This is a genomic window from Pectobacterium zantedeschiae (assembly GCF_004137795.1).
Classification (GTDB): domain Bacteria; phylum Pseudomonadota; class Gammaproteobacteria; order Enterobacterales; family Enterobacteriaceae; genus Pectobacterium; species Pectobacterium zantedeschiae.
In genome coordinates this window covers 57672-115342 of record NZ_NWTM01000001.1, presented here as the reverse complement: position 1 = coordinate 115342, position 57671 = coordinate 57672, and the positions used below count along the sequence as shown (strand labels likewise).

48 protein-coding genes, 3 pseudogenes and 1 riboswitch (2 of these 52 cut by a window edge) are annotated in these 57671 nt (G+C 52.1%); of the genes and pseudogenes, 30 read left to right on the top strand and 21 right to left on the bottom strand.

The features are described from left to right. From CLR69_RS00535 to CLR69_RS00520, 4 genes are all read left to right on the top strand, one after another. Window positions 1-711, top strand: partial view of a sugar ABC transporter permease gene (locus CLR69_RS00535; protein ID WP_129705139.1) — the 3' portion only. It extends 138 nt beyond the left edge of the window; 711 of the gene's 849 nt are visible here — the last part of the coding sequence; the start codon falls outside the window, past its left edge; its stop codon occupies window positions 709-711. A gap of 35 nt (window positions 712-746) precedes the next feature. Continuing rightward, window positions 747-1967 carry a glycoside hydrolase family 53 protein gene (locus CLR69_RS00530; RefSeq protein WP_129711951.1) on the top strand — a complete coding sequence of 407 codons (1221 nt, stop codon included), beginning with the start codon at window positions 747-749 and terminating at the stop codon, window positions 1965-1967. Between the two features lie 48 nt (window positions 1968-2015). Continuing rightward, a complete protein-coding gene (locus CLR69_RS00525; RefSeq protein ID WP_129705135.1) occupies window positions 2016-4076 on the top strand; it encodes a beta-galactosidase in 2061 nt (686 codons plus the stop codon). A 154-nt stretch (window positions 4077-4230) separates the two neighbouring features. Next, window positions 4231-4572 carry a glucose PTS transporter subunit EIIB gene (locus CLR69_RS00520; protein WP_129705133.1) on the top strand — a complete coding sequence of 114 codons (342 nt, stop codon included), beginning with the start codon at window positions 4231-4233 and terminating at the stop codon, window positions 4570-4572. A 146-nt stretch (window positions 4573-4718) separates the two neighbouring features. Here CLR69_RS00520 and dld read toward each other — a convergent pair whose 3' ends face one another. Next, on the bottom strand, window positions 4719-6476 hold the full coding sequence (gene dld / locus CLR69_RS00515; protein WP_129705131.1) for a D-lactate dehydrogenase: 1758 nt from the start codon (window positions 6474-6476) through the stop codon (window positions 4719-4721). A gap of 70 nt (window positions 6477-6546) precedes the next feature. After that, a complete protein-coding gene (locus CLR69_RS00510) occupies window positions 6547-7512 on the bottom strand; it encodes an aldo/keto reductase (protein WP_129705129.1) in 966 nt (321 codons plus the stop codon). Window positions 7513-7776: 264 nt separating this feature from the next. Here CLR69_RS00510 and CLR69_RS00505 point away from each other — a divergent pair, with 264 nt between their 5' ends. The 12 genes from CLR69_RS00505 to yegS all read left to right on the top strand — a co-directional run bounded on the left by CLR69_RS00505 (window position 7777) and on the right by yegS (window position 26538). Then, complete coding sequence (locus tag CLR69_RS00505) at window positions 7777-8967, top strand: NupC/NupG family nucleoside CNT transporter (RefSeq protein ID WP_129706268.1); 1191 nt, start codon at window positions 7777-7779, stop codon at window positions 8965-8967. Between the two features lie 245 nt (window positions 8968-9212). Continuing rightward, window positions 9213-10448: an MdtA/MuxA family multidrug efflux RND transporter periplasmic adaptor subunit gene (locus tag CLR69_RS00500; protein WP_129711952.1), complete on the top strand. Its 1236-nt coding sequence runs from the start codon at window positions 9213-9215 to the stop codon at window positions 10446-10448. Continuing rightward, window positions 10448-13570, top strand: a complete 3123-nt coding sequence (locus CLR69_RS00495; RefSeq protein WP_129711953.1) for an MdtB/MuxB family multidrug efflux RND transporter permease subunit — start codon at window positions 10448-10450, stop codon at window positions 13568-13570. Before CLR69_RS00500 ends, CLR69_RS00495 begins: the two co-directional genes overlap by 1 nt. Continuing rightward, window positions 13567-16647, top strand: coding sequence for a multidrug efflux RND transporter permease subunit MdtC (mdtC, locus tag CLR69_RS00490; RefSeq protein WP_129705123.1), 3081 nt, complete (start codon window positions 13567-13569; stop codon window positions 16645-16647). Before CLR69_RS00495 ends, mdtC begins: the two co-directional genes overlap by 4 nt. Before the next feature lie 724 nt (window positions 16648-17371). Continuing rightward, entirely contained in the window at window positions 17372-18799 is a 1428-nt protein-coding gene (gene mdtD, locus CLR69_RS00480; protein ID WP_277950128.1) for an MFS transporter, read from the top strand. A 7-nt stretch (window positions 18800-18806) separates the two neighbouring features. Then, on the top strand, window positions 18807-20174 hold the full coding sequence (gene baeS / locus CLR69_RS00475) for an envelope stress sensor histidine kinase BaeS (protein WP_129711955.1): 1368 nt from the start codon (window positions 18807-18809) through the stop codon (window positions 20172-20174). Window positions 20175-20207: 33 nt separating this feature from the next. After that, window positions 20208-20936, top strand: coding sequence for an envelope stress response regulator BaeR (gene baeR, locus CLR69_RS00470; protein WP_129705117.1), 729 nt, complete (start codon window positions 20208-20210; stop codon window positions 20934-20936). A 21-nt stretch (window positions 20937-20957) separates the two neighbouring features. Next, on the top strand, window positions 20958-21611 hold the full coding sequence (locus tag CLR69_RS00465; RefSeq protein WP_129711956.1) for a Vat family streptogramin A O-acetyltransferase: 654 nt from the start codon (window positions 20958-20960) through the stop codon (window positions 21609-21611). A 68-nt stretch (window positions 21612-21679) separates the two neighbouring features. Next, window positions 21680-22231 (top strand): GNAT family N-acetyltransferase, encoded by a 552-nt coding sequence (locus CLR69_RS00460; protein ID WP_129711957.1) that lies wholly within the window; start codon window positions 21680-21682, stop codon window positions 22229-22231. A 270-nt stretch (window positions 22232-22501) separates the two neighbouring features. Further along, on the top strand, window positions 22502-23461 hold the full coding sequence (locus CLR69_RS00455) for a glutathione S-transferase family protein (protein ID WP_129711958.1): 960 nt from the start codon (window positions 22502-22504) through the stop codon (window positions 23459-23461). A 194-nt stretch (window positions 23462-23655) separates the two neighbouring features. Continuing rightward, the gene (gene trhP, locus CLR69_RS00450) at window positions 23656-25017 is read left to right on the top strand and encodes a prephenate-dependent tRNA uridine(34) hydroxylase TrhP (RefSeq protein WP_129711959.1); all 1362 of its coding nucleotides are present in this window, start codon (window positions 23656-23658) and stop codon (window positions 25015-25017) included. Window positions 25018-25638: 621 nt separating this feature from the next. Beyond that, the gene (yegS, locus tag CLR69_RS00445; RefSeq protein ID WP_129711960.1) at window positions 25639-26538 is read left to right on the top strand and encodes a lipid kinase YegS; all 900 of its coding nucleotides are present in this window, start codon (window positions 25639-25641) and stop codon (window positions 26536-26538) included. 13 nt (window positions 26539-26551) lie between these two features. On the opposite strand, the gene psiE is transcribed toward yegS, so the two are convergent. The 3 genes from psiE to thiM form a co-directional block, all read right to left on the bottom strand. Further along, window positions 26552-26959 (bottom strand): phosphate-starvation-inducible protein PsiE, encoded by a 408-nt coding sequence (gene psiE / locus CLR69_RS00440; RefSeq protein WP_129705105.1) that lies wholly within the window; start codon window positions 26957-26959, stop codon window positions 26552-26554. A gap of 199 nt (window positions 26960-27158) precedes the next feature. Beyond that, window positions 27159-27962 carry a bifunctional hydroxymethylpyrimidine kinase/phosphomethylpyrimidine kinase gene (gene thiD / locus CLR69_RS00435; protein ID WP_129705103.1) on the bottom strand — a complete coding sequence of 268 codons (804 nt, stop codon included), beginning with the start codon at window positions 27960-27962 and terminating at the stop codon, window positions 27159-27161. Next, complete coding sequence (gene thiM, locus CLR69_RS00430; RefSeq protein ID WP_129711961.1) at window positions 27959-28753, bottom strand: hydroxyethylthiazole kinase; 795 nt, start codon at window positions 28751-28753, stop codon at window positions 27959-27961. Before thiM ends, thiD begins: the two co-directional genes overlap by 4 nt. A 36-nt stretch (window positions 28754-28789) precedes the next feature. After that, a riboswitch (TPP riboswitch) is annotated at window positions 28790-28886 on the bottom strand. A 154-nt stretch (window positions 28887-29040) separates the two neighbouring features. Here thiM and ahr point away from each other — a divergent pair. The 3 genes from ahr to adhP all read left to right on the top strand — a co-directional run bounded on the left by ahr (window position 29041) and on the right by adhP (window position 32399). Then, complete coding sequence (ahr, locus tag CLR69_RS00425; RefSeq protein ID WP_129705098.1) at window positions 29041-30060, top strand: NADPH-dependent aldehyde reductase Ahr; 1020 nt, start codon at window positions 29041-29043, stop codon at window positions 30058-30060. Between the two features lie 153 nt (window positions 30061-30213). After that, window positions 30214-31137 carry a GGDEF domain-containing protein gene (locus CLR69_RS00420; protein ID WP_129711962.1) on the top strand — a complete coding sequence of 308 codons (924 nt, stop codon included), beginning with the start codon at window positions 30214-30216 and terminating at the stop codon, window positions 31135-31137. A gap of 251 nt (window positions 31138-31388) precedes the next feature. Continuing rightward, window positions 31389-32399, top strand: a complete 1011-nt coding sequence (gene adhP, locus CLR69_RS00415; RefSeq protein ID WP_129705094.1) for an alcohol dehydrogenase AdhP — start codon at window positions 31389-31391, stop codon at window positions 32397-32399. 53 nt (window positions 32400-32452) lie between these two features. Here adhP and CLR69_RS00410 read toward each other — a convergent pair whose 3' ends face one another. The 3 genes from CLR69_RS00410 to CLR69_RS00400 all read right to left on the bottom strand — a co-directional run bounded on the left by CLR69_RS00410 (window position 32453) and on the right by CLR69_RS00400 (window position 34715). Beyond that, window positions 32453-33271: a hypothetical protein gene (locus CLR69_RS00410; protein WP_129711963.1), complete on the bottom strand. Its 819-nt coding sequence runs from the start codon at window positions 33269-33271 to the stop codon at window positions 32453-32455. 217 nt (window positions 33272-33488) lie between these two features. Further along, the gene (locus CLR69_RS00405) at window positions 33489-34256 is read right to left on the bottom strand and encodes a sulfite exporter TauE/SafE family protein (RefSeq protein ID WP_242451509.1); all 768 of its coding nucleotides are present in this window, start codon (window positions 34254-34256) and stop codon (window positions 33489-33491) included. Window positions 34257-34328: 72 nt separating this feature from the next. After that, a complete protein-coding gene (locus tag CLR69_RS00400; protein ID WP_129705090.1) occupies window positions 34329-34715 on the bottom strand; it encodes a VOC family protein in 387 nt (128 codons plus the stop codon). 211 nt (window positions 34716-34926) lie between these two features. On the opposite strand from CLR69_RS00400, the gene CLR69_RS00395 reads away from it, so the two are divergent. Next, on the top strand, window positions 34927-35829 hold the full coding sequence (locus CLR69_RS00395) for a LysR family transcriptional regulator (RefSeq protein ID WP_129705088.1): 903 nt from the start codon (window positions 34927-34929) through the stop codon (window positions 35827-35829). 16 nt (window positions 35830-35845) lie between these two features. Here CLR69_RS00395 and CLR69_RS00390 read toward each other — a convergent pair whose 3' ends face one another. Beyond that, window positions 35846-36622 (bottom strand): DUF3750 domain-containing protein, encoded by a 777-nt coding sequence (locus tag CLR69_RS00390; RefSeq protein WP_129705086.1) that lies wholly within the window; start codon window positions 36620-36622, stop codon window positions 35846-35848. A gap of 251 nt (window positions 36623-36873) precedes the next feature. Here CLR69_RS00390 and CLR69_RS00385 point away from each other — a divergent pair, with 251 nt between their 5' ends. From CLR69_RS00385 to CLR69_RS00365, 5 genes and pseudogenes are all read left to right on the top strand, one after another. After that, window positions 36874-37272 (top strand): ester cyclase, encoded by a 399-nt coding sequence (locus CLR69_RS00385; protein ID WP_129711964.1) that lies wholly within the window; start codon window positions 36874-36876, stop codon window positions 37270-37272. A gap of 282 nt (window positions 37273-37554) precedes the next feature. Beyond that, a complete protein-coding gene (locus tag CLR69_RS00380; RefSeq protein WP_129711965.1) occupies window positions 37555-38685 on the top strand; it encodes a linear amide C-N hydrolase in 1131 nt (376 codons plus the stop codon). A 79-nt stretch (window positions 38686-38764) separates the two neighbouring features. Continuing rightward, window positions 38765-39082: pseudogene (locus tag CLR69_RS00375) on the top strand (helix-turn-helix transcriptional regulator); the annotation flags it as partial. Window positions 39083-39187: 105 nt separating this feature from the next. Further along, window positions 39188-40645 carry an SEL1-like repeat protein gene (locus tag CLR69_RS00370; protein WP_129711966.1) on the top strand — a complete coding sequence of 486 codons (1458 nt, stop codon included), beginning with the start codon at window positions 39188-39190 and terminating at the stop codon, window positions 40643-40645. Window positions 40646-40828: 183 nt separating this feature from the next. Beyond that, entirely contained in the window at window positions 40829-41392 is a 564-nt protein-coding gene (locus CLR69_RS00365; protein WP_129711967.1) for a YcxB family protein, read from the top strand. Window positions 41393-41490: 98 nt separating this feature from the next. Here the strand turns inward: CLR69_RS00365 and CLR69_RS00360 are convergent, their stop codons facing one another. Beyond that, window positions 41491-41706, bottom strand: coding sequence for a helix-turn-helix domain-containing protein (locus CLR69_RS00360; RefSeq protein WP_010279992.1), 216 nt, complete (start codon window positions 41704-41706; stop codon window positions 41491-41493). A gap of 335 nt (window positions 41707-42041) precedes the next feature. On the opposite strand from CLR69_RS00360, the pseudogene CLR69_RS23055 reads away from it, so the two are divergent. Continuing rightward, a pseudogene (locus CLR69_RS23055) lies at window positions 42042-42349 on the top strand (type II toxin-antitoxin system RelE/ParE family toxin). Window positions 42350-42353: 4 nt separating this feature from the next. Beyond that, window positions 42354-42691: pseudogene (locus CLR69_RS00350) on the top strand (helix-turn-helix domain-containing transcriptional regulator). Between the two features lie 104 nt (window positions 42692-42795). Here the strand turns inward: CLR69_RS00350 and guaA are convergent. Both guaA and guaB read right to left on the bottom strand, forming a co-directional pair. Next, window positions 42796-44373 (bottom strand): glutamine-hydrolyzing GMP synthase, encoded by a 1578-nt coding sequence (guaA, locus tag CLR69_RS00345; RefSeq protein WP_129711968.1) that lies wholly within the window; start codon window positions 44371-44373, stop codon window positions 42796-42798. 107 nt (window positions 44374-44480) lie between these two features. After that, a complete protein-coding gene (gene guaB / locus CLR69_RS00340; protein ID WP_165324984.1) occupies window positions 44481-45947 on the bottom strand; it encodes an IMP dehydrogenase in 1467 nt (488 codons plus the stop codon). 171 nt (window positions 45948-46118) lie between these two features. Here guaB and xseA point away from each other — a divergent pair, with 171 nt between their 5' ends. From xseA to CLR69_RS00320, 3 genes are all read left to right on the top strand, one after another. Continuing rightward, complete coding sequence (gene xseA, locus CLR69_RS00330; RefSeq protein WP_129711970.1) at window positions 46119-47507, top strand: exodeoxyribonuclease VII large subunit; 1389 nt, start codon at window positions 46119-46121, stop codon at window positions 47505-47507. Between the two features lie 229 nt (window positions 47508-47736). Next, window positions 47737-48780, top strand: coding sequence for a M4 family metallopeptidase (locus CLR69_RS00325; RefSeq protein ID WP_129705068.1), 1044 nt, complete (start codon window positions 47737-47739; stop codon window positions 48778-48780). Then, window positions 48777-49121: a protealysin inhibitor emfourin gene (locus CLR69_RS00320; protein WP_129711971.1), complete on the top strand. Its 345-nt coding sequence runs from the start codon at window positions 48777-48779 to the stop codon at window positions 49119-49121. Before CLR69_RS00325 ends, CLR69_RS00320 begins: the two co-directional genes overlap by 4 nt. Window positions 49122-49129: 8 nt before the next feature. Here CLR69_RS00320 and CLR69_RS00315 read toward each other — a convergent pair whose 3' ends face one another. From CLR69_RS00315 to pilW, 9 genes are all read right to left on the bottom strand, one after another. Then, window positions 49130-49354: a zinc ribbon domain-containing protein gene (locus tag CLR69_RS00315; RefSeq protein ID WP_129712062.1), complete on the bottom strand. Its 225-nt coding sequence runs from the start codon at window positions 49352-49354 to the stop codon at window positions 49130-49132. Between the two features lie 48 nt (window positions 49355-49402). Further along, window positions 49403-50362, bottom strand: a complete 960-nt coding sequence (locus CLR69_RS00310) for an AEC family transporter (RefSeq protein WP_129711972.1) — start codon at window positions 50360-50362, stop codon at window positions 49403-49405. A gap of 92 nt (window positions 50363-50454) precedes the next feature. After that, entirely contained in the window at window positions 50455-51942 is a 1488-nt protein-coding gene (der, locus tag CLR69_RS00305) for a ribosome biogenesis GTPase Der (protein WP_129705062.1), read from the bottom strand. A gap of 144 nt (window positions 51943-52086) precedes the next feature. Continuing rightward, window positions 52087-53268, bottom strand: coding sequence for an outer membrane protein assembly factor BamB (bamB, locus tag CLR69_RS00300; protein WP_129711973.1), 1182 nt, complete (start codon window positions 53266-53268; stop codon window positions 52087-52089). Window positions 53269-53278: 10 nt separating this feature from the next. Further along, window positions 53279-53899: a YfgM family protein gene (locus CLR69_RS00295; RefSeq protein ID WP_129711974.1), complete on the bottom strand. Its 621-nt coding sequence runs from the start codon at window positions 53897-53899 to the stop codon at window positions 53279-53281. Between the two features lie 13 nt (window positions 53900-53912). Further along, entirely contained in the window at window positions 53913-55187 is a 1275-nt protein-coding gene (hisS, locus tag CLR69_RS00290) for a histidine--tRNA ligase (protein WP_129711975.1), read from the bottom strand. Window positions 55188-55324: 137 nt separating this feature from the next. Further along, the gene (ispG, locus tag CLR69_RS00285) at window positions 55325-56446 is read right to left on the bottom strand and encodes a flavodoxin-dependent (E)-4-hydroxy-3-methylbut-2-enyl-diphosphate synthase (RefSeq protein ID WP_129705054.1); all 1122 of its coding nucleotides are present in this window, start codon (window positions 56444-56446) and stop codon (window positions 55325-55327) included. Window positions 56447-56486: 40 nt separating this feature from the next. Continuing rightward, window positions 56487-57482: a cytoskeleton protein RodZ gene (gene rodZ, locus CLR69_RS00280; RefSeq protein ID WP_129711976.1), complete on the bottom strand. Its 996-nt coding sequence runs from the start codon at window positions 57480-57482 to the stop codon at window positions 56487-56489. Next, window positions 57472-57671: the 3' portion of a type IV pilus biogenesis/stability protein PilW gene (pilW, locus tag CLR69_RS00275; protein ID WP_129705050.1), read on the bottom strand. It continues 562 nt past the right edge of the window; 200 of the gene's 762 nt are visible here — the last part of the coding sequence; the start codon falls outside the window, past its right edge; the stop codon is at window positions 57472-57474. Before pilW ends, rodZ begins: the two co-directional genes overlap by 11 nt.

Genomic DNA, 57671 nt, shown 5'->3' with positions numbered 1-57671 from the left:
CTCAACACGTCGATCATCCCAGATAACTTCTCCTTTATTCACTACGAGGAGCTGTTCAACGGCCAGATTGACTATGCCGCATGGTACTGGAATTCGATGAAAATCAGCTTCCTGACCATGATTTTGACGCTCGTCAGCGTCAGTTTCACCGCGTATTCATTCTCTCGCTTCCGCTTTCGCGGCCGCCAGAACGGGCTGATGCTGTTTCTGTTGTTGCAAATGATTCCGCAATTCTCTGCCCTGATCGCCATCTTCGTACTGGCACAGATGCTGGGGCTGGTGAACAGCCATATTGCGCTGGTACTGGTTTACGTCGGCGGCATGATCCCGATGAACACCTATCTGATGAAAGGCTATCTGGATGCCATTCCGAAAGATCTGGATGAGTCCGCGCGTATGGACGGCGCGGGCAACTTCCGCATCTTTATCGAGATCATCATGCCGCTGTCCAAACCGATCATCGCGGTGATTGCCCTGTTCTCGTTTACCGGTCCGCTGGGTGATTTCATTCTCTCCAGCACCATCCTGCGCACACCGGACCAGTACACGTTGCCTATCGGACTTTACAATCTGGTCGCACAAAAAATGGGCGCTAGCTATACCACCTACGCCGCCGGTGCCGTGCTCATCGCGGTGCCGGTCGCCATTCTTTATCTTTCATTGCAAAAGTACTTTGTCTCTGGCCTGACGTCAGGCGGAACCAAAGGATAATTACTCAACATCTGTACCTATTCCAGGAACGTAAAATGAAAATGAAAAAACGCGTACTGATGGCCGCCATGTTGGCAACTGGCCTGCTGACCGTCTCCCTGCCGCAAACCCTGTATGCCGCAGAGAATGTGACGATCAATAAGTTGACGAACGTCCCTGCCGACTTCATTAAAGGCGCGGATATCTCCATGCTGAATGAAGTGGAAAAGCACGGCGGAAAATTTTATGACGAGAATGGCAAACAGAAAGACGCCATGCTGATTCTGAAAGAGAACGGAATTAACTATATCCGCCTGCGCATCTGGAACGATCCGAAAGATGCTACCGGTAACGGCTATGGTGGTGGTAACAACGATCTGGCCACCACGCTGGCGCTGGCTAAACGGGCCAAAGCTAACGGTATGAAAGTGCTGCTGGATTTCCACTACAGCGATTTCTGGACCGATCCGGCCCACCAGAACAAACCTAAAGCGTGGTCTGGCCTAAATGTGGCACAGCTCACCACTGCCGTACATGACTACACCAAAGCCACCATTAGCGAATTCCAGAAAGCAGGCGTCATGCCGGATATGGTGCAGATCGGTAACGAGCTGAACGGTGGGATGCTGTGGCCGGAAGGAAAAAGCTGGGGTCAGGGTGGCGGTGAGTTCGATCGCCTTGCCGCGTTACTGAAAGCCGGTATTCAGGGCGTGAAGGACGTACAAGGCGCGAATGACGTCAAAATCATGCTGCATCTGGCAGAAGGCACCAAAAACGACACCTTTATCTGGTGGTTTGATGAAATCGTCAAACGCAATGTCCCATTCGATGTTATCGGTGCCTCATTCTACACTTACTGGAACGGCCCCATCAGCGCGTTGCAGTACAACATGAACGACGTCACCAAGCGCTACAATAAAGATATTATCGTGGTTGAAGCCGCTTATGCCTATACGCTGGAAAACTGCGATAACGCGGAAAACAGCTTCCAGCAAAAAGAGCAGGATGCGGGTGGCTATCCGGCTTCCGTTCAGGGTCAGGCCAATTACCTGCACGATCTGATGCAAAGCATCATCAACGTCCCCAATCAGCGCGGCAAAGGCATCTTCTATTGGGAGCCAATCTGGCTGCCTACCCCCGGCGCAACCTGGGCCACGAAAGCTGGCATGAAATACAACAACGATGAATGGAAAGAAGGCAACGCGCGGGAAAACCAGGCGCTGTTCGACTGTAAAGGCAACGTCCTGCCTTCCATCAAAGTGTTTAATCAGCGCTAAGCACGCAAACCGAATTCAACACGTTGACAACCCGTTTAGGAGAGAACGATGTTCAAATTCCCCCCACTAAGCAGCAAGGTGCCCGTTCTGCTGCACGGTGCTGACTATAACCCTGACCAGTGGCTAGATAACCCAGAGGTGCTGGAAAAAGACATTGAGATGATGAAGCAGACCCAGTGCAACATCATGTCCGTGGGTATTTTCAGCTGGTCCGGGCTTGAGCCGGAAGAAGGTCGCTATGAGTTTGGCTGGCTGGACGGCATCCTCGACACGCTGTATGCCAATGGGATCTTCGTTTTTCTGGCAACGCCCAGCGGTGCTCGCCCGGCCTGGCTATCGCAGAAATACCCGGACGTGCTGCGCGTGGGTAGCAACCGCGTACAGGCGCTGCACGGCGGTCGCCACAACCACTGCCTGAGTTCGCCGAATTATCGCGAAAAAGTAAAACAAATGAACACCCAGTTGGCAAAACGCTACTCGCACCATCCTGCGGTGATCGGCTGGCATATCTCCAACGAATACAGCGGCGAGTGCCACTGTGATACCTGTCGCAGCACCTTCCAGAGCTGGCTGAAAGCACGCTACGGCACGATAGACGCGTTGAATAAAGCGTGGTGGAGCACCTTCTGGAGCCATACTTATACCGACTGGTCGCAGTTAGAACCACCGTCACCCATCGGTGAAGTCTCTATTCACGGCCTGAACCTGGACTGGAAACGCTTTAACACCTCACAGGTTAGTGATTTCTGTGCCGCAGAAATCGTGCCGCTAAAAGCCGAAAATCCGTCTCTGCCAACCACGACGAACTTCATGGAATATTTCTATGATTACGACTACTGGCAGTTGGCGAAGGTGATCGATTTCATTTCCTGGGACAGCTACCCACTGTGGCATAACGCGGAAGATGACTGCACGCTGGGTGCCTACACCGCGATGTATCACGATCTGATGCGCACGCTGAAAGGTGGCAAGCCCTTCTATCTGATGGAATCAACGCCGAGCCAAACCAACTGGCAGCCCATCAGTAAGCTGAAAAAACCGGGCATGCACATTCTGTCTTCGCTTCAGGCGGTCGCACACGGTTCAGACTCCGTGCAATATTTCCAGTGGCGTAAGAGCCGTGGTTCAGTCGAGAAATTCCACGGTGCCGTCGTCGATCATGTCGGGCATATCGACACCCGCGTCGGGCGCGAAGTGCAGGAATTGGGGGAAATACTCAATAAACTCGCCCCTGTTGCAGGCAGTCGAGTTGACGCTAAAGTCGCCATCATTTTCGACTGGGAAAGCCGCTGGGCGATGGATAACGCTCAAGGGCCGCGCAACGCGGGGCTATTCTATGAAAAAACCGTCACCGATCACTATCGGACGTTCTGGGAACAGGGCGTGGCAGTGGACATCATCAACGCCGATGTTGACCTCAGCAGCTATCAGGTCGTGATTGCACCGATGCTCTACATGGTGCGCGATGGTTTTGCCGAACGTGTCGATGCTTTCGTCAAACAAGGCGGTCGCTTCGTCACCACCTACTTGTCGGGCGTCGTTAACGAAACCGATCTGTGCTACCAAAACGGTTTCCCTGGCCCGCTTCGTCCGATCATGGGGGTCTGGGCGGAAGAGATCGATGGACTGTACGATCATGAAAGCAACAGCATCAGCGGTCTGGACGGTAATGAGCAACGTCTGGCTGGCCCGTATCAGGTCACGCACCTGTGCGAACTGATTCATCTGGAAGGCGCGCGAGCGCTGGCGACCTATGACAGCGATTTCTATGCCGGACGTCCGGCCGTTACGGTCAATGATTACGGCAAAGGACAGGCTTATTACATCGCGTCGCGCAACGACCTCGCCTTCCAGCGTGATTTCTTCACTACGCTGATACAGACGCTGGAGCTACCGCGAGCACTACCGACCGATCTGCCTTACGGCATTGTCGCTCATCGTCGCGATGACGGAGAAAGTGAATTTATCTTCGTACAGAATTACACGGCAACGCCGCAGCACATTACGCTGCCTGCCGCCTACGAGGAAATGACCACGGGCAGCACGCTGTCAGGGGCGCTCGACCTGTCAGGCTACGGCTGTCGGATTCTCCGCCGCGCGCTACAGTAAAGGCCCATGCCGGTCAGTTAAGCATCACAATACTGAAGCGACCACGGTGATGAATGCTCCTACAAAACCTCATCACCGTGTTTCGCCTAACAGTAATGTTAGGTGAACGGCATTATCATACGCACGCTGATAAACAAACGAAGAGGTGACTACGATGGGCAAGATTCACAATTTTCGGAAATTGTTCGCGTCAATGTTGGGTAAGCAGATTACCGAAATTGAAATCGCTTCACCGCTAGACAAAGAGAATTTGCAGCAGTTAGTGAGCGCCTTTGGCGGCAAAGAAAATATCGTCAGTCTGGATGCCTGTATTACCCGTCTGCGAGTCGAAGTTCACAGCCTGAGACTGGTCAACAGCGACAATCTGCAAAAGCTGGGCGCTATCGGCGTGATTATTGTCGGTCATCAGGTGCAGGCTATTTTCGGCACCCAATCAGATAACCTGCGGCGCGAATTGGCGGCCTGGTTTGAAGACGACGGCGCAGAGGCACACTAGCAACACGTTTTCGTCCCGTTCGGTGATGAATACACTACGGCATCTCTGACTTATCACGCAGAGCATGCCGACGAGCTAAAGACTGAAACACATTAAGACGATGCCGCTAACGGATAAGCCCCATGCTCGTTAGCGGCATCGGTTATTTAATGGCCGATGTGGCGATCGTCGCCGCAGGTACAGCCCCAGTTTTTCAGCTTGGAGGTTTTGCCTATTCCAGGGTTCAGGCTATTGGTAGGGTCGCTTTTCTGATAAAACGCTTTCAACTGTGGCTTAGCCTGATAGAGATGGCCGACATTGTGCTCTGCCGGATATTCCGCCCCACGCTGATCGAGCAAAGCAAGCATTCTCTCTTTCAGTTCATGAACATCCACGCCTTTCTTCACAATATAATCCTGATGGAAGACATGGCACATGAAGTGACCGTAATACAACCGATGCACCAGCATATCGCTAATTTCCGCAGGCAAATGCTCGAACCATTCACGATCGTTACGTCGCAGAGCAATGTCCAGAGGCAAGATGTTTTCCACTTCATTGCTGTGTACCGCATGATAGCGGATCGCGGCTCCCGCCGCGGCGAAGCGATGCAGAAAGGCCTTCGCACCTTCTTCCGGCGTACAGGCAAAAAACTCGCCGTCAGCGTCATGAAAATACTGTTCTAGCCAACGGCGTGCTTCCTCAATACCATCGCCCGCCATTTTCACCATCAAATGATGTTCAAAACGGTCTCGATACGTTTTCATCCGCGCCGGTAGATGAGAAGGCAGCAGGCGGCTGAGAAACTGCATGGTACGATCCACGAGATGTGACGGCAGGAAAGGCACTTTGCTAAAGATCGCGTCCATCTGCCCTTTCAGGTTGAAGAACATGGGCAATTTATCCGTACCCAGTTTATCGATCATCATAAACGTATCTTTGCCGTATATTTCGGCGATATCGAATATATCGCGGTGCATATACTCACCCGCTACTGGCAGATTTTTAAAATGGGCGAGCATATGGCGGCGTAATTCCGTTAATACCTGCGGCTGATTCGTCCCAATATAAAAAACCTGTTGGGATTTTTCCGCCGGAAACGTATCCAGACGCACAGCAAAAACCGACAGTTTCCCTGCACAGCCAGCGGCCTCAAACAAGCGGCGTTCATCGGCGTTAAAGCGCGACGGCGTGTCTGCATCGACATTACGCACACGTTCAATATAGTCGTGGTCGGATGCCTGACGCTCATCATAAATGACATCCTTCGCGTCATATTGCTGCGATTCCAAACGAGTCAGGATCGCTTCCGGCGTATCACCCAAATTGATCCCCAGATGGTTGATCAGCTCCACCTGACCTTGCTCGTTAACACGGCCGTAAAGTGCCATTTCGGTATACGCCGGGCCACGATGAACCAAAGAACCACCGGAGTTATTACAAATTCCCCCAATCACCGATGCGCCAATACACGAAGAACCGATCACAGAATGCGGTTCACGTCCAAGCGGTTTCAATACGCGCTCAAGATGCCATAGAGTACTTCCCGGCAGCGCCACAACCTGTCGCCCTTCATCCAGCAGTTGAACGTTATCCAAACGCAGGGTATTGACGATCACGATTTCCCGATCGTAATCATTACCGTTTGGGGTGGAACCTTCGGTTAAACCGGTATTAGCGGCCTGCATCAGCACGATACAACCCGCTTCAATACTGGCTTTAAATACCTGCCACTGCTCGAGTAGCGATGCGGGAAAAACCACCGCCAGTGCCTCTCCGCTCCCCGAACGAAAGCCTTTGCGATAACGCTCGGTTTTATTTTTATCGGTTAAGATGTGGGGCTTACCGACAATGCGGGTTAGCGTTTGGATAAGAGATTGAGAATCAACGGAAATACTACTTTCTGGCGTTACATCGTCCTTCATAACTGTCTGTCCTGTTAATTAATTTAACAAGTAGGATAAAAAGACTCGCATTCAAAAAACTGTCTGGTTATTAGTAACGACTTGCGCGGTTCAGTAGCTCAATGTCTTCTACTGGTAACACTAGCCGCGTCGCACTCGCCAGTTCAGCGATCTGCTCCAGCGACGTCGCACTGGCAATCGGTGCCGTAATGCTCGGACGTGCAATCAACCATGCCAGCGCGACCTGCGATGGCGTCGTATGATGCGCATTCGCCACGCTATCCAGCGCTTCCAAAATAGTGCGACCGCGCTCGTTAAGGTATTTTTCCACGACGCCCTGCCCGCGCGCACTTTTCGACGCATCCTTCGGCTGGCGATACTTTCCTGACAGAAATCCGCTAGCTAGCGAATAATAGCTAATGACCCCAACCCCTTGCTCACGCACCAGCGGCTCTAACGCGGCTTCATACCCCTGCCTGTCGTACAAATTGTATTCCGGTTGCAGGGTTTCATAACGCGCCAGATGATTGGCTTTACTGACCTTCAGCGCATCTGCCAGACGCGTTGCACTGTAGTTAGACGCCCCAATCGCACGAACCTTGCCCTCTTTAATCAGCGCATCAAACGTGGCCAACGTGTCTTCCAGCGGCGTATCTTTGTCGTCAGTATGTGCCTGATAGAGATCAATGTAGTCAGTTTGCAAACGCTGTAATGAAGCCTCGACCGCCTGCCGAATATAGCGGGGAGACAGCCCTTTCTTGCCATCGCCCAAATCCATCCCGACTTTGGTGGCAAGAATAACCTTGTCGCGCTGTCCGCTTTTTTTCAGCCAGTTGCCGATGATCGTTTCAGATTCACCGCCCTGATTGCCAGGTGCCCAGCGCGAATAAACATCTGCGGTATCAATGAAATTCAGCCGATGCGCCACCAGCGCATCCAGCAGACTGAACGACGTCGATGCATCAACCGTCCAGCCAAAGACATTACCACCAAACGAAAATGGCGGAACCACGATTCCTGAACGTCCAAGCTCGCGTGGGGTATTTGATACTGACATAATCACTCTCCTTTTGAATCATGCTGAAAACATCATGAAAAATACCCGCCAACCCGCAATCTAAAGTATGGCGAGGCAACTTTCTGTATGGAATAAGAATAATGAATGACCAGAAAGGCGCAAATAACGAGACGTAGCATTTAGTTTAGATAAAATCCCAAGGTATAATTGTTTTTTTGCGTTCTCCCTCTCATTTTTAGTGCACGCGTTACATAAAATGACGTGGAAAATTTGGCCTGCCTCATATTTGGAGCACACATGTCCTTGTCCCATATTGCGCAATTTATTCTGGCGCTGGTTGTTGTTACGGCGCTGGCACTGCTTGTCTGCCGCGATCGTAAAAGCATTCGTATTCGTTTCATTATTCAGCTACTCGTCATCGAAATTCTGCTCGCTTACTTCTTCCTGTACTCAAACGTTGGGTTAGGTGTCGTCAAAGGGTTCGCAGCAGTCTTCGACAAACTACTCGGATTTGCAGGCCAAGGGACAGACTTCGTATTCGGTGACATGGTGAATAGTGAGAAGAACCTGATTTCCTTCTTCTTCAAAGTGCTCTGCCCTATCGTCTTCATTTCGGCGCTGATTGGTATTCTGCAATACATTAAAGTGTTGCCGATCATCATCCGCGCTATTGGTACCGTTCTGTCCAAAGTGAACGGCATGGGCAAGCTGGAATCCTTTAACGCGGTCAGTTCACTGATTCTCGGCCAGTCCGAAAACTTCATTGCCTATAAAGATATTCTGGGCAAGATGTCCGAAAAACGCATGTACACCATGGCCGCTACCGCCATGTCCACCGTCTCGATGTCCATCGTCGGTGCGTATATGTCTATGCTGGATGCCAAATTCGTCGTTGCCGCGTTGATTCTGAACATGTTCAGTACCTTCATCGTGCTGTCACTGATTAACCCCTACAAAGTCGGTGAAGAGCCGGAGTTGCAGTTGGGTAATCTGCATGAGAACCAAAGCTTCTTTGAAATGCTGGGCGAATACATTCTGGCAGGCTTCAAAGTGGCCGTTATTGTGGCAGCCATGCTGATCGGCTTCATTGCACTGATCGCCGCGGTCAACGCGATTTTCAGCGCCATTTTTGGCATCAGCTTCCAGGAAGTCCTTGGCTATGCGTTCTACCCGTTCGCATGGATCATGGGTATCCCGTCTCATGAAGCCCTTCAGGTTGGTAGCATCATGGCAACCAAACTGGTTTCTAACGAATTTGTTGCAATGCTGGAACTGCAAAAGGTGGCAGGCGAGCTTTCTCCGCGCAGCGTGGGCATTCTGTCTGTGTTCCTGGTGTCCTTCGCCAACTTCTCGTCCATCGGTATTATTGCTGGCGCGATTAAAGGCCTGAACGAGCAGCAGGGCAATGTGGTTTCCCGCTTTGGTCTGAAACTGGTGTACGGTTCCACGCTCGTGAGCATCCTTTCCGCCTCTATCGCCGGTCTGGTGCTGTAACCGCTCATCACGTTGTAAAATGTTTATCTCAATCCGGTAGCCCAGCGCTGCCGGATTTTTTTTCCTACAAACCCTGACACATCTTCCACATTTCCTTCATTTTTGTCCGGCATCCACTGTTTAAACTAGTAACATAAGGTCATTGGTTCAATAACGTGCGAAAGTGCCTACCTACGCACATGCAACGTGAAGAATGACGGGTAGATCGTACTTCACACGCAATCTGGAGAGAGTAATCCATCACTATGAATGCCAAACGTATCCGAGGCCTGCTGATATTTGCCGCCGTTATCGCTCTTGCCGTGCTGGTCTGGCGCCATTTTACCCAGACGACGCCAGCCGTTTCTGGCACGAATGAACAGCACGCCGCCCGTACGTCACATTCGGGAAACGGTGCCAGTGGCGGCGGACGCCGTGCAGCCATGCGCACGCTGGCTCCGGTGCAGGCTGCGCTGACGCAATCCGCCTCTGTACCCTATTACCTCTCCGGTTTAGGCACCGTGACGGCAGCCAATACCGTGACGCTACGCAGTCGGGTGAACGGGGAATTGATGGCGCTACACTTTCAGGAAGGTCAACAGGTTAAGGCTGGCGACCTGCTGGCAGAAATCGACCCTCGCCCTTTTCAGGTTGAGCTGACGCAGGCACAGGGACAACTGGCAAAAGATCAGGCCGCACTGGCTAATGCCCGACAGGATTTAGCACGCTATCAGCAATTGGTGAAAACCAACCTGATTTCGCGTCAGGAGTTGGATGCGCAGACCGCCGCAGTACGTCAGGCGGAAGGCACGCTAAAAGCCGATGAAGGTGCCGTAGCCAGCGCACAGCTCCAGTTGGATTACAGTAAGATCACCGCCCCTATCAGCGGGCGGGTCGGCTTAAAACAGGTCGACGTGGGGAATTACATCACCAGCGGCGACACCAATGGCATTGTTGTAATTACGCAGACATACCCTATCGATGTCGTCTTTACCGTACCGGAAGCGGAAATTTCTACGATTCTGAGCGCACAGAAATCAGGTCAACAACCTGTAGTGGAAGCCTGGGATCGCGCCAATCAAAAGAAACTCTCGCAGGGCATTCTGTTAAGTATGGATAACCAGATCGACACCACTACGGGCACGATCAAGCTCAAGGCGCGTTTCGACAATCTGGATGATGCCCTATTCCCAAACCAGTTCGTGAATATCCGCATGAAGGTCGATACGCTGAAAAACGCCGTCGTCGCCCCTTCTGCCGCAGTACAAATGGGTAATGAAGGCCGCTTCGTCTGGATTCTGAATGATAAGAACGAAGTCAGTAAGCGTCAGGTTACGACCAGCATTCAGTATGGTCAGCTCGTTGTGGTGACTGCCGGACTGGATGCCGATGTTCAGGTCGTGACTGACGGCATTGACCGCCTGACCGAAGGCGCGAAGGTGGAAGTCGTGCCCTCAGCGTTGACAGAGAAAACGCCCGCAATCGCTGGGGAGAAATCCTGATGCAGGATAACGTTCCAGCCAGCGGCGGCGGGCCGTCGCGCCTGTTTATTCTGCGGCCGGTCGCAACCACGCTGCTGATGATCGCTATTCTGTTGGCCGGTATTATCGGCTATCGGGCGCTGCCAGTTTCCGCCCTGCCCGAAGTCGATTACCCGACAATACAGGTTATTACCCTGTATCCCGGTGCCAGCCCCGACGTGGTGACCTCGGCGATTACCGCGCCGCTGGAACGGCAGTTTGGCCAGATGTCGGGGCTAAAACAGATGTCGACGCAGAGCGCTGGTGGCGCATCCGTCATCACGCTTCAGTTCCAGCTTGAGCTATCGCTGGACGTCGCCGAACAAGATGTACAGGCCGCCATCAATGCGGCAAGTAACCTGCTACCAAACGATCTTCCCTATCCACCGACCTACAGCAAAGTGAATCCGGCAGATCCGCCGATTATGACGCTGGCCGTCACCTCCAGCGCGATGTCGATGACTCAGGTGCAGGACATGGTGGACAATCGCATCGCGCAGAAAATCTCTCAGGTGGCGGGCGTCGGGCTGGTGTCGTTAGCCGGAGGCCAACGTCCGGCCGTGCGGGTAAGGTTAAACGCACCAGCGCTGGCGGCGTACGGCCTGACCAGCGAAACGATCCGCACCGCAATTACCGCCGCCAACGTGAATTCCGCCAAGGGTAGCCTGGATGGTCCAACGCGCTCTGTGACACTATCCGCCAACGATCAAATGAAGTCCGTTGATGATTATCGCAGGCTGATTGTCACGTGGAAGAATGGCGCACCGGTGCGGCTTCAGGATGTCGCAACTATCGAACAGGCCGCCGAGAATATTCATCTCGGAGCTTGGGCAAATCGGCAGCAGGCGATCATTATTAACGTTCAGCGCCAGCCGGGTGCCAACGTCATCACGACCACGGACAGCATTAACAAGATGCTACCCGCGTTAAAAGCCAGCCTGCCGAACTCCGTCGACGTCACCACATTAACCGACCGCACCACCAGCATTCGCGCCTCAGTGAAAGACGTGCAGTTTGAGCTGCTGCTGGCAATCGCTTTGGTCGTGATGGTGATTTATCTATTCTTGCGTAACGCCGTCGCCACGCTGATCCCAAGTATTGCCGTACCGCTATCGCTGGTTGGCACCTTTGCCGCCATGTATTTTCTCGGTTTTTCCATCAATAACCTGACGCTGATGGCGCTCACTATCGCCACCGGTTTCGTGGTGGATGACGCCATCGTGGTGATTGAAAACATCGCCCGCTATATCGAAAAAGGGGAAAAACCGCTTAACGCGGCGCTGAAAGGCGCGGGAGAAATTGGCTTCACCATTATTTCCCTGACGTTCTCCCTCATTGCCGTGCTGATCCCGCTGCTGTTTATGGGTGATATCGTTGGACGTCTGTTCCGCGAGTTTGCCGTCACGCTAGCGGTATCTATCCTGATTTCCGCCGTCGTTTCGCTCACGCTCACCCCCATGATGTGCGCACGAATGCTGAGCCATCAGTCGCTGCGTAAACAGAACCGTTTTACCCGCGCCAGCGAGCGTTTCTTCACGCGTCTGATCGAGGCCTACGGCACGTGGCTGCGTAAAGTACTGAACCATCCGTGGCTGACGCTCAGCGTTGCGCTCGGTACGCTGTTGCTGACCATCCTGCTCTATATCTGGATCCCGAAAGGCTTCTTCCCGATACAGGATAACGGCATCATTCAGGGCACCGTTCAGGCACCGCAGACGGTCTCGTTCACCAATATGGCCGATCGCCAACAGCGCGTTGCATCCATCATCATGAAGGATCCGACGGTGGAGAGCGTTTCCTCGTTCATCGGTGTTGACGGTACTAACGCGGCGCTGAACAGCGGGCGACTGCAAATCAACCTGAAACCGCTCAGTGAACGTAGCGAACGTATTCCAGAGATCATCAGTCGTCTGCAACAGCAAACCGCACAGATTCCCGGTATTCAGCTTTATCTGCAACCGGTGCAGGATCTCACTATCGACACCCAGATTAGCCGCACGCAATATCAGTTTACATTGCAGGCGATGTCGCTGGATGAGCTGAGCGTTTGGGTACCAAAGCTGATGACCGAGTTGAAAAAGCTACCGCAGCTAGAGGATGTCAGCAGCGACTGGCAAGACGGCGCGGCGGTCGCCTATGTCAACGTCAATCGCGACAGCGCCAGTCGTCTGGGTATTACGATGTCACAGGTTGACAGCGCGCTGTACAACGCCTTTGGTCAGCGGTTAGTTTCCACCATCTATACTCAGGCGAGCCAGTACCGCGTCGTGCTGGAACACGACACGACCAACAACACCGGGCTGAACGCACTGAATGACGTGCGCCTCATCAGCAGTGATGGCGGTACGATTCCGCTCAGCAGCATTGCCACCATTGAAGAACGCCAAGGGCCACTGGCGATCAATCATATCGACCAGTTCCCGTCGACGACGATCTCTTTTAACGTCACAAGCGGCTATGCACTGGGCGCAGCGGTTGATGCCATCACTCAGGCCGAACAGCAGATGAATCTGCCTGCGGATATCACCACCCGTTTTCAGGGCAGTACGCTGGCGTTCCAATCGGCACTAAGCAGTACCGTGTGGCTCATCGTCGCTGCGATTGTCGCCATGTACATTGTGCTCGGCGTGCTGTACGAAAGCTTTATCCATCCGATCACGATCTTGTCTACGCTGCCAACGGCAGGAGTCGGCGCACTATTAGCACTGATGATGGCAGGGAACGAGCTGGATGTGATCGCCATTATTGGGATCATCCTGCTTATCGGGATCGTGAAGAAGAACGCCATCATGATGATCGATTTCGCGCTAGCGGCAGAGCGAGAACAGGGCATGAAACCTTATGACGCCATTTATCAGGCTTGTCTGCTGCGTTTCCGGCCGATTTTGATGACCACCATGGCGGCATTACTGAGTGCGCTACCGCTGATGCTGAGCACTGGCGTCGGTGCAGAGCTGCGCCAGCCGCTGGGTATTTGTATGGTCGGTGGCCTGATCATGAGCCAGATTCTGACGCTGTTTACTACACCGGTGATTTACCTGCTGTTTGACCGTTTGGCGACGCGTTTTCGTCGTTTAGCGCGTCAGGAGGAAGAAACCGAGTGAAGTTCTTCGCCCTGTTCATCCACCGCCCCGTCGCCACCCTGCTGCTGACGCTGGCCATCGCGCTCTGTGGCATATTAGGCTTCCGCCTGCTGCCCGTGTCTCCACTGCCGCAGGTAGATTTCCCCGTGATCTCGGTTAGCGCCTCGCTGGCCGGTGCCTCACCGGAAACCATGGCCTCTGCCGTCGCGACACCGTTGGAACGTGCACTCGGCAGGATCGCAGGCGTCAGTGAGATGACATCCACCAGCTCGCTCGGCAGCACGCGCGTCATTTTGGTGTTTAATCTCGACAGGGATATCAACGGTGCGGCGCGCGATGTACAGGCGGCGATTAACGCAGCGCAGAATCTACTGCCATCTGGCATGTCGAGCCGCCCTACCTATCGCAAAGTCAATCCGTCCGACGCCCCCGTCATGATCCTGACGCTGACCTCGGATACCTACAGCCAGGGGCAGTTGTACGATTTTGCCTCGACCCAACTGTCGCAGAAGATTTCTCAGATGGAAGGCGTCGGCGATGTCTCCATCGGCGGGAGTTCGCTCCCCGCCGTGCGCGTCGCGCTGAATCCGGTGGCGCTGTTTAATCAGGGTATTTCCCTTGATGAAGTACGGCAGGCCATCGCACAGGCTAACGTGCGCCAGCCGCTGGGAAATGTGGAAAACAGTCAGAAAAGCTGGCAGATACAAACCAACGATGAGCTCAAAACCGCCGATGCGTATGCGCCGCTGATCATCCACTACAACAACGGGGCCGCCGTCCGCCTGAGCGATGTAGCGACGGTAGAAGATTCGGTGCAAAACTCCCGCAATGCTGGAATGGCGAACTCGAAGCCCGCCATTCTGGTCATGATTCGCCGCGCGCCGGATGCCAACATTATTACCACCGTAGACAACATACGCGCTGCCATGCCGGAACTACGAGCTAGCCTGCCTGCCGAAATTCAGTTGGATGTCGCACAGGATCGTTCGCCCACTATCCGTGCGTCGCTGGCGGAAGTAGAGCAATCGCTGGTTATTGCCGTCGCACTGGTTATTCTGGTCGTCTTCCTGTTCCTGCGTTCCGGCCGTGCAACTGCCATTCCAGCGCTGGCCGTACCGGTATCGCTGATCGGCACCTTCGCCGCAATGTATCTGTGTGGCTTCAGCCTGAACAACCTATCTCTGATGGCGCTGACCATTGCCACCGGTTTCGTGGTGGATGACGCCATCGTGGTGCTGGAGAATATTTCCCGCCATATTGAGGCCGGAATGAAACCGCTACAGGCGTCGCTTCAGGGTGTGCGAGAGGTTGGATTCACCGTCTTATCCATGAGTCTGTCACTGGTGGCGGTGTTCATCCCGCTGTTGCTGATGGACGGCTTACCGGGGCGGCTATTCCGCGAATTCGCCGTAACGCTGTCGGTAGCGATCATGATTTCGCTACTGATCTCGCTGACGCTGACACCGATGCTGTGCGCACGACTGCTGCGTGCCGTACCCAAACGCAGCCAGCCGCGTACACGGGGTTTTAATCGCGTATTGCTCGCCATGCAACAAGGTTACGGGCGCTCGCTGAAGTGGGTGCTCAACCATGCGCGCTGGGTTTTACTGCTCCTGCTAGGAACCATCGCACTCAACGTTTGGCTGTATATCAGCATTCCGAAGACCTTCTTCCCTGAACAGGATACGGGCAGGTTGATGGGCTTCATCCAGGCCGACCAGAGCATTTCTTTTCAGGCCATGACGGTGAAACTCCAGAACTTTATGACCATTGTCAGCAGCGACCCGGCAGTGGATAACGTTAACGGTTTTACTGGCGGTTCTCGCACCAACAGCGGTTCGATGTTTATCTCGCTGAAGCCGCTTTCCGAACGCGATGTTTCAGCCCAGCAGGTGATCAGCCGCCTGCGCATCAAGCTGGCGAAAGAACCCGGTGCCAACCTGTTTTTAATGCCGGTGCAGGATATCCGAATCGGCGGACGGGAAGCGAACGCGGGCTATCAGTACACGCTGCTGTCTGACGATTTGAGCGAGTTGCGTATCTGGGAACCCAAGATCCGAGCGGCCTTTAGCAAACTACCTGAGCTGGCCGATGTAAACTCCGATCAACAGGATAAAGGCGCGGAAATGGCGTTAACCTACGATCGTGATGCGATGGCGCAGCTCGGCATCAGCGTCTCTGCCGTCAATGCGCTACTCAACAATGCCTTCGGGCAGCGTCAGATTTCGACCATTTACCAGCCGTTAAACCAATACAAAGTAGTAATGGAAGTGGATGATGCCTATACGCAGGATGTCAGCTCACTGAACAAAATGTTTGTCATCAATAACGAAGGCAAACCCATCCCGCTCTCTTACTTTGCCAGTTGGAAGCCGATCAACGCGCCGCTGTCGGTTAACCATCAGGGGTTGTCCGCAGCCTCAACCATCTCTTTTAACCTGCCGGAAGGCACCGACCTTTCCAGCGCAACGGCGGCGATAGAAAGGACCATGACATCATTGGGCGTGCCATCAGCGGTACGCGGCCAGTTCTCCGGTACGGCGCAGGCATTCCAACAATCGCAGTCTTCCCAGCTGTTGCTGATTCTGGCAGCAATTATCACTGTGTATATCGTGCTGGGCGTGCTGTATGAGAGCTATGTACACCCGCTGACAATTCTGTCTACCCTGCCCTCGGCGGGCGTGGGGGCACTGTTGGCACTGGAGTGGTTCGGCGCTCCCTTTAGCCTAGTCGCGCTAATTGGCATTATGTTGTTGATTGGGATAGTGAAGAAGAACGCGATCATGATGGTGGATTTTGCGCTGGTAGCGCAACGCAGCGGTAAGCTAAGCGCACAGGACGCTATTTTCCAGGCCTGCCTGCTACGTTTCCGCCCGATTATGATGACCACCTTGGCCGCACTATTTGGTGCCCTGCCGTTGGTGCTGACCAGCGGAGACGGTGCAGAACTGCGTCAGCCGCTCGGTATCACGATTGTCGGCGGACTGGTGATGAGCCAGATCCTCACGCTGTATACCACCCCGGTGGTGTATCTGTTTTTCGACAAACTGAGGACGATTCGGCGCAAAGCACCAGAGAGAGATGTGTCACTGTCGTAGCTGAACATGAGTACAGGTAAATGCTAATTTAGGAGAGGTTTCGTGCGCTTAACGTTCGCTATTTTTCTAGTAGCGCCCCGAACGCGCCCGACCAAGGGCGGCTCAATTGCCGTCGCCCTTGGAACCCTGGCTTTTGGCGCTAAATTGTACCGCTACGCGGTGCCTTCGGCGCAAGCTGTCTCTTCACGGGCCGCCAGTGACGCGCTCCCGGCGCGGCACTAGCTTTCGTGGCGTCCATGCCACTCACCCTTGAGCCAGCTTACGCCTCAGTACAATTTTTTACGCCGAGGAAAATGTTAAGCATACGAAGTGGCAGAAAAGGAACATATAGTTCGAAACAAACGCCCGCATTGGCGTAAATGATGCTGAGAAGGAAATGTTCTCCCGGATGAGCGGCAGGACGCCGCGAAAGTCGCTGCCGCGTCGGACAAAAACGTCGAGACGTTTTTGAACAGCACTTGTGCTGGCCCGAAGGGCGAGCCCCATTTATGGGGCGAGTAAACGCGTCAGCGGCGGTCCGAACAGGAGAACATTGAAGACGAAGGAACCGCGAAGCGGCATCATTTCTCGCCAAACAGCCTGGGTTCACAGGGCGGCGGCGACTGAGCGCCCTGTGTCGGGCGCATACGGGAAACATGCAGAGAAAAACAAATGTTAAGCGCACGAAATCTCTCCGAAATAACACGATACATGGCTTGAGGACACCACCAACTATGCCAAATATATCCAACACTCCAGAGGGTCATGGAAGATGACCCAACCAGCTTCCGTCCGCTGGCAGCTCTGGATTGTTGCCTTTGGCTTTTTTATGCAGACGCTGGATACCACTATCGTGAATACCGCGCTGCCTTCTATGGCCGCGAGTCTGAATGAAAGCCCGCTGCATATGCATTCGGTGATCGTTTCCTATGTGTTGACCGTAGCAGTGATGCTGCCCGCCAGCGGCTGGCTCGCCGATCGCATTGGCGTGAAGAATATCTTCTTCGCCGCGATTCTGTTGTTTACGCTGGGGTCGCTGCTGTGCGCCCGTTCAGAAACATTGGATGAGCTGCTGATTTCACGCGTGATTCAGGGTATTGGCGGCGCGATGATGGTGCCGGTCGGGCGCCTGACGGTGATGAAAATCGTCCCACGCGATCAGTACATGGCGGCAATGACTTTCGTGACGCTGCCCGGCCAGATCGGGCCATTACTGGGGCCCGCACTCGGCGGCTTTCTGGTGGAATATGCCAGTTGGCACTGGATTTTCCTCATCAACTTGCCGGTTGGCATTATCGGCGCGCTGGCAACCTGGTTTCTGATGCCCAACTACACCATGCAGACTCAGCGCTTTGATATCAGCGGTTTCGTTTGGCTTGCCGTCGGCATGGCAACGCTGACGCTAGCGCTGGATGGTAATCGTAGTCTCGGTATTCCGCCGATTGCCATTTTCGCGCTGATTACCATCGGGCTCATCGCGCTGTTGAGCTACTGGCTTCACGCTCGTCGTAACGAACAGGCGCTATTTAATCTACGTCTGTTTGACACCCATACCTTTTCTATCGGCTTAACTGGCGGGCTTCTGGCGCGCATCGGTAGCGGCATGTTACCGTTTATGACACCGTTGTTTTTACAGTTGGGAATGGGATTTTCCCCGTTCCATGCAGGGCTAATGATGGTGCCAATGGTACTTGGCAGCATGGGAATAAAACGCGTCGTGGTACAGATCGTCAATCGGTTCGGTTACCGCAATGTGCTGGTCGCGTCTACGTTATTGCTGGCGCTGGTCACCGCGCTATTTGCGCTGGTCGCGCTTATGCAGTGGATTTGGCTGATCCCGATTGTGTTGTTCTTCCTCGGTACAGTGAACGCTATTCGCTTCTCCACAATGAATACATTGACGTTGAAAGATCTGCCAGATCCCCTCGCCAGCGGCGGTAATAGCCTGCTGTCGATGACAATGCAGCTCTCCACCAGCCTGGGGGTGAGTATCGCGGGTATTCTGCTGGGCATATTTTCTCAACCACACATCGCGGCAGAAAGTGGAGCAACCCATACGGTATTTCTCTACACCTATCTCAGTATGATTGTCATTATCGCTCTGCCTGCGTTGATTTTTAACCATGTTCCGCCTGACACCGTAAAACAGTCAACGCTAGCGCGTAAATCGTGAGGTCGTTATGAAATTCGGAATCACCGCCAAATTATTCCTCGCCATTTTCGCCACCTGCATGTTGGTGCTGGTTACCATGCACTGGGGCGTACGCGTTAGCTTTGAACGCGGCTTTATCGACTATATTAAGCGCGGCAACGAACAGCGGGTTACGCAACTGCGCGATGCACTGGCAGAGCAATATCAGCTGCACGGCGATTGGTCATTCCTGCGCAATAATGAGCGTCTGGTGTTCAAGATGCTGCACTCCATGGATCAGAACAACGATACCGACAACAGCATGCAAGGATGGCGGGTACGTATCTGGGTGTTAGATGCAAGCAAACGCAAATTATTCGGCTCTCCGGCACCGATCCCCAATGAAGGGACCTCGCAGCCCATTCAGGTACAGAATCAGACGGTCGGCTGGATTGTCGCCTCGCCCGTTGAACGCCTGACCCGCAACGCCGATATCAGTTTCGATCAACAGCAGCAGCGCACCAGTTGGCTGATTGTCGCCCTCTCGACACTGCTCGCCATCATCGCCACCTGGCTGACCGCACGCGGCCTGCTCGCCCCCGTCAAACGGCTGGTCAGCGGCATGCACAGCCTGGCGTCGGGGGATTTCAGCACGCGAGTAACGGCAAGCTCGCATGACGAACTGGGCAGGCTGGCGCAAGATTTTAACCAGCTTGCCAACACGCTGGAAAAAAACGAACAGTCCCGCCGCGCGTTTATGGCCGATGTATCCCACGAATTGCGCACGCCGCTGGCAGTGCTGCGCGGCGAGTTGGAAGCCTTGCAGGACGGCGTGCGCAAGCCCGACGCGCATTCTCTGCATTCGCTTCAGTCTGAGGTCGCAACGCTCACCAAGCTGGTTGACGATCTGCATCAGCTCACGCTGTCCGATCGCGGGGCGCTGGCCTACCGCAAAACGTCTGTCGATGTAGTGCAAATCCTGCACATTGCTATCGCCGCGTTTCATGAACGCTTCCAGAAAAAGCAGATTGTGCTCACCACCGATTTGCCCGCTCAGGTTAGCGTTTTTGGTGACCCGGATCGGTTAAGCCAGTTATTTAATAACTTATTGGAAAATAGCCTGCGTTACACCGATGAACAGGGTCAGCTAGCCATTACCGTTGTTCAGCAGCATAAGCGCTGGGCCATTATCTGGCAGGACAGCGCCCCCGGCGTCACCGACGAGCAGCTTACGCTGATTTTCGAGCGTTTTTATCGCGCGGAAAGCTCGCGCAACCGCGCCAGCGGCGGTTCCGGTTTGGGCTTGGCTATCTGCAATAATATCGTTGAGGCACATAGCGGACGACTGTATGCTGAACATTCGCCATTAGGGGGAGTGATGGTTACCATCGAACTTCCGTCGCACGTACCTGATTAAGAGCCAATCCCGAAACCGAAGATAAATAGAGCTATGACAACCGCATCCGATTTCGCTATGGCGTCACCTATTCTGATCGTCGAAGATGAACCCAAATTGGGGCAACTGCTGGTGGATTATCTTCAGGCCGCAGACTACGCCACACACTGGCTGCCCAACGGCAACGATGTCGTCGAGTGGGTACGGCAGCATTCCCCTTCACTCATCTTGCTGGATTTGATGCTGCCGGGCTGCGACGGTTTGACGCTCTGCCGCACCATCCGTCAATTTTCTAACGTGCCGATTATCATGGTCACCGCCCGCATCGAAGAGATCGATCGCCTGCTGGGGCTGGAAATTGGTGCTGATGATTATATTTGTAAACCCTTTAGCCCGCGCGAAGTCGTCGTGCGCGTCAGAACGCTACTACGTCGCTGCGGCTGGCAGAATGACGGCGTGAAAGCCGCCGAGAAAAGCGAAACCGCGCTGTTGATTGATAAAAGCGGCTTTCAGGCCAGCTATCTCGGGCAAAATCTTGATCTGACACCAGCGGAATTTCGTCTGCTCAAGACGCTCTCTACCGAACCAGGAAAGGTGTTTTCACGCGAGGCGCTGCTGGATAAGCTCTACGACGATTATCGCGTCGTGACCGATCGCACCATCGACAGCCACATCAAAAACCTGCGCCGCAAGCTGGAACAGTTGGATGAAGAAACCTCGTTTATCCGCACGGTGTACGGCATCGGCTATCGCTGGGAAGCAGCGCCCTGTAATGAGGTATAAATCCAACCGTCTTATGATGTTATGGAGCCTATTTTGAACGGACCCGATCCTGATAACCGCTACCCAATGGCTGGTTTCCCCCAAGTGTGTTTTATCAAGAATATTGTCACCAACCCGAATATTGAGGTTGGCGACTATACCTATTACGACGATCCCGATGGCGCGGAACATTTCGAGCAAAACGTGCTCTATCACTATCCGTTTATCGGCGATAAATTAATCATCGGTAAGTTTTGTGCTATCGCGCGTGGCGCAAAATTTATCATGAACGGTGCCAATCATCGGCTCTCCGGCCTGTCGACTTACCCCTTTCAGATTTTTGGCAACGGCTGGGAGAAAGTAACGCCGAAGTCAGAGGATCTACCTTGTAAAGGCGACACGGTGATCGGCAATGATGTCTGGATTGGCTATGACGCGCTGATCATGCCCGGTATCCGCATCGGAAATGGTGCCGTTATTGCCTCACGCGCCGTGGTCACTGCCGATGTGCCCGCGTATACGGTCGTCGGCGGTAATCCGGCAAAAATCCTGAAGCCGCGTTTTGCACCAGAAGTCATCGAGATACTGGAAACGCTGTGCTGGTGGGACTGGCCGATAGAAAAAATCACGCGTCATCTGGAAGCCATTACTGCGGGTGATATTGCCGCACTGCAAGCTGGCCATCGGTCAGCGTAACCGTCTTCCATTTCACACCAACCTATTCCATACAAATCCCTATCACACGAAGAGAGGCTTTCACGATAATGACTGCGCTATTTTCCGAAACCACCCGAATCCAGACGCCTCGCTTGCTGCTACGCCCGCTTTATCGTGATGATGCACCTGCGCTATTCGTCTTTATGTCCGATCCGGTCGTCATGCGTTTCTGGAATCACCCACCCTGGCAACAGCTCGAACAGGCGCATGACGCGATTGCCGAATACTGGAGCGCGCTGTGTGCCGGGCAATACATGAAGCTAGGTCTGGAAGTCAAAGAGAGCGGTGAGCTGATCGGCACCTGCGTACTGTTCAACCTTGAGATTGACTCTAAACGCGCAGAGATCGGCTACTGTCTGGCAGCAAGTGCGCAAGGAAAAGGCTATATGGCGGAGGCGCTCTCTGCCCTGCGGGATTTTGCCTTTGAAAAAGTGGGCCTAAGCCGGTTGGAAGCCGAAATCGATCCCCGTAATGTGGCTTCAGCCAAATCGCTGGAACGACTGGGGTTCACGCAGGAAGGGTTGTTAAAGCAACGTTGGATCGTAGACGGTGAAGTTTCTGATTCTGCGCTCTACGGGCTGTTGGCGGCAGAGCGCTAACCGCAACCTTCCCATGCCCGTCAAAAATACTGTTCGACTTAATGAAAATTTTGTCATTTTCTCTTTTCCCACGGCTGTTACCATTTCAAGCCTACAATAATGACAGGTATCCACCCGCACCACATGCGGGGCACAGGTTACCTGCAACACGATTGATTTTTCAACGCCATTGATTTTGAAAACAATTGATTGATTTGCAAAACAATTGCTCTTCAAAACAGTTGTCCTTCAAAAGGATGAGGCTTGAAAACAATAGACAGGGGAAAATATATGTCAGGCTTAGTGAATGGCAAATGGGTTAACGGTGATGTCGCGGCGGAAGAGATCAAAAACGGAGCATTCCACCGCGAAGAAACCAAATTTCGACAAACCGAGCTGGTGCCAGAAGCCGGTCGTTATCAGCTTTTTGTCTCCTATCTCTGCCCCTGGGCATCGCGCACGCTGATTTTCCGCAAGCTGAAAGGGCTGGAGAACATCATCTCGCTTTCCGTTGCCAACCCACGCATCGCCGATAACGGCTGGGAGTTTGCAACGCCGCAGGATGCTGGCGAACATGTCGGCGAGATTCACTATCTGCACCAGCTGTACACCGCTAGCGTCCCCGACTATACCGGAAAGGTATCCGTGCCCGTGCTGTGGGATCGGGTGGAAGGCCGTATCGTGAACAATGAATCGGCGGATATCATCCGTATGCTGAACAGCGAATTTAACGACCTGACTGGCAACCACCTCGATTTCTACCCATCGGAACTGCGCAGCGAGATCGACAGTTGGAACGAAACCGTGTACCACAACGTCAATAACGGCGTGTATAAGACCGGGTTTGCCAAAACGCAGGAACACTATAACGATGCGGTCACCACGCTCTTCACCACGCTGGACGAACTGGACGATCATTTGGGCAGACATCGCTATATGTTGGGCGACACGCTGACCGAAGCCGACTGGCGCCTGTTTGTAACGCTGGTACGCTTTGACGTGGCCTACCACGGCGCGTTCAAATGTAACCTGAAGCGTATTGCAGACTACCCGAATCTGTCGAATTACCTACGCGAACTGTATCAGTGGCCGGGTGTTGCAGAGACGGTGAATATCGACCACATCAAAGCCGGTTATTACGGCATTGCCTGGCTGAACCCAACGCAGATCGTACCGGTTGGCCCACAGGTCGATTTGTATCAGCCACATAACCGTGAAGCTCTCGGCACTTCCCGTATCGCCACGCGTTAATCCTTCTGGATCTGGCCTGCTCCGTTTATGGCAGGCCATTCCTTATTTAGGTCAAAAAATTGATTTACGTCAAACAATAGGCCCACGTTTCGTGTGTCGTCTACTGCAATTTCCCCCCATTAGCGCTAGAATCCTCCGCCTTTACTGTTCCCGCCGTGGAGCAGCCTGACTTGTGATCAGAATCGAGAGATACCATGTTTAAACCGGAACTGCTTTCTCCGGCCGGTACGCTGAAAAATATGCGTTACGCCTTTGCCTATGGCGCGGACGCTATTTATGCCGGTCAACCTCGCTACAGCCTGCGCGTGCGCAATAACGAATTCAACCATCAGACTCTGGCGCAAGCCATTAACGAAGCGCACGAGCTAGGCAAGAAATTCTACGTGGTCGTTAACATCGCGCCGCACAATGCCAAGCTGAAAACCTTCCTGCGTGACCTGCAACCCGTCATCGAAATGGGGCCGGATGCGCTGATCATGTCCGATCCAGGTTTGATCATGCTGGTGCGAGAAAACTTCCCACAGGTAGATATTCACCTTTCCGTTCAGGCCAACGCGGTCAACTGGGCGACGGTGAAATTCTGGCAGCAGATGGGGCTGACGCGAGTGATTCTATCGCGCGAACTGTCGCTGGAAGAGATTGCGGAAATCCGTCAAAACGTCCCGGATATGGAACTGGAGATCTTCGTTCACGGTGCGCTGTGCATGGCTTACTCAGGGCGTTGCCTGCTGTCCGGCTACATCAACAAACGCGATCCAAACCAAGGCACCTGCACCAACGCCTGCCGCTGGGAATATAAGGTTCAGGAAGGTAAAGAGGATGAGGTCGGGAACATCGTCCATCAGCACGAACCTATCGCGGTGAAAAACGTTGAACCTGCGCTGGGCATCGGCGAACCAACCGACAAAGTCTTTATGCTGGAAGAAAATCTGCGCCCCGGCGAATACATGAGCGCCTTTGAAGACGAGCACGGCACCTACATCATGAATTCCCGCGATCTGCGTGCGATCCAACACGTTGAACGCCTGACGCAAATGCAGGTGCATTCGCTGAAAATCGAAGGCCGCACCAAGTCATTCTATTATTGCGCCCGTACCGCACAGGTATATCGCCGCGCTATCGACGATGCTGTCGCGGGTAAACCATTCGACCCAACCTTGCTGGAAACGCTGGAAGGTCTGGCGCACCGTGGCTACACCGAAGGCTTCCTGCGTCGCCACGTGCATGAAGATTACCAGAACTATGACTACGGCTATTCCGTTTCCGATCGTCAGCAGTTTGTCGGTGAATTTACCGGCGTTCGTCGCGATGGGCTGGCAGAAGTCGAGGTGAAGAACAAGTTTTCCTGCGGCGACAGCGTGGAAATGATGACGCCAAACGGCAATATTCAATTCACGATCGAAGCGATGCAAAATGTCAAAGGGCAGCCGACCGAGGTTGCGCCGGGTAACGGTCATATCGTTTATCTGCCGGTGCCGGACGATGTTTCGCTGGACTACGCACTATTGCTGCGCAATCTGCCGGGCACCACCACGCGTAACCCTAACGCGGAATAAAACCGTCATATCGCCGGATGTACAGCCATCCGGCGATGCTCTCATAAAACAGCACTTCCTTACGATATCCCCCATCATCGCCCTTTCCCTACTACGAAGTCATGCCCTAACCGCCCGAGGGTATCGTTACAAAGCTCAGGGTTTTTTTAACGAATATTAGAAACAGATCACATCAATTCGCTGGACTTGTGGTTAATATTGCGTCGCTGAGAAAACATAGAACGAAAAATAAGCGTAGTGATACTACTAGGAACCACCTCCTTGGCCAGCTCAATCTCCCTTGAGCTGGCTTTTCTTTTTCTCTCGATCACGTATTTCCCACCGCAAATATACCCTAAATAATTCGAGTTTCAGGCATGCGGCAAGTGAGGGTCAAATTCGTCGAGAACGAATTTGACCAGCCGCTGGCTCGCCTCCGGTGAGAGACAGGATGTCTCTCATTTCATCCCGATGAGCTTACTCAGGTAAGTGATTCGGGTGACTAAGCGCTGCCAACGCACATGCAACTTGAAGTATGACGGGTATATTCACCGATTCTTCTGATGTCTACCTGCCGATTTAATGACTATGATTAACTGCAACGTTTCTGTATCAACCACATCGCAGCCAGAGAAAGACAACATGGAAAAAAATCCAATCACACTGCTGATTTTGAATGGAAAAAGTGCGGGTAACGAAGATCTTCGCGACGCTATTGGTGAGCTACGTAAGGACGGCTATACGCTGCATGTCCGCGTCACCTGGGAGTACGGCGATGCCAAACGCTATGTGGACGAGGCCATCCAACTTAATGCGGACAACGTGATCGCCGCGGGTGGTGATGGCACCGTTAATGAAGTTGCCGCAGCATTAGCGGTGCAGCCAGAAGAGGTTCGTCCGACCCTGGGAATTGTGCCGCTGGGTACGGCTAATGATTTTGCCACCAGTTGTCAGATTCCGATGGAGATGCACAACGCATTGACGCTGGCGATCAAAGGCCGAGCCACCGCCATTGATATTGCTAAAGTGAACGACAAACACTATTTCATCAATATGGCGACGGGCGGGTTTGCCACCCGTATTACCACGGAGACCCCCGCCAAGATGAAGGCTGCGCTGGGAAGTGCCTCTTACGTGCTACACGCACTCTTTCGTATGGACATGCTGCAAGCCGAGCGCTGTGAGATTCACGGGCCAGATTTCCACTGGTCGGGCGATACGCTGGTTATCGCAGTAGGAAATGGCCGTCAGGCCGGTGGTGGACAGGAGCTGTGCCCAGAAGCGCTGATCAACGATGGGCTACTGGAGCTGAGCGTGCTATCAGCAAAGGAGTTGCTGCCCAATATGCTTCAGGCCTGGTTTACCGGCAGCGAAAACCAGAACATGATTTCCGCTACCTTACCTTGGTTGGAGATTATCGCGCCAGACGATATGACATTTAATCTGGACGGCGAACCGCTCACCGCCAAACGCTTCCGCATTGAAGTGCTTCCCGCCGCAATTCACTGTCGGTTACCGCCGCAGTGCTCGCTACTGGAATAGCCGCGCGTTTTGATTATTCCCGCTTCAGGCGATTACTGTTTGCCAGGTACAGCGTCACCACCAGCAGCAGGATCGCCGCGGAATACACCAGCGTATCCGACGGGCTTTTGTGATCGACAATAATCAGACGAATAATAGCCGTGATGCCGATGTAGATAAAATAGCGCAGCGGGAAGTGATAGCCGGACTGAAAATACTTCACGATCAGCGCAATGAACTCAAAATACAGGAAATAGATCACGATGCCTTCTATCAGTTGATAGGAGGAATCTTTCTCGTTGGAGACCAGCAGCACCTTCGCCAGATGGAACGTTTCCTTGACTAAAAAAATCACCAGAATGGTCGCCAGCACCAGTAGGCCGATATTGAGTATCGTCTGAAGTGCCTTGGCAGCCATCGTACTGCGAGCAGAACCTGCCATATGTTATCCCCACATCCTATTTCACATTAACGCCAAGATTTCACAGCAAAGTAACCGGACACACGCGCACTGTCACGCCGAAATACGCTTAATTTAGTTTGAAATTACTGACAAATATGTCACGCAAAGTACAAGTCGATTTACTTATGCCCGTCATACCTCAAGCGATAGGAAAGCGGCAGCTCGAATGATTGAGGGCTCACCACCAGCGGTGGAAGTGATGAACGGGGCCGATTCCGTGCCCGACCTCCAGCGTATCGGCCTGCTGTAACGCCTGCTGTAAATATTCCTTCGCTGCGTTGACCGTCTCGCCCCAGCTATCGTAACGTGGCCGCAGCGCCGCCAGCGCGGCAGACAGCGTGCAGCCGGTACCGTGCGTATGGCGAGTATTAACACGCGGGGAACTAAAGCGCTGCGGCTCAGCCTGCCGACTGAACAGCCAGTCCGGGCTTTCCGCTTCACTAAGGTGACCACCTTTCATCAACACCGCCTGACAGCCCATCGCCAGTAACGCTTCCCCCTGCTCACGCATTTCCCGCTCGTTGGCGGCAGGCGACGTATTCAGCAACGCGGCAGCCTCCGGCAAGTTGGGCGTAATGAGAGAAACCAGCGGCAGCAGCTCACGGCGGATCGACTCTACCGCCTCCGGCGCAAGTAGCGGATCGCCACTTTTCGCCAACATCACAGTGTCCAGCACCACGAAAGGAACGGCGTAATGACGCAGACGCTCGGCAACAGTTTCGACAATATCGGTCTGCGCCAGCATACCAATCTTGGCGCTATCGATACGCACATCGCTCAGTACAGAATCCAACTGTGCCGCAACAAAATCCGGCTCAATCCGGTAGACCGACTGCACGCCACGCGTATTTTGCGCCACCAGCGCGGTAATGACCGACGTGCCGTAAGCACCCAGCGCAGAAAACGCTTTTAAATCCGCCTGAATCCCCGCGCCACCGCTCGGATCGGTGCCCGCAATCGTCAACGCATTGATACGTTTCATACCAGATCCTCCGCACGCAGGGTATAAAGCCGATCGAGAAAGTTGGGGATAAAGCTGCCCGTACCTTGCGACACCGAAGCCGCCTGCTGCCCTGCTAACGCCATGACATAGCACGCTGCCGCCACATGGGATAAGCGGTCACCTTCCAGAGAAGAAAATCCCGCGACCACCGCCGACAGCGCACAGCCCGTACCGACCACGCGTGTCATCATGCTATCGCCACCGGTGACCGCGATATCACGCTCACCGTCAGTGACATAATCCACAACGCCGGTCACCGCGACAATCGTCCCCACCTGCAGTGCCAACTCGCGCGCAGCAGGGAGCGCGGCAAGGGAATCATCGGCACTATCCACGCCCCGCCCTTGTGCGACTAACCCCGCAAGCGCCATGATTTCAGAGGCATTGCCGCGAATCGCTGCAGGCTTCCATGCCAGCAATTCTCGGCAAAATTCAGTACGAAAAGTTAACCCCCCAACGGCAACCGGATCGAGCACCCACGGCGTACCCGCCTGATGTGCGCTATTTACTGCCGCACGCATCGCATCGGCACGCGTGCGTTCCAGCGTACCGACATTAATCAGCAGCGCATCGGCAACTGCACTGAACTGCGCGGCTTCTTCAGCATCGATCACCATCGCAGGCGATGCGTTCAGCGCCAACAGCACGTTAGCAGTAAAAGATTGCACCACATCGTTGGTCAAGCAGTGGATCAGCGGTGAAGCAGAATGAAGTTGGGTGAGTGATGTTGCTGCCTGAGCGGCAGAAAAGTCGGCGGGTCGCATGTTCATAGGTCTCCCAACCGGCGTGGAAGAAGGCGGCAACCGGTAGGCATACCGTGACTTCCCTACGCTGGCATTATCCAGATCAGGTGGTACGGGTATTTCTCAGCCTTCACAAAGAAGGGCACCCCGAGTCATGTACTTAGACTTTGCAGCATAAGTAAGTGATTTCAGTAAAGCAAGCGCTTGCCCACTCCACGCAACACAAAATGAAAAACCACAGGCACGTTGTGACATAGAGAAAAATGCCATAACCCTTTAGACTGGTTAATCAAACCCATACTGAGGAAATTGTGATGACGATAATCAAGAGTTATGCCGCACCGGAAGCAGGCGCAGCGCTGGAGTTGTATGAGTTTGATGCGGGTGAGCTACAAGCGGAAGACGTCGAAGTCGTGGTTGATTACTGCGGCGTGTGCCATTCCGATCTCTCGATGATTGATAACGAATGGGGAATGTCGAGCTATCCGCTGGTTGCCGGGCATGAAGTGATTGGTCGTGTACACGCATTGGGTGACGCGGCAAAGAACAAAGGATTAAAGATTGGTCAGCGCGTCGGCATTGGCTGGACGGCACGCAGCTGTGGGCACTGCGATGCCTGTATCAGCGGCAGCCAAACCAACTGTCAGCAAGGCAGCGTGCCGACGATTCTGAATAAAGGCGGTTTTGCCGATAAGATTCGCGCGAACTGGCAGTGGGCTATCCCGCTTCCTGATTCCATTGATATCGAATCTGCGGGCCCGCTACTGTGCGGCGGCATCACCGTTTTCAAACCGCTGTTAATGCATCATGTCACTGCGACCAGCCGCGTCGGCGTTATCGGTATCGGCGGTCTGGGACATATCGCGATTAAGCTCCTGCACGCGATGGGATGTGAAGTCACAGCGTTCAGCTCAAACCCAGCCAAAGAACAGGAAGTGCTGGCGATGGGTGCCGATAAAGTCGTCAACAGCCGCGATCCGCAGGCGCTGACCGCGCTGGCAGGCCAGTTCGATCTCATCATTAACACCGTGAGCGTCGATCTGGAATGGCAACCCTATTTTAACGCGCTTGCCTATAACGGGAAGTTCCATACCGTCGGTGCAGTGATGAAGCCATTTAGCGTTCCAGCCTTTACGCTTATCGCAGGCGATCGCAGCGTTTCTGGTTCTTCTACTGGCTCGCCACATGAGCTACGTTCTCTGATGAAGCTTGCCGCGCGTGCCAGCGTGAAGCCACAGACAGAACTGTTCCCAATGTCGAAAATCAACGATGCCATCCAGCATGTGCGTGACGGCAAAGCCCGCTACCGCGTCGTGCTGAAAGCCGATTTTTAATGAATAAAGACGCCTGAGCGATCGGGCGTCTACTTTTTGTACATTTATCAGATTGTCGTCATTCTCTGGACCACACCGCTCAGCACCACGCTACTGAATGTATTCAACAGGTTTCATGATAGGATTGGAAAGTGATGCAAGAGGAGATCCACAATGCCTTTTAAAGAGTATGATCATGACTTCATTGATAGAAATAAAAAGGCGTCCTCGTCAATAAGGTTTGCCCTTTTATTATCCGTGTTAATCATTATATTTAATCTCCTGTTCTTCAAGCACCGCGACTTTCAGGAGCAATTGCACAATAACCCAGGGTCTTATACCGATTCGATCGCGCTGGTTTTTCTTTTTTTTATTTTGTCGTGTACCAGTAAGATCTCACTTAACCATACTTCAGCCTTATCCATTCGACTCGGACTGCATGTCTGGATATGCTCAGCCACGTTTGACTTCATGGATGAGTTTATCTATCAACCCAAACTGGTTGGATACTATGTGGAGGATATGCTGAGAATTATTGGTATGTTTGGCGTCGGATTCGGTGTCTATACCCTGATACAGCAAATCAACAATAAGTATGTCGAAGCCAGAATACAGTCATTCAGCGATGAACTCACACAGCTCCCTAATCGCCGGTTTTTTATTAACGAATTAAAAAAACTCGAAGCGAAAACACCCTACTTATTTATTATCGACATCGATAATTTCAAAGTCATCAATGACAAATATGGGCATACGAAAGGCGATGAAATACTCAGTAAGTTCGGCCATATTCTTTCCCGTTTCGACAACAGTGAAGTGGTCGCAACCCGAATAGGTGGCGAAGAGTTCGCGATTATTCTGTATGCCGGAACACAAGATCGAGCAGAGAAACTGGCAAGAGAAGTATTAAAAAACGCGAACAAAATCATTATTAAAAATATGCATCATCTTTCTGTCAGCATTGGGGCAGGTAAAAAACAGCGCCAAGAACCCACAGAACACTTTATGAAACGCGTGGATGTTGCTCTTTACCAAGCCAAAAATACCGGTAAAGGCAAAGTGGAATGGGCTCTGGAGCCGCAAGAAAAAACGCAGTAGCTCAACGTAACCTCATCCGATAACACGGCCGCACGGACGCGCCGCCTTCCTTAATCATCATAAAAACTACTACAAACCATATTCACGCCACAGCAACCCACTGATCGTAAAGCCGATCATTCTGTAACAAAATTAAACACTTCCTAATTAATCAACTCGCTGGCCAGCGTGTACTCTTTTATAGGTAGAACCAAAATACATTACCTCTACAACACATTACCCCTACAACACATTCAGTAAAAGGAAGACTAATGAAAGCAGCCATCGTTACAAAGGATCATTCCGTTGAGATTCAGGACAAAAAACTACGCCCTCTCCAGCACGGTGAAGCTCTGCTAAAAATGGAATGCTGTGGCGTGTGCCACACCGACCTGCACGTCAAAGACGGTGATTTTGGTGATGTTACCGGCATCACCCTCGGCCATGAAGGTATCGGTATCGTTAAAGAAGTCGGCCCAGGTGTGACATCGCTAAAACTCGGCGATCGCGCCAGTGTAGCCTGGTTCTATCAGGGCTGTGGCCACTGCGAATATTGTAATAGCGGTAACGAAACCCTGTGTCGCACGGTGCAAAACGCAGGCTACTCCGTCGATGGTGGAATGGCAGAAGAGTGCATCGTCGTTGCCGATTACGCGGTAAAAGTGCCAGACGGTCTGGATTCTGCCGCAGCCAGCAGCATTACCTGCGCTGGCGTGACGACGTACAAAGCAGTGAAAGTCTCGCAAATCAAGCCTGGACAGTGGATCGCCATTTATGGTCTGGGTGGATTGGGTAACCTGGCACTGCAATATGCTAAAAATGTCTTTAATGCGAAAGTCATTGCGATTGATGTGAACGACGCGCAATTGGCCTTTGCCAAAGAAGTAGGGGCAGATCTGGTCATCAATCCTGCCAAAGAAGATGCCGCCAAGATCATTCAGGAAAAAGTCGGTGGCGCACATGCGGCCGTGGTCACCGCCGTTGCCCGTGCGGCATTTAACTCTGCTGTCGATTCTGTACGTGCAGGTGGGCGCATTGTTGCTGTCGGCCTGCCGCCGGAATCGATGGATCTGAATATTCCGCGCCTGGTGCTGGATGGTATTCAGGTATTGGGTTCTCTGGTCGGCACGCGTGAAGATCTGAAAGAAGCGTTCCAATTTGCGGCAGAAGGGAAAGTAAAACCGAAAGTGACCCGCCGTCCCCTGAAAGACATCAACGCCATTTTCGCTGAAATGAAAGGCGGGAAAATAACAGGCCGTATGGTGATCGACCTGTCAATGTAAGCCGCGATTTGCTGATATAAAACGGGATAGCACTGCGGCTATCCCTTTATATTTTAGCTAAGCGTTTGTGTATTACCGGGGCACACGAGCTGCTTACTTTTAATATGGTAAACCTCGACATCAGGACGCGTGAAAAAGGCGATTTCCCATGGGTTCTTGGTGACAAATTCATGGCGCACTTTTTCATAGAGCGGATTGTCGCGCGCGATAATAAACGCGTCCCCTTCAATAATGGTGTAGTTCCATTCAATTGCCCGCTCGAAGGTATAATGGCTGCGCTCATCCATCGCAAAAAAGCAGTGCGGATTACGTTTGAGTAGTTGAGATTTAAAGGTTTCAGGGAACGTAATCAGGAAGATATCGTTATCTACGGATGAGAGGAACGCCAACACCGTGGTATGCGGCTGTTCGGCAGCCATGGTGATTAACACACCGACCTTGTTGGAGAAATCCTGCTTTTCCGTTGGCGGAAAATCTACCATCGGCGTCAGAGGCACCGGCATTGACGGGCGATCGTCTTGTGGAAACTGATAGCCCGGCTCACGGATGTCCAGTACAGGCGTGAAACCATGTAAAAGCTGGCATTCTCTCGGTTCCAGTACCACCCAATCGCCTTCGCTTGCTATCACTCGTCCTTTGTAAGAGGCGCGATAAACCTGAATATTGGCATCAAACTCATCAACCCCAGAGCGATTATCAAGGTGAATGGTTGCCAGATCGCCAACGACAAACTCATGTCCGTGCGGGAAAAAAACGCGCAGGCTGTTATCTGCATTGGGATAGACACCGCAAATATGGATGACCATCCCCCCCTGCTTATAACCAGCCAGTACACCGAGAGTTTGCTTTCCTAGATAGCTCACGAGACTCATACATCACGCCTTATTCAGATTGGGCTTCAGAGAGGACACCGACCGTGCTTCGTTAGGTCCGTTCTAACAACGGTCAGGAATCTGAGAAAAACCATCAGTCTGGCCGCATGACTTCCTACCTATCAACGGAGAAAGCGCTGAAAACTTTAGGCTGAATGCCTATCTATTTAAAGGAATAAATAGGAATTAGCAGCGATAGATATGGCGTCCCCCTCCGTTATTTAAGCACCAGCATGGTGATCCCCACGCCGACCAGCACCAGACAAAAGGCACCTCGCAAATAAACGACGGGCAACTTATGAGCAACCGCAACGCCCCAGGACACACTGACAATGCCCCCCAACGCCAACGGAAAACCGATACTCCAGTCAACGTTCCCCGCCTGCGAATAGGAAAGCAGCGCCGCCAGTGCGCCCGGCACCACCAGGATCAGCGCCATACCCTGCGCCTGCGTTTGTGCAAAGGCAAATAACGTAACCAACACTGGCACAACAACCAGGCCACCGCCGACGGTAAAAATACCGGACATAAACCCACTCGCTACGCCAAGCAGCGGCAGATATTTGGTCGACAGTACCCTCTCCGGCGTTTGACTGCGTTTTTTGTTATACCACTGCCACATATAGTACGCCGCCAGCACCAGCAGGAAAATGGCAAACGCACGCTGAAGGTTATGCACATCAATCGATGAGGCAAGGTGGGCGGAAAAATAGGCAGATCCCGTAGCGAATGCACACATCGTCAGTGCCATCCTCGTATCAATACGGTTACGCTGGCGATAGCGTAGAAAACCAATCAGTACATTGGGCGTAATCATCACCAACGCCGTTCCCTGCGCCATGTGCTGATCCATCCCAAAGAGTACGCCCAGAATCGGAATCGCGATAATCCCTCCGCCAATCCCCAACATTCCTCCACAAAATCCCAGCCCGACGCCCAAAAGCAAACACAACAAAATATCGCTGAACATCATTAAGCTAAACATAAAAGTGCATGACCTATAAATAACAAGACAATCTGGAGAACCGCGTTTCAGGCTGGTAGACAGACGATGGTTTTAGGATAAATATTCCGCGATTTCAATGAGATTCAGATCGGGATCGCGCAGATAAATAGAACGGATTGACTGCGTTGCGCCAGTGCGCATCACCGGTCCTTCAGTAATTGGCCAGCGGCAGTGCGCCAGATGCGCGATAACCTGCTCTAACGGCACCGATGCAATAAAGCACAAATCGAGCGCCCCCGGTACAGGCAGATGCGCCTTTGGCTCATGCTCGGCTCCGCGCAGGTGCACATTAATTTTCTGGTGGCCAAAATGAAAAGCGACGCGCCCGTTTGCAAACGTTTCTTCCCGCATTTGCAGCACCTCAACATAAAAATGCCGGGTCGCCGCCAGATCAACGCAGGTCAATACAAGGTGATCAACATGATCGATAAATGGCATTTACAAGATCCCTCTGACATCAGACATCTCACATCCTAGGAGTAACGAGGTCTTTTGATAATCACTGAATCGTCAATGACCCTTTCCTTTCAGGAAAACCTCCCGCTGTGATAGAGTTAGCGTGCCATAAGAAAAGTGACAACACGCTGCTCTGCATCAATACACCGGTCACTGAGGTGTTTTTCAAACCACCTAGGAAGCTCACACAATCATGATTAATCCTGCGCATTTTGACCTCCAGTCGCTCCGCATCTTTTTACAGGTTGCTCAGACGGGCAGCCTGACCAAAGCCGCAGAAAAATTTCACATCACGCTTTCGGCCTTGAGTAAACGTATCGCCGAGCTAGAGCGAACCGTGGACTGTGCGCTGTTTATCAGAATGCCGCGCGGCCTGACGCTCACTCCCGCGGGTAAGGAATTAGTTAATCTCGCGGGCAATGTATTGAGCAACGTGGAGCGCATGGCGAGCGAAATGAATGACTACGCCGTTGGTGTGCGAGGCCACGTGCACATGTGGGCAAATACTTCAGCGATTATTCAGTTTCTTCCGCAGGATCTGGCGTCGTTCCTTCTGACACGACCGCTCATTCGTATTAACCTGGAGGAAAAGCTCAGTAAAACGGTGGTAACAGCGCTGGCGATGGGTGAAGCCGATATCGGCATCTTCGTGGACAATGTCGGCTCACAGGGGGTCGAGAAGATTCCTTACCGTAAGGACAAGCTTGTCGTACTCGTTCCCCCCCAGCACCCACTTTCCGCCCTGTCAGACGTGAGTTTTAACGACACATTGGGCTACGATTACGTCGGCCTGAATAGCGGTAGTTCTTTGCTGAAACAGCTGAAAGACGCTTCGGACGAACTGGGAAGAGTGCTGCGACTGCGCGTACAGGTCAGCAGCTTTGACGGGATTTGCCGCATGATAGAGGCAGGACTGGGGATCAGCGTTTTGCCGGAAGGCGCGATTCGCCCAGAAGTGCTTGGCACTGGGTTACGTGCCATTAATCTCACCGATGAGTGGGCTTCACGCCAGCTCTGGCTAGGCGTGAAATCCGGCGCGATCCTGCAACCCGAAGTCACCAATCTGCTGACGCATCTGCGACAATGCGGGGCATAAAGGTGAAACTAAGCCCTTAGCCTTCTTCATCACTGCTCGTTTTTTCATAGCCGAGGCGGCCAATAAAAGGTAAACGCAGCGCGGGCGGGTTGATGTCCACGCCCATATTCAGCCCCAGAATATTGGCTTCAATCCCCTCTTCAACGCCCATCGTAATACCCAGTACGCCCAAGAGTGAAATCTGCACACCACTCCCCGATGGCGACAGCCCAACCGGTCGCGTTATCGGGCGGTAATCTTTACCAATCGCATTGGCAGGCATATCCAGCTTGAGCGCGGGCACTTCCCGGCCAATGTGTGCCAGAAACGTATTGCTATTCGGCCCCGGCCAGGCGTGGTAGGTGTTCGGCCACGGATAGCTTTTAATGGCGGCCTCAATCTGCGGGATCATGGCTTCCGCCTTGTCACCACGGTGCTCCACCAGCAGCTTCGGCATCGCCCCATACCAGTAAGCATCAGCCGCTGAACGGTTCAGACGGACGACGTTATCGCTTCCCCAGCTTACAACCTCATAGCGGCGATACTGGGTTTCCCCCGCTTTCTTGAAGATGATCCACGGATGTACCGCCACCAGCCCACGCCAACCGTAAGTTGGTGCCACATAAACCTGTACGATAGCAGTTTGGCGGAATTGCACAGGGTTCGGCGCTAGCCCAGAAGAATCGCGTTTGGCAGACCACCAGGTTTGTCCACTAAATGTCTCGCCGTTGCGCGTCGACTGCGCCCAACTTTGCCAAAAAGACAGCAACAGCACACAAATAAACCCAATCCCCAAGAATTTGAGGTACGTCATAGGCCAGATAGCTCACTGAAAAGGGATGGAACGGAATCGATGCACATGCAGGTAAGTACCCGCAGTGAAGATCGGTAAAAATCATTCCATCAGTTTACTGCCTGTTAGCGGTAAGGTTAAAGCATTGGGTGAAACCTTGACCTATTTTTACGTTGTATGGAGGTGACAGGCGAAATTCTTCCTTTTATCCAGACCGCATGCCACATTCTACAGCGGAATATTCGATACTAAACACACTAAGGAACAACGACATGAACGATAACACGTCTCTGGCAGCCGCTTTCTATCGGGCCTTCAATACCAATGACAGTGAGGCTTTCGACCGCCTGCTAGCGAGCGATTGGATCAATCACCCTGCCGATCCCGGTCAGCCTAATACACCAGCAGGGTTTAAACGTGCAGTGGCGCATACACATGCGGCTTTTGAAGGCTTTCATATCAATATCGAAGCCGTGGTTTCCGAGAACGATCTGATAGTTTGCAGGATTACGATGAGTGGTCGACACATTGGTGATTTCGACCGCTGGAAAGCCTCCGGTCAGCAGGTACATTTCTCTGGTATGGATATGCACCGTATTGAGGGAGGCCGCATCAGCGAAACCTGGCACTTTGAAAACTTTGATGGATTAAAAACAGAAGAAACTGCCTGACTGGGTGTATCTGGCATCCCCGGTGGCTTGAGTAAAATCAAGTGTTATCGGGGAGTCCCATAATTTTTTATCACGTGATGAAAATTTCCATCTCCGAAAGCACCGTAATACGGTGTAAAACCTTACCAAGAGAATAATATATTTACGAAATACAATTATTAAACAATCAACAAATACGCTTCAGTTTATTTTTATTTTTTAACGCCATTAAAAAATCACTGACTATAATAAATCTGCGAATTCAATTAACAACACATCTCTGGTAGAAAGTGGAGAAATTAGATGATAAAAAATAATAAGCGTATTAAGCCTATGGTATGTGCATTATCATTGGTCGCATTAACGCTAGGCTCAGCGGTTTCGCTCGCCTGTACGCGATTCGTTTATAAAGACATCAATAATCCTGATTACCCTATTACCGCCCGCTCAATGGACTGGGCCGAGGATACCCATACTAATCTCTGGATTTTCCCACGAGAATTAAAGCGTTCTGGTGCCGCTGGCCAGTATTCTCTGGAATGGACATCAAAATACGGCAGTGTTATTGCCTCTGCTTTTGATGGCGACGAGCTCATGGCTTCGACGACCGATGGAGTTAATGAGAAAGGGTTAGCGGCTAACGTACTCTGGTTGGCAGAATCCAAATATCCTGAGACCCAACCGACCGCAGAAAAGCCAGGTTTAAGCATCGCCGCATGGGCACAATACGTATTGGATAATTTTGCTACCGTTGATGAAGCCGTGAAATCGCTACAACAGGAAAAATTTATACTGGTCACAAAAAAATTACCGCATCAGGATAGAAAGGCGACGCTTCACCTTTCCTTATCCGATTCCTCTGGTGACAGTGCCATCATTGAATACATCGACGGTAAACAGGTCATTCATCATGATCCAAAATATCAGGTAATGACCAATTCTCCGACTTTCGATCAGCAGTTGACGCTGAATGACTATTGGGATCAGATAGGTGGCAATGTGATGCTGCCGGGAACAAACCGTGCCGCCGACCGCTTTGTTCGCGCTTCATTTTATGTGAAAAATGTTGATCCAAATAAACCAGAAGAAAAAAAATCAGAAAAAACAAAAATAGAAAAAGATAAAGCGGACTTGGCCGCCGCGTTCAGCATTATACGTAATGCATCCGTTCCATATGGTTATTCCTTACCGGGTATGCCAAACATTGCCTCAACGCGCTGGCGCACGGTCATCGATCATAAATCGCTGCAGTACTTTTTTGAATCTGCCGTCTCCCCCAATATTTTTTGGGTTGATTTGAAAAAAATCGACTTTGCTCCGCGTGGAGATAACGCCAGCAAATTAGATTTAGGACCAAACCAAAGCACTATTTATTCTGGTCAAGCCTCAGAACATTTTAAACCGGCTACGCCATTTAAATTTGCGGGGCTATAACCAACAATATTATTTTACGATATTGTTTTTATTCCACGATAATATTAAAGCGCCAGTAAGCTATGGCGCTTTCTTGTAAGACCCTCCCATCACCGCAGAAGAATTAGCCAGCGCTCTGAATCTCTGTACCTAAATGCGCCATAGCAGGTTCAAATCACTCACGACAGCAAGCCCGAAAAACGTTATTACCCGCGTCAGGATCGAAATGGCCTGCCTGCTGCTTGAAAACCCGATGACCAATATCAAGCAGGTTGCCGCCGAATGCGGTTACAGTGAAGACACCGCCTTCAGACGCGCCTTTCCCCAGCAGATGGAGATGACGCCAACCCAGTTCAGAAAATGGGCGCTGTTGAGGAATAATAAACCGCGCGCGTTGGATAATGAGGAGGATGGTTAAGGCGATGGTGATGAAAGACACGGCTTAGGGTAAACCACCAGCTTGATCGACACCTTTGCTACACATTGCTATTCACCCTGGGAATGCATTAAGGAAATAGAACCGATGATAAGGAAAACCGTTATTGCCATGCTGCTAGGCCTGTCGGCGGCATCCATCAGTCAGGCAAATGACAAGGTAGATACACTCTACGAACGTATCACGCAGCAGGATGCTACTGCATTAACCGCATTGACGGCATTAGCAAAAGACAACGACCCGCAGGCATTGAGTACGCTAGGGTTCATCTATGAATACGGCATCACCGTCCCGCAAAATACCACGCAAGCGCGCCAGTATTATCAGCAGGCCTGTGAAATAGATGGCAATTTTGGCTGCTACAACATCTGGTATTTTTATCAATATGGCAAAGGTGTCGCACAGGATAAAGCACGCGCCAAACAGTTCGCAGACAAAATGCATCGCGCCGATCTCAAAATACCGCCTGATGTAATAGAGAACGTCATCGATTACCTGTATAGCGCAAAAGCCAATATCGATAGCGATATATCACAGCGTTCCAGATTAATTTATGCCGCCAAAAGGTACCTCACCAGCGGCGATGAAGAGACACAACGTTTCTTTACCCGTATCGGCTTTAGCAAGCGGGATGTTCTACGGCTGGCAATATTTTGGGCAAAAGATGGCGATCCAGAAATGAATTTCCTGGTCGGTTATTTCTATAATTTTGGCTATGCCGGTATCAAAAATGAGAATATTGAAGCCCTTAAATGGTTCCGTATCGCTGCCGAAGGTGGTCACCCAGAAGCACAAAATATTCTTGGGTCGGTATACGAGAAAGGACGCTGGGGTATTTATGCGGATGGAGCAGAAGCTGAAAAATGGTATGAACTGGCAGCAAAACAAGGCAATGACAACGCACTGATGAATCTGGGGAAAATGTATTACGACGGCGTACTCATCAAGGGCGACTACCGTAAGGCCTATGTATTATTTGAGCAGGCCTATAAAAATGACGTGACCAGTGCCAGCAGATATTTGTCCCAGATGTATTACAGCGGACAGTACGTTGATGTGGATTGTCATCAAGCAAAAAAATACGAAGGAAGTGCAGATAGCCATTATTTTCGCCAATGTGAAAAAGATAAGCGCGAGAGAAAAGCAACGCGCGATGTCTTGCCGATTTTAACGTTAAAACATGAATCGAGCCCATTCGGTGGAGATAATAATCCCTATAAATGCGAGCTTAATTTCTCTATCAATACGAATAAATTAGGCGAAGTCGCCAATTTTCGCGCCACGCTACAACTCAAAAACAGTGAAGGCTCGTCAGCTGAACAGACGCTCGCTTTCCCACCTTTTGGGGTGAGTAGCCTTGATGCCGGAATGATTGGAGAAAAATTTATTTTTTCCCAGGAATCGGCTCTTCTCCCACAGTACAAACCCGATTTTTGCCAGTTCAGCGATCTGAAATTTCAGGTCATCTCCGCGACCGCCACGATTAACGGCGAGGAGGTGGATGTGCTTAAAGTAGGAATATTGAAGCAACAGGAAAAGCGTTAACACTCACGTGTGACTGCTTGATTTTCCATACTGATAGCCCAGAACGCTGGGCTATTTAATCTTTCAGCGCATTCACCAACGTGGCTACAGCATGTACGAATGCTCAGGAAAAAATTAGGAAAAACCTCTGTATAGTATCCACGATGTGAATATAATGTGTTATGGACAACAGAGGTCGAAAAAATGGAAACAGACAATAAAGAATTTATTATTCATCAGACATTAACACAAAGCGACTACGAAAGGGGTATTAGGTCGATATCCAACTGGAACGAAAAGAGACAGAGTTATAAACACAGGGTAATTAATTCCCTGTCAATGCTTTCATTTGTTTTATTACTTTTATCGCTCTTTATATTACTGGCGATCATTTTCTTATCCAGCGAACGTGAAGCCCACCCGATTATAAAGTTATTTTCTTATCTTACGGCTTCACTAGCCGTACTTTCCACTTTACTTTCATTACCCACCAGAAAAATAAAAAGCTACCCTCCAGGGATATTTCCAGTAGAGGTAAAAATAATAATAAACAATGATGGCATCTACGGGGAAACGGAAAGTTCACACAGCCATTACAAATGGCATGCTATTTCTCACCTCCATAAAATCGATGACTATTTATTTTTAATCATTGATAATATGACTGCAATCCCTATTTCGCTTAGTAATTTTCCTGATAAACAAGAAGCTGAGTCACTCATTCTTTTTATTGAAGAAAGAATGGGGAACCCAAAAGCGACGCCATAGCGGTGGTCTCTGCATGATTCTACCATCAGGTAGAATCATATAAATAAAGTGCCAGTAAACTATGGCGTTTTCTTGTTTATGTCCCCTACTCCCTGTCCTCATTTCACGCCTGAATAACGCGACGGCCAAATCTCTTCCGGCCTTTTCCCCATCGCTTCGGCAATCAGCCGTTCACCTTTCGGCCAGTGTCTGGTGAGCGCATTCGCCAGCGTGGATGACGCCAGCCCCGCCGCTCTGGAAACTGCCGCTAGCGTCGTCCCTTTCTTCCGTAATCCCGCGATGATATCCGCCGGGTGCCAGTCAGTGTGATTCATTCCATTTCCCTCCACCTATCAAAAACCATTTTGATTTCCGTGTGGATAGGATCGCGTTTTGTAATGAGTAAGACCACGGACGATGAGTCACATATTTCGAGCATTATGATGCTGACTATCTATTTATGTGAATAGCGACAAAAGTTTCGTGCGTGTTAACTACCGCTCCAATCTGTGATGTCATCACACGCCCGACAAGGCGCGCTCAATCGCCGCTGCGCCTTGACCACTGGCTTTTCGGCGCTAGTTGCGTCGCTACGCGATACCTTCGGCATTCGTGACCGTTATTCGGACCGCCAGTGACGCGTTCCCGACGCGGCACTGGCTTTCGCCGCATCCATGCGGCTCATCCGACGGCCACGATCGCCTCAGCGCAATTTTTTACGCCGAGAGGGAAAGATCCTCGCGCTGCTTCAAAAGTAGATATCCGAATAGACCGTGCAGAAAAGGGAAATTTCGGCGACCATAAATTTGAAAGAGACGGTGTCTGGGAGCTTAGAATTGATTATGGCCTTGGCTATCGAGTGTATTATGCGACAAGAGTGATAAGATGATTTTGCTCTTCATCGGTGGCGATAAATCAAGCCAAAGCAAAGATTTAGATAAAGCAGTGCAATACTGGCGGGATTATCAAAAGAGGTAACATCATGGCAATCATCACCCAATCCACTACATTCGAAAAAGCCATTAGCCACGATGATGCAATGGTTGCGGAACTACGAGAAAACCCTGAATACGCAGAAATATACCTCCAAACAGCACTAGAGGATATTTATGAGGAAGGTGGCATCGCTGCATTCCTGACAGCATTACGCCGTGTTGTTGAAGCGCGTGGCGGAGTGGGTGAAATAGCCAAAAAATCGGGACTGTCTGTCAGCAACTGTACAGAACACTGTCTGAAAATTGCAATCCAACCCTAATAACACTCACTGAAATCACCAGAGCCGCAGGCGTTCAGCTTATTCCCAATGCTCACAATAATTAAAAATATCAGTAACTCAATCACGTAGAAATACGTAGTCAGACGTAAAAAAACCCGCAGTTACGCGGGTTTTTGCTGTTTAGTACAAATGCTATTTAGACGCAGGTTTATTCCCACTCAATCGTTGCCGGTGGCTTACCTGATACGTCATAAACAACGCGGGAGATGCCGTCGACTTCGTTGATGATGCGATTGGATACGCGGCCCAAGAAATCGTATGGCAGGTGTGCCCAGTGCGCGGTCATAAAGTCGATGGTTTCTACCGCACGCAGCGAGACAACCCAATCGTATTTACGACCATCGCCCATCACGCCTACGGAACGAACGGGCAGGAAGACGGTGAATGCCTGACTGACTTTGTTGTACAGGTCGGCTTTGTGCAATTCTTCAATGAAGATCGCATCTGCACGACGCAACAGGTCACAGTATTCTTTCTTCACTTCACCCAGCACGCGCACGCCCAGACCCGGGCCTGGGAACGGATGGCGGTACAGCATGTTGTACGGCAGACCCAATTCCAGACCGATCTTGCGCACTTCGTCTTTGAACAGCTCTTTCAGCGGCTCTACCAGACCCAGCTTCATCTCTTTCGGCAGGCCACCCACGTTGTGGTGTGACTTGATCACGTGCGCTTTACCTGTCGCAGACGCCGCAGACTCGATGACGTCTGGGTAGATGGTGCCTTGCGCCAGCCATTTCACGTCCGTTTGTTTGTTGGCTTCTTCATCGAATACTTCAACAAACACACGGCCGATGATTTTACGCTTGGCTTCAGGATCGTTTTCGCCAGCCAGCTCGTTCAGGAAGCGGTCTTCCGCGGCCACATGCACAATGTTCAGGCCGAAATGGTCGCCGAACATTTCCAGAACCTGATCGGCTTCGTTCAAACGCAGCAGGCCGTTATCGACAAACACGCAGGTCAAACGGTCGCCAATAGCGCGGTGCAGCAGCATCGCGGTAACGGAAGAATCCACGCCGCCAGACAGGCCCAGAATCACCTGGTCGTTACCCACCTGCTCACGAATACGGTTCACCGCATCGTCGATAATTTTGGCGGGTGTCCACAGTGCTTCACACTGGCAGATGTCACGAACAAAACGCTCCAGCATGCGCTGGCCCTGACGGGTGTGCGTCACTTCCGGGTGGAACTGCACGCCGTAAAAACGTTTTTCTTCGTTTGCCATGATGGCAAACGGACAAGTATCCGTACTGGCAACGGTCTCAAACCCTTCAGGGATCGCCGTCACTTTGTCGCCGTGGCTCATCCAGACATCCAGCAGCGGCGCGCCCGTGGCGCTCAACGAATCCTGAATATCACGCACCAGCGCGCTATCCGTTTTAACTTCTACCTGCGCATAACCAAACTCACGCTCGTTGGAACCTTCAACGTGACCACCCAACTGCATCGCCATCGTCTGCATGCCGTAGCACACGCCTAATACCGGTACGCCAGCATTGAAAACGTATTCTGGCGCGCGTGGGCTGCCAAACTCGGTGGTGCTTTCCGGGCCACCAGACAGGATGATCCCGTTCGGATTAAATCCGCGAATCTGCGCTTCCGTGACATCCCATGCCCACAGTTCACAGTAAACGCCCAGTTCACGCACGCGACGTGCAACCAACTGCGTGTACTGCGAGCCGAAATCCAGAATAAGAATACGGTGTTGATGAATGTTTTGCGTCATGAGGAGCATGTTCCAAAAAGCTAAAAAATAAGTAAACCCGGCGAATAGCCCTAAAAAGACAGGCAATAATACCGGGTTTATCGGGTTAAATCAGCCCGCAAATTACCTTATGAACCCATACGGTAGTTTGGTGACTCTTTAGTAATGGTAACGTCGTGAACGTGACTTTCCTGAATGCCCGCGCCGCTGATGCGTACAAACTCAGCCTGCGTGCGCAGCGCGTCGATAGTGGCGCAGCCGGTCAGTCCCATACAGGAACGCAAGCCGCCCATCTGCTGGTGAACGATCTCTTTCAGGCGGCCTTTGTAAGCTACACGGCCTTCAATACCTTCCGGCACCAGTTTGTCAGCGGCATTATCAGTCTGGAAGTAACGGTCTGACGAGCCTTTGGACATCGCGCCCAGTGAGCCCATACCGCGATAAGATTTGAATGAACGGCCCTGATACAGTTCGATCTCACCAGGGGATTCTTCCGTACCCGCCAGCATAGAACCGACCATGACACAGGCTGCGCCTGCTGCGATAGCTTTAGCGATGTCGCCAGAGAAACGGATACCGCCGTCGGCGATAACCGGAATACCTGTACCTTCCAGCGCTTCAACCGCATCGGAGATCGCCGTAATCTGCGGTACGCCCACGCCAGTAACGATACGGGTAGTACAGATAGAGCCAGGGCCGATACCCACTTTTACTGCGCTAACGCCTGCTTCAACCAGCGCTTTCGCACCTGCGCCCGTCGCGACGTTACCGCCGATGATTTCGAGATTCGGGTATTTAGCACGTGTTTCACGAATACGCTGCAATACGCCTTCGGAATGGCCGTGTGAGGAGTCGATCAGCAGTACGTCAACGCCTGCGGCAACCAGTGCATCAACACGCTCTTCGTTACCTGCACCAGCGCCAACCGCCGCGCCTACGCGCAGACGACCGTGTTCGTCTTTACAGGCGTTCGGTTTACGTTCTGCTTTCTGGAAATCTTTTACCGTGATCATGCCGATCAGGTGGAATGTGTCGTCAACGACCAGCGCTTTTTCGACGCGTTTTTCGTGCATCTTTTGCAGCACGACATCACGCGCTTCGCCTTCTTTAACGGTCACCAGACGCTCTTTCGGCGTCATGAACGCGCTAACCGGTTTTTCCAGATCGGTAACAAAACGCACGTCACGACCGGTAATGATACCGACCAGTTCGTTGTCTTTTGCTACAACAGGGTAACCCGCAAAGCCGTTACGCTCGGTCAGTTCTTTCATTTCACGCAGCGTCGTTTCTGGCGTCACCGTCTGTGGATCAACCACAACGCCGCTTTCATGTTTTTTCACGCGGCTAACTTCTTCAGCCTGACGCTCAATCGACATATTCTTGTGAATAAAGCCCAGACCGCCTTCCTGCGCCAGCGCAATGGCCAGGCCGGATTCGGTAACGGTATCCATCGCTGCGGACAGCATAGGGATATTCAGGCGGATGTTTTTCGTCAACTGCGTGGACAGATCGGCAGTGTTAGGCAGAACAGTAGAATGAGCGGGAACCAGGAGGACGTCGTCAAACGTCAGTGCTTCTTTAGCGATACGTAGCATGGGCAATATCTCACCAAGGTGGATGTAAGAATAGATAAAATATTGCCGTGGCATTATACAGAGCGTAATCGGTTGCCTCCAGCATTATTTTACTAAAATGCTTGATTACCTGTTCCAGGTAGGTAGTATCGATCAATTAAGTGACTGTTTTAAAATTTGATCTGGCTCACAATGTCTCAATTTCCCTCCTCTGCAATTTTTACCGTTAGCCGACTGAATCAGACGGTTAGACAACTGTTGGAAATGGAAATGGGCCAGATTTGGCTCTCCGGCGAAATCTCCAACCTTTCCCAGCCCTCATCCGGCCATTGGTATTTCACGCTAAAAGACGAGCGTGCGCAGGTGCGTTGCGCGATGTTCCGCACCAGCAACCGTAAAGTGACGTTCCGCCCACAAAACGGCCAGCAGGTTCTTATTCGTGCGAGCATTACGCTGTATGAACCCCGTGGTGACTATCAGCTACTGGCGGAAAGCATGCAGCCCGCTGGCGATGGCCTGTTACAGCAGCAGTTTGAACAGCTCAAACAGCGCCTCGCTGCCGAAGGGTTGTTCGACCAGCAGTTTAAGCAAGTGCTGCCCTCTCCTGCCAAGCAGGTCGGGGTGATTACGTCAGCTAGCGGTGCCGCCCTTCACGATATATTGCAGGTGTTACAGCGTCGCGATCCGTCACTGCCAGTGATCGTGTATCCCACGTCGGTGCAAGGTGCAGAGGCACCGCTACAAATTGTGCGTGCCATCGAGCTGGCTAACCAGAGAGATGAGTGTGACGTGTTAATTGTCGGGCGCGGCGGTGGTTCTCTGGAAGATCTCTGGAGCTTTAACGATGAGCGCGTAGCCCGTGCTATTTTCGCCAGTCGCATCCCTATCGTCAGCGCCGTCGGCCATGAGACTGATATCACCATCGCTGATTTCGTCGGCGATCTGCGTGCCCCTACGCCGTCCGCCGCTGCCGAGTTAGTGAGTCGTAACCAACTGGAACTGTTGCGTCAGATCCAGTCCCAGCGGCAGCGTCTGGAAATGGCGATGGATTATTACCTTGCCCAGTGCAACCGGGAATTTACCCGCCTGCACCATCGCTTGCAGCAGCAGCATCCGCAGCTCCGGCTGGCACGTCAGCAGGCTCAGTTGGTCAAATTGCGCCAGCGGCTAGATGACGCCATGCAGCAGCAGCTTCGGCAGACCTCGCGTCGAAGTGAACGCTTACAACAGCGCCTGATGCAACAGCAGCCGCAGACCCGTATTCATCGTGCACAACAGCGTTTACAGCAACTTAGCTATCAGATGCAGAGCGCGGTAGATCGTCAGTTGAATCAGAATAAGCAGAAACTGGGCATTGCCTGTTCGCGGCTGGAAGGCGTTAGCCCACTGGCAACGCTGGCACGCGGCTATAACGTCACCACAGCACCGGACGGTAAGGTGCTGAAAAACGTCGCGCAAATTACGCCTGGTGAGACGTTGAAAACCCGTTTGCAGGATGGCTGGGTGGAGAGTCAGGTCACGATGCTGGTTCCAAATCCAGGTTCTGTAAAAAAGCGGCGAAAATCTTCATCTAAGTCATAAAAATCGCGCGATTAGCATAAAATGCACGGTATGGGGATTTATCCTAAAACGACGGCAATCCCCCATTATCGCCCCTATCATCTGAACTATACTCATTTCCAACTCACTAAAATTTATGCCCGTCATACTTCAAGCTGCATGTCCGCTGTGAAGCAGATGGGATAACAATACAGTGAGCTTTATTGATCGTCTGTGTTACCCCTGATGAGCGTTTTCAAGGAGATGAGGTATGAAGTCCAGACCGATTTGCAGCGTGATCCCCCCTTATATTTTGCATCGTATTATTGCAAACGGCACAGACGAGCAGCGCCACTGCGCGCAACAAACGCTGATGCACGTTCAGTCATTAATGGTCAGCCATAATCCGCGCCCGGAACCTCATGAAAAATTACCTGCCGGGCAGGCACATCGCAGCATCCACGATGCTGAACAACAGCAACAGTTGCCGGGCAAGTTGGTTCGCGCTGAAGGTCAACCTAGCAACGGTGATGTCGCCGTCGATGAGGCCTATGACTATCTAGGCATAACCTATGACTTCTTCTGGAAGGTTTTCCAACGTAATTCGCTGGACGCTGAAGGGCTGACGCTGGCAGGCACAGTACATTACGGTCAGGATTACCAGAATGCCTTCTGGAACGGGCAGCAAATGGTATTTGGGGATGGCGACGGAAAAATTTTCAATCGCTTCACGATTGCGCTTGATGTGATTGCGCACGAACTCGCTCACGGCATCACCGAACATGAAGCGGGGTTGATTTATTTCCGCCAGTCCGGTGCGCTCAATGAATCGCTATCTGACGTCTTTGGTTCCATGGTCAAACAGTATCATTTAGGGCAAACCGCGGAGCAGGCCGACTGGTTTATCGGGGCAGAACTTCTGGCAGACGGTATCCATGGTATGGGACTGCGTTCTATGTCTCATCCGGGCACCGCGTATGACGATGAGTTGTTAGGCATCGATCCTCAACCTTCTCACATGAGCGAGTATGTCAACACCCGTGAAGACAACGGCGGCGTACACTTGAACTCAGGTATTCCCAACCGAGCATTCTACCTGACCGCCATCGCGTTAGGCGGCCATTCCTGGGAAAAAGCGGGTCAAATCTGGTACGACACGCTGTGTGATAAGTCACTGCCACAAAATGCGGATTTCGAGATTTTTGCACGCCATACCATCCAACATGCCGCTAAGCGTTTTAACAACACCGTTGCCGACATCGTCATGCAGTCGTGGGAAACGGTGGGCGTGGAGGTTCGTCAGGAATTCTTATGAAGACGCTGCCGGAGCTCAACGAAGACGCCATCATTGAGCTGGCGCGTGAAGGGGGATTTGCCTTTATCCCCAAGCTGGCGGGGCCGCGTCGCTTCGCACTCGCCAGCGTACCGTCATCAGAACGGGAGCGCATTTGTAATGCGATCCGTAACGCTTTTCCTCAGGCTCGCGACCCCGGAGAACCAGATGGCCCAGGGCGTGGCGACCAGTTCTATTACCGCATCCACATCAGCTACAGTCACCCGCAGCAGAATAACTATGCCGATGTTATCTTGCTGATCCCGGAAGACCGAGCGCCGCCAGAGCTAACCGAGCTGTGGCGCAACGGTGCACAAGAGTAACAATAGGATTAATCGGCGGGTATATAGCGGAACACCACTCGCCGTTTGGAAATCATCCCGTGCTGCTGGCAGAAGTAATCCACCGCGCCACAGGCTTTCAGTTCTTGAAGCAAGTGCTTACATTCAGGACATTCGGCCTCACGCAGATAGTGCTGTTGACAGTCAGCGCATAGGAACGATCCATCAGTCTGCCACGTCATCGTGCTGTGACAATCAGGACAAAACACATCCATATTTCCCTCCATTGCTGTTGCCTGCGACTCACTAACTGCTATCAGGCATTAAATAACGCTGAGCGAACGTAACACATACAGCCCAACGGCAATCATGAAAAATGCACCAACCGTCGTCAACCCGATGATATTCGCCGCCAGCGTAGCGTTTCCGCCCATTGCACGCGTCATAGCATAGCTACCCGCTGCGGTTGGCGTTGAGGAAAACAGGAAAATAATTCCCAGCTCAACGCCGCGAAAACCGACAAGCCATCCACCCAACGTGAGAAGCCCTGGTACAACGAATATCTTCGCCACGGAAGACAACACGGCCACATTGGACGAACGAAACATACTGCGCCACTCCAGACTGGCACCTGCGCATAACAGTGCCAACGGTAACGCCATAGAGGAGATAAAGCCGCCAGTTTGCTTAATCACGCCTGGCATCGGCAGATGGCTTTGCCCATAGGCCGCCCCGAGAAGCAGGCCAATAATCAGCGGATTTGTCACAATGCCCCGCAGCAGTTGGCTTACAGGGATTTTTTGCTCAGGGGATTGCCGCTGCAAGCTGCGCGTCAGCGTAATAACGGACAATGCGTTAAACATAATGACCGTTACCATCAAATACATGGACCCTATAGCAACGCCCTCTTCACCATAGGCGCTCATCGCAAAAGCCAGCCCCATCACACCAGTATTCGAACGGAATCCCCCTTGCACAAAGATGCCACGTTCCTTTGGATCCCTAACTAACCTCACTGCCGCGATTTCCAGAAGCAGAAATGTCGCTAATGTTCCTACCGTACCATAAACCACGAGCGGCCACTGGCTTGCGAAAGACGAGTGATTGCCTGCAACACTAAAAAACAACAGGCAGGGAAGAGAAAGGTTGAATACAACCCGCATTGCCGTATCACAAAACGCATCATTAAGGAGATTAAACTTGCGTAACGCGATACCAATCAACAACATAATTACATTAGGCATCGTGACGTTGAATGCAAAACTCCAGGTTTCCCAGGACATGACTTTCCTTGATTATTATTGGTTTTGTTAACTACAGTTCGTTTCGTCTCTGACAAAACGGGGCGAATATTGCTATTCGCCCCGTTAATAAATCACTTACTTTTTTTGAGATGCGACATCAACCGCTTACGCTTGCGTAGCTGGTTTGGCGTCAGCGTATTACGCTTGTCTGCGAAAGGGTTTTCCCCTTCTTTAAACTGGATACGAATCGGCGTACCCATCACTTCCAGCGAACGACGATAGTAGTTCATCAGGTAGCGCTTGTAAGAATCCGGCAGATCTTTCACCTGATTACCGTGAATCACCACAATCGGCGGGTTATAGCCACCGGCGTGCGCATATTTCAGCTTCACGCGACGACCGCGCACCAGCGGCGGTTGGTGATCGTCTGCCGCCATTTGCATCACGCGAGTCAGCATCGCCGTACTTACACGGCGAGTTGCGCAAGAATAGGCTTCGGTAACCGACTCAAACAGGTTACCTACGCCGCTGCCGTGCAGCGCAGAAATGAAGTGAATGCGGGCAAAATCGATAAAGCCGAGACGCAGATCCAGCGTATCTTTCACCTGTTCACGCACTTCCTGCGATAGACCATCCCATTTGTTCACCACGATCACCAGTGAGCGCCCACTATTGAGGATAAAGCCCAGCAGCGAGAGATCCTGATCGGAAATGCCTTCACGCGCATCGATAACCAGCAACACCACGTTGGCATCTTCAATCGCCTGCAACGTCTTGATGACGGAGAATTTTTCTACCGTTTCCGTCACTTTGCCGCGCTTACGCACCCCAGCGGTATCAATCAGAATATATTCACGTTCATCGCGTACCATCGGAATGTAGATACTGTCACGCGTCGTGCCCGGCATGTCGTACACCACCACACGCTCTTCACCCAAAATACGGTTAGTCAGCGTGGATTTCCCCACATTCGGACGCCCGACAATCGCCAGTTTGATCGGCAGATCTTCAGGATTGAAATCGTCTTCGGCTTCTTCTTCGCTGGCCTGTTCTTCCGCTTCTAACGCCGCCCAGTAAGCCGCGTTCTCTTCTTCTTCGGTTAACTCGACAGGCTCTTCTATTTCATCTTGTACAAACGGCAACAGAACCGTTTCCAGCAGAGACGTCACGCCACGGCCATGAGATGCCGCAATTGCGTAGACTTCGCCCATACCGAGCGAGTAAAAATCTGCCGTAACCATATCCGGGTCAAGGCCATCGGTTTTGTTCGCGACCAGCACCGTCGTCTTTTTACGGCTGCGCAGATGCTTGGCAATGCCTTCATCCGCAGGCATCAATCCCGCGCGAGCATCGACCATAAACAGCACAATGTCCGCCTCTTCGATCGCCACCAGCGATTGACCGGCCATGCGCGTTTCCACACCGTCTTCCGTACCATCGATCCCACCGGTATCGACGATAATAAATTCATGCCCTTCCACTTCTGCACGACCATACTTGCGGTCACGAGTCAGCCCTGGGAAATCCGCCACCAATGCATCACGAGTGCGCGTTAAGCGGTTAAATAGCGTGGATTTCCCCACATTCGGGCGCCCGACCAGCGCGACGACAGGTATCATTGTTACAACCTCATTACTTATATTTCAATACGTTACAGCGAAACACTCGCTGACGATAAAAAGACGAAACGGCCCCTGATAGTGTCAGGAGCCGTTATGGGAACGCATCCAAAAGCGCTGCGCTCCAAATCAATACGGTATTACTTAGCGAGTGAACGCGTAGACATCACCGTTTTTCGCCTGAATCAGCAGCTTGTCGCTGGCAACCACAGGCTTGCTCAGGAAACCAGAGCTATCCACTTTTTGCTGTACCACGAAACGACCATCTGACGTATTCAGCCAGTGCAGGTACCCTTCGGTATCACCCACAACCAGATAACCGTTATACAGTGCCGGAGCCGTTAAGTTACGGTGCAGCAGATCGCTTTGACGCCACAGGCTCACGCCACCGTTGGTGTTCAATGCAACAACGCGATCGTCCTGATCGACCAGATAAATGCGATCTCCATCGATGATGAAATCATGCACTGAACCCAGTTCACGCTTCCACAGAACCTGACCAGACCGTAGATCCAGCGCAGTCATGTTGCCATTATATCCCAACGCGTAGACCACTTCGCCCGCAACAACGGGCGTTGTATCAACATCGTTCAGACGATCGATTTCGGTTGCGCCGCTCGGCTGTGAAATACGCTGTTGCCAGATGAGCTGACCCTGATTGATCATCACGGCATTCACACGACCGTTGTCACCACCGACAATCGCCGCACCAAATGCGGTTGTCGGTGCAGATTCACCGCGCAGAGACAGCGTCGGCATATCCAGGTTAACGCTCCACTTAATTGCGCCATCCGCTTCATTCAAGGCCTGCAACATACCGTTGCTGGTGTGAATCAATACAACACCATCGCTAACGACAGGGCGAGACAGCGCTTCACCAGCCACTTTCGTCTGCCACACTGGCGTACCATCTTCCGCATTCAGCGCATAGACCTGCGCCTTTTCGCTGCCGACATAAACATGGTTACCAGAAACCGTTACCCCGCCTGACAGCAGCGCCGGATTATTGCGAGAGAAGAAATTGGTCTTCTCTGACAGATCGGCGCGCCAAATCTCTTTGCCATCACTCAGATCCATGGCTTTCACGGTGCCACGACGATCGGCAGCAAAAACGCGATTATCCTGCCATGCCGGGTGAAGGTTGGAATAAAACTCACCAATCCCACTCCCAACCGAGCTGTTCCACACCTTGGTTGGCGTGAACTGGTTTTCCACTTTCGGCAGTGGAGACATCGTGACAACATCTTCTTCGCTGTTAAACAGCGAGCATCCGCTCAGCAGGGCAACAGAAACCAGTCCTACCAACAGTGTTTTACGCAATTGCATGGAATTCCTCTTAGCTGGACAGGTTATTCAGTTTCATGCGCAGTAACGCTTGCTGTGCCTGCGATGGATTGGAAGACAACCCTTTGTTGTACGCATCACGCGCAGCCTGATTGTCACCTTTGCTCACCAAAATATCGCCACGCACTTCCGCTGCCTGTGACGCCCAGCCTTCCAGTTTAATGGCATCCAACGTTTTCAGCGCGTCATCCGCTTTGTTTTCCTGTAGCTGAACCCGCGCCAGACGCAGATTCACCACCGCCAGCAGGTCGGCATCTTTAGTTTGCGACTGTGCCTGCACCAACTGCTGTGCTGCTTTAGCGAAATCTTTCTGATCAACGTAATGACGAGCCAGTTCCAGAGAAGCCAGCGCACCATAGGTATTCTTATTCTCAGCGGTAAATTTCTCTGTTGAAGCAATGGCTTCAGCTTTGCCTTCGGCCAGTTGCTCCGTCACCTGCTGATAAGACGCTGACGCCGCCTGCACGCTGTCATTTTGATGACTTTGCCAGAAACGCCAGCCAACCAGTGCGCCAACGCCCAACACAACACCGACAACTAACGCCTTTCCATTCTCCGCGAGGAAACGACGTAGTGCATCAACCTGTTCATTCTCTGTGGTATAGACTTCCACGGTGTCTCTCTCCTCAATCCAGTAACGTTGCCAGCCGCGATGCGACGTCGGCCTGTGCCAATGTATCCTGCTCGCCATTACTCAGGTTCTTAACCACAACCTGACCGGCCGCCACTTCATTTTCGCCTAATACCAATGCGACGCGTGCGCCCCATTTATCAGCGCGGGCGAATTGTTTCTTAAAGTTGCCACCACCATAGTTGGTCATCAATTTCAACTGCGGCAGCGCATCACGTAATTTCTCCGCCAACTGCATTGCGGCAACCTGCGTTCCCGCACCGGAAGAAATCAGATAAGCATCTACGCCTGATTGTGCTTTGAAATCCGGGTTCACAGACTGAACCAACAGAACCAGACGCTCCAGCCCCATCGCAAAACCGACCGCTGGTGTCGCGTGTCCGCCCAGTTGTTCTACCATACCATCATAACGCCCACCGGCACAGACCGTGCCCTGAGCACCCAGACTGGTCGTCACCCACTCAAATACGGTGCGGTTATAGTAATCCAAACCACGGACCAGACGCGGATTAACGGTATATGGGATACCAGACTGCGTTAAAAGTTCACCCAATGACTCAAAGTGTTCACGCGATTCGTCATCTAGGTAGTCCGTCAGCACCGGCGCGTCATTTAGCAACGCTTGGATCTGTGGATTTTTCGTATCCAGAACGCGCAACGGATTGGTGTACATCCGGCGCAAGCAGTCTTCATCGAGCTGATCTTTATGCTGTTCGAGGAACGCGACCAACGCTTCGCGATAGCGGGCACGCGCGTCTAATGAACCAATCGAGTTCAGTTCCAGCTTCACATGATCGGCGATGCCCAGCACTCGCCACCAGCGGGCTGTCATCAGGATCAGTTCGGCATCAATATCCGGCCCTTGCAGACCAAAAACTTCACAGCCCAACTGATGAAACTGGCGATAGCGCCCTTTCTGCGGGCGCTCGTAGCGAAACATCGGGCCGACATACCAGAGCCGCTGTTCCTGATTATAGAGAATACCGTGCTCAATACCGGCGCGGACACAGCCTGCCGTCCCTTCCGGGCGCAGCGTCAAGCTATCGCCATTGCGATCGTCAAAGGTATACATCTCTTTTTCGACGACATCGGTCACTTCACCAATAGCGCGCTTAAACAGCGGAGTTTGCTCGACAATAGGCAAACGAATTTCATTATAACCGTAGCCACTGAGCACCTGTTTCAGGCTGTTTTCAATACGCTGCCACAATGCCGTTTCGGCTGGCAGGTAATCGTTCATGCCGCGAATGGCTTGAATATTTTTTGCCACGTCAGTTCTCTATGCGTTTTTCAAAAAATAAACCCGATTATAAAGGGATTGTCGTCGCATCTTCAATGCGGGGCATCCCCATCGGGTTCAGGAATCGTGAATGATGCAGGTGACGGAATACCGTCACGCCGTCAGGGTTACTTATCCACCAGATTGACGGTAATACGCTGATTTTCGTCCATCATGGAGGCTTTCGCACGGATTTTGGCTTCTAACTGATCGATCATCTGTTCGTTATCGAAGCGCTCTCTCTGCCGCACGCCGTCTTCATAGAAGCCGCTCTTATTGTGCCCACCCGTGACACCAATAGTAGACACCAGCGCTTCACCGGGGCCATTCACCACGCAACCGATAATCGAAACGTCCATTGGCGTGATGAGATCTTCCAGCCTTTGCTCCAGCGCGTTCACCGTACCGATCACGTCAAATTCCTGACGAGAGCAGGTCGGGCAAGCAATAAAGTTGATTCCGCGAGCACGAATACGCAGTGACTTCAGGATATCGAAGCCAACTTTCACTTCTTCAACCGGATCGGCCGCCAACGAGATACGCAGCGTGTCGCCAATACCTTCAGACAGCAGCAGACCGAGACCGATAGCCGACTTCACCGCACCGCTACGTGCACCACCCGCTTCGGTGATACCAAGGTGCAACGGCTGATCGATACGTGAAGCCAGCAGGCGATAGGATTGCACGGCGAGGAAAACATCCGAGGCTTTAACGCTGACTTTAAACTGATCGAAATTCAGGCGGTCGAGGATATCAACATGGCGCATCGCCGATTCCAGCAACGCTTCCGGCGTCGGTTCGCCGTATTTTTCCTGCAAATCTTTTTCCAGCGAACCGCCGTTAACACCAATGCGGATCGGGATATTGTTGTAACGCGCACAGTCGACAACCGAGCGAATACGCTCTTCGTTACCAATATTACCGGGGTTGATACGTAGGCAATCGACACCGTATTCCGCGACTTTCAGCGCGATGCGGTAGTCGAAATGAATGTCGGCGACGAGCGGGACATTCACCTGCTGTTTGATAAGTTTAAAGGCTTCCGCCGCTTCCATAGTCGGCACGGAAACGCGGACGATATCGACGCCAACACGTTCCAGCGCTTTGATTTGATTGACGGTTGCTTCAACGTCGGTGGTTCGGGTGTTGGTCATGGATTGCACCGCAATCGGCGCACCATCACCAACAGGCACCTTGCCGACGTAAATCCGTGTTGATTTTCGACGGGTTATGGGTGCTGCGTTATGCATTACTTCATCTCCAACATTGCAATCTTACCTGGACAACACGTTATTCTGCGGTCAACGTCAGGCGTGCAACCTGACTGCTGCGCACAAATCGGCTTAAATCGACCGACTTACCTTGAAATTGAATCTGTACCGCAGCAGGTGCACCAATTTTAAGTTTATAGGGTGACTGACCATCCAGATTCAGCGTGCCGCCATTACGCTGCATGCCGCTAAACAGTTTCTTACCGCTAGCATCCGTGACTTCCAACCAGCAATCGGCCGTGAAGGTCATCACCAATGCATGAGTAGCAGAGGCCTGATTACTATCCGCTACCGTAGCAGTTGGTGCAACAGCCCCGGCGCCCAACAAGGCATTACCCGCAGCCTGCGGCTGTGTAGCGTTCGCCTGTGAAGGTGATGGGCTAGATGGCGTAGCAGACGCTGTGGTTGTGGAAGAAGGCGTTGAAGGTGTTGCCGTGACAGTCGAAGAAAGATCGACTGGCGTTGAGGAAGGCGTTGCAGCAGAGCCTGATGTCGCCGTTTCCTGCGCTGCGCTGTTGTCCATCAAAGGAACGGACTGCCCTTCCGTTTGCGCCTGCATCGAGCTGGCGTGATCGACCATGCTGTTGATCTCTGCCTGCTGAGCCTGATGGTTTTGCCACCACCACGCGCCCGTCAGCCCCAGAACAACCAGCACGACCAGCCAGGTGATTGTCATCAGCCAGCCATCACGCTTTTTGCGACTTTTTTTCAGCGAAAAACTCTGCATCGGCGAGACCGAGATCGTTTTAGGTACGGCCTGTTTATCCACGATGGGAAGCAGCTCATCTTCGGGTAAATGAACCAGCTTGGCATAAGAACGGATATAGCCGCGCAGAAAAGTCGGCGCTAAATCGGCAGGGGTCGTACCGTCTTCGATATCACGAACGGTGGTGATTTTAAGGCACAAACGCTCGGCAATAATTTGCTGACTTAGCCCAAGGCGTTCACGCGCCTCACGCAGACGTTCACCGGGTAGTTTTGCTTCTGTTGTATCTTGGGTGGTTTCAGTATTCATTAGCTAAGAAATGCTGGTACTGTTTAGATTGTGGAAAACTTCGCGCCAGCACGTTGCCATAACGTTCTTTATCGCCATCATGGCCCGCTAACGCGGCGAAACGAATCTGTAACCATAAGCTTTCGGCACTGGCCGGAAGAATATGCTGATAAACATCAAGCAGCAGCCGCGTTTGCTCATTTTTCCCGG

Bases quoted from the DNA above. Each gene is read 5' to 3' on its own strand.
- CLR69_RS00530 (WP_129711951.1), top strand. From the start codon at position 747: ATGAAAATGAAAAAACGCGTACTGATGGCCGCCATGTTGGCAACTGGC.
- CLR69_RS00525 (WP_129705135.1), top strand. From the start codon at position 2,016: ATGTTCAAATTCCCCCCACTAAGCAGCAAGGTGCCCGTTCTGCTGCAC.
- CLR69_RS00520 (WP_129705133.1), top strand. From the start codon at position 4,231: ATGGGCAAGATTCACAATTTTCGGAAATTGTTCGCGTCAATGTTGGGT.
- dld (WP_129705131.1), bottom strand. From the start codon at position 6,476: ATGAAGGACGATGTAACGCCAGAAAGTAGTATTTCCGTTGATTCTCAA.
- CLR69_RS00510 (WP_129705129.1), bottom strand. From the start codon at position 7,512: ATGTCAGTATCAAATACCCCACGCGAGCTTGGACGTTCAGGAATCGTG.
- CLR69_RS00500 (WP_129711952.1), top strand. From the start codon at position 9,213: ATGAATGCCAAACGTATCCGAGGCCTGCTGATATTTGCCGCCGTTATC.
- CLR69_RS00495 (WP_129711953.1), top strand. From the start codon at position 10,448: ATGCAGGATAACGTTCCAGCCAGCGGCGGCGGGCCGTCGCGCCTGTTT.
- baeS (WP_129711955.1), top strand. From the start codon at position 18,807: ATGAAATTCGGAATCACCGCCAAATTATTCCTCGCCATTTTCGCCACC.
- baeR (WP_129705117.1), top strand. From the start codon at position 20,208: ATGACAACCGCATCCGATTTCGCTATGGCGTCACCTATTCTGATCGTC.
- CLR69_RS00465 (WP_129711956.1), top strand. From the start codon at position 20,958: ATGGAGCCTATTTTGAACGGACCCGATCCTGATAACCGCTACCCAATG.
- CLR69_RS00460 (WP_129711957.1), top strand. From the start codon at position 21,680: ATGACTGCGCTATTTTCCGAAACCACCCGAATCCAGACGCCTCGCTTG.
- CLR69_RS00455 (WP_129711958.1), top strand. From the start codon at position 22,502: ATGTCAGGCTTAGTGAATGGCAAATGGGTTAACGGTGATGTCGCGGCG.
- trhP (WP_129711959.1), top strand. From the start codon at position 23,656: ATGTTTAAACCGGAACTGCTTTCTCCGGCCGGTACGCTGAAAAATATG.
- yegS (WP_129711960.1), top strand. From the start codon at position 25,639: ATGGAAAAAAATCCAATCACACTGCTGATTTTGAATGGAAAAAGTGCG.
- psiE (WP_129705105.1), bottom strand. From the start codon at position 26,959: ATGGCAGGTTCTGCTCGCAGTACGATGGCTGCCAAGGCACTTCAGACG.
- thiD (WP_129705103.1), bottom strand. From the start codon at position 27,962: ATGAAACGTATCAATGCGTTGACGATTGCGGGCACCGATCCGAGCGGT.
- thiM (WP_129711961.1), bottom strand. From the start codon at position 28,753: ATGAACATGCGACCCGCCGACTTTTCTGCCGCTCAGGCAGCAACATCA.
- ahr (WP_129705098.1), top strand. From the start codon at position 29,041: ATGACGATAATCAAGAGTTATGCCGCACCGGAAGCAGGCGCAGCGCTG.
- CLR69_RS00420 (WP_129711962.1), top strand. From the start codon at position 30,214: ATGCCTTTTAAAGAGTATGATCATGACTTCATTGATAGAAATAAAAAG.
- adhP (WP_129705094.1), top strand. From the start codon at position 31,389: ATGAAAGCAGCCATCGTTACAAAGGATCATTCCGTTGAGATTCAGGAC.
- CLR69_RS00410 (WP_129711963.1), bottom strand. From the start codon at position 33,271: ATGAGTCTCGTGAGCTATCTAGGAAAGCAAACTCTCGGTGTACTGGCT.
- CLR69_RS00405 (WP_242451509.1), bottom strand. From the start codon at position 34,256: ATGTTTAGCTTAATGATGTTCAGCGATATTTTGTTGTGTTTGCTTTTG.
- CLR69_RS00400 (WP_129705090.1), bottom strand. From the start codon at position 34,715: ATGCCATTTATCGATCATGTTGATCACCTTGTATTGACCTGCGTTGAT.
- CLR69_RS00395 (WP_129705088.1), top strand. From the start codon at position 34,927: ATGATTAATCCTGCGCATTTTGACCTCCAGTCGCTCCGCATCTTTTTA.
- CLR69_RS00390 (WP_129705086.1), bottom strand. From the start codon at position 36,622: ATGACGTACCTCAAATTCTTGGGGATTGGGTTTATTTGTGTGCTGTTG.
- CLR69_RS00385 (WP_129711964.1), top strand. From the start codon at position 36,874: ATGAACGATAACACGTCTCTGGCAGCCGCTTTCTATCGGGCCTTCAAT.
- CLR69_RS00380 (WP_129711965.1), top strand. From the start codon at position 37,555: ATGATAAAAAATAATAAGCGTATTAAGCCTATGGTATGTGCATTATCA.
- CLR69_RS00370 (WP_129711966.1), top strand. From the start codon at position 39,188: ATGATAAGGAAAACCGTTATTGCCATGCTGCTAGGCCTGTCGGCGGCA.
- CLR69_RS00365 (WP_129711967.1), top strand. From the start codon at position 40,829: ATGGAAACAGACAATAAAGAATTTATTATTCATCAGACATTAACACAA.
- CLR69_RS00360 (WP_010279992.1), bottom strand. From the start codon at position 41,706: ATGAATCACACTGACTGGCACCCGGCGGATATCATCGCGGGATTACGG.
- guaA (WP_129711968.1), bottom strand. From the start codon at position 44,373: ATGACGCAAAACATTCATCAACACCGTATTCTTATTCTGGATTTCGGC.
- guaB (WP_165324984.1), bottom strand. From the start codon at position 45,947: ATGCTACGTATCGCTAAAGAAGCACTGACGTTTGACGACGTCCTCCTG.
- xseA (WP_129711970.1), top strand. From the start codon at position 46,119: ATGTCTCAATTTCCCTCCTCTGCAATTTTTACCGTTAGCCGACTGAAT.
- CLR69_RS00325 (WP_129705068.1), top strand. From the start codon at position 47,737: ATGAAGTCCAGACCGATTTGCAGCGTGATCCCCCCTTATATTTTGCAT.
- CLR69_RS00320 (WP_129711971.1), top strand. From the start codon at position 48,777: ATGAAGACGCTGCCGGAGCTCAACGAAGACGCCATCATTGAGCTGGCG.
- CLR69_RS00315 (WP_129712062.1), bottom strand. From the start codon at position 49,354: ATGGATGTGTTTTGTCCTGATTGTCACAGCACGATGACGTGGCAGACT.
- CLR69_RS00310 (WP_129711972.1), bottom strand. From the start codon at position 50,362: ATGTCCTGGGAAACCTGGAGTTTTGCATTCAACGTCACGATGCCTAAT.
- der (WP_129705062.1), bottom strand. From the start codon at position 51,942: ATGATACCTGTCGTCGCGCTGGTCGGGCGCCCGAATGTGGGGAAATCC.
- bamB (WP_129711973.1), bottom strand. From the start codon at position 53,268: ATGCAATTGCGTAAAACACTGTTGGTAGGACTGGTTTCTGTTGCCCTG.
- ispG (WP_129705054.1), bottom strand. From the start codon at position 56,446: ATGCATAACGCAGCACCCATAACCCGTCGAAAATCAACACGGATTTAC.
- rodZ (WP_129711976.1), bottom strand. From the start codon at position 57,482: ATGAATACTGAAACCACCCAAGATACAACAGAAGCAAAACTACCCGGT.